Origin of the sequence: Bradyrhizobium sp. LTSP857 (genome assembly GCF_000938285.1) — a bacterium.
GTDB lineage: Bacteria > Pseudomonadota > Alphaproteobacteria > Rhizobiales > Xanthobacteraceae > Bradyrhizobium.
Genome location: NZ_JYMS01000046.1, coordinates 336,742 through 393,319 on the forward strand (window position 1 = coordinate 336,742; position 56,578 = coordinate 393,319).

56 protein-coding genes and 1 pseudogene (1 of these 57 cut by a window edge) are annotated in these 56,578 nt (G+C 63.5%); 27 read left to right on the forward strand and 30 right to left on the reverse strand.

All coding sequences use genetic code 11. From position 1 onward, the window contains the following. Positions 1-162: the 5' portion of a BrnA antitoxin family protein gene (locus tag UP06_RS31010; protein WP_045007479.1), read on the reverse strand. 81 nt of this gene lie to the left of the window's left edge; the window shows 162 of its 243 coding nt (coding positions 1-162); the start codon lies at positions 160-162; the stop codon falls past the left edge of the window. Positions 163-165: 3 nt separating this feature from the next. After that, a complete protein-coding gene (gene cysK, locus UP06_RS31015; RefSeq protein ID WP_045007480.1) occupies positions 166-1,143 on the reverse strand; it encodes a cysteine synthase A in 978 nt (325 codons plus the stop codon). Positions 1,144-1,367: 224 nt separating this feature from the next. Between cysK and UP06_RS31020 the strand changes: the two genes are divergently transcribed. Next, on the forward strand, positions 1,368-1,586 hold the full coding sequence (locus UP06_RS31020) for a hypothetical protein (protein WP_045007481.1): 219 nt from the start codon (positions 1,368-1,370) through the stop codon (positions 1,584-1,586). Here the strand turns inward: UP06_RS31020 and tgt are convergent, their stop codons facing one another. Continuing rightward, positions 1,587-2,720, reverse strand: coding sequence for a tRNA guanosine(34) transglycosylase Tgt (tgt, locus tag UP06_RS31025; protein ID WP_045007482.1), 1,134 nt, complete (start codon positions 2,718-2,720; stop codon positions 1,587-1,589). It lies immediately after the preceding gene. A 293-nt stretch (positions 2,721-3,013) separates the two neighbouring features. On the opposite strand from tgt, the gene UP06_RS31030 reads away from it, so the two are divergent. From UP06_RS31030 to UP06_RS31045, 4 genes are all read left to right on the forward strand, one after another. Further along, entirely contained in the window at positions 3,014-4,105 is a 1,092-nt protein-coding gene (locus UP06_RS31030; RefSeq protein WP_245305597.1) for a patatin-like phospholipase family protein, read from the forward strand. A 135-nt stretch (positions 4,106-4,240) separates the two neighbouring features. Further along, positions 4,241-4,999 (forward strand): TetR/AcrR family transcriptional regulator, encoded by a 759-nt coding sequence (locus UP06_RS31035; RefSeq protein ID WP_045007483.1) that lies wholly within the window; start codon positions 4,241-4,243, stop codon positions 4,997-4,999. Positions 5,000-5,258: 259 nt separating this feature from the next. Beyond that, complete coding sequence (locus UP06_RS31040; RefSeq protein WP_045007484.1) at positions 5,259-5,864, forward strand: PepSY domain-containing protein; 606 nt, start codon at positions 5,259-5,261, stop codon at positions 5,862-5,864. Positions 5,865-6,096: 232 nt separating this feature from the next. Further along, the gene (locus tag UP06_RS31045; protein ID WP_045007485.1) at positions 6,097-7,122 is read left to right on the forward strand and encodes an aspartate-semialdehyde dehydrogenase; all 1,026 of its coding nucleotides are present in this window, start codon (positions 6,097-6,099) and stop codon (positions 7,120-7,122) included. A gap of 97 nt (positions 7,123-7,219) precedes the next feature. Here UP06_RS31045 and queA read toward each other — a convergent pair whose 3' ends face one another. The 5 genes from queA to coaD all read right to left on the reverse strand — a co-directional run bounded on the left by queA (position 7,220) and on the right by coaD (position 10,369). Further along, positions 7,220-8,293 (reverse strand): tRNA preQ1(34) S-adenosylmethionine ribosyltransferase-isomerase QueA, encoded by a 1,074-nt coding sequence (gene queA / locus UP06_RS31050; protein WP_045007636.1) that lies wholly within the window; start codon positions 8,291-8,293, stop codon positions 7,220-7,222. Between the two features lie 84 nt (positions 8,294-8,377). After that, positions 8,378-8,842, reverse strand: coding sequence for a peptidylprolyl isomerase (locus UP06_RS31055; protein ID WP_045007486.1), 465 nt, complete (start codon positions 8,840-8,842; stop codon positions 8,378-8,380). Further along, a complete protein-coding gene (locus UP06_RS31060) occupies positions 8,839-9,249 on the reverse strand; it encodes a UCP034077 family protein (protein ID WP_045007487.1) in 411 nt (136 codons plus the stop codon). The genes UP06_RS31055 and UP06_RS31060 overlap by 4 nt, the downstream gene beginning before the upstream one ends. A 9-nt stretch (positions 9,250-9,258) precedes the next feature. After that, positions 9,259-9,834 (reverse strand): peptidylprolyl isomerase, encoded by a 576-nt coding sequence (locus UP06_RS31065; protein ID WP_045007488.1) that lies wholly within the window; start codon positions 9,832-9,834, stop codon positions 9,259-9,261. 37 nt (positions 9,835-9,871) lie between these two features. Continuing rightward, on the reverse strand, positions 9,872-10,369 hold the full coding sequence (coaD, locus tag UP06_RS31070; protein WP_045007489.1) for a pantetheine-phosphate adenylyltransferase: 498 nt from the start codon (positions 10,367-10,369) through the stop codon (positions 9,872-9,874). A gap of 265 nt (positions 10,370-10,634) precedes the next feature. On the opposite strand from coaD, the gene UP06_RS31075 reads away from it, so the two are divergent. The 3 genes from UP06_RS31075 to UP06_RS39335 all read left to right on the forward strand — a co-directional run bounded on the left by UP06_RS31075 (position 10,635) and on the right by UP06_RS39335 (position 14,667). Beyond that, positions 10,635-10,892 carry a hypothetical protein gene (locus tag UP06_RS31075; protein ID WP_045007490.1) on the forward strand — a complete coding sequence of 86 codons (258 nt, stop codon included), beginning with the start codon at positions 10,635-10,637 and terminating at the stop codon, positions 10,890-10,892. Positions 10,893-11,105: 213 nt separating this feature from the next. Continuing rightward, positions 11,106-12,959, forward strand: a complete 1,854-nt coding sequence (locus UP06_RS31080) for a potassium transporter Kup (protein ID WP_045007637.1) — start codon at positions 11,106-11,108, stop codon at positions 12,957-12,959. 67 nt (positions 12,960-13,026) lie between these two features. Further along, entirely contained in the window at positions 13,027-14,667 is a 1,641-nt protein-coding gene (locus UP06_RS39335; protein WP_050032276.1) for a serine hydrolase, read from the forward strand. A 59-nt stretch (positions 14,668-14,726) separates the two neighbouring features. On the opposite strand, the gene UP06_RS31090 is transcribed toward UP06_RS39335, so the two are convergent. The 4 genes and pseudogenes from UP06_RS31090 to UP06_RS31105 form a co-directional block, all read right to left on the reverse strand. Next, on the reverse strand, positions 14,727-15,467 hold the full coding sequence (locus tag UP06_RS31090; RefSeq protein WP_245305593.1) for a substrate-binding domain-containing protein: 741 nt from the start codon (positions 15,465-15,467) through the stop codon (positions 14,727-14,729). An 80-nt stretch (positions 15,468-15,547) separates the two neighbouring features. Then, positions 15,548-18,289, reverse strand: coding sequence for a DNA gyrase subunit A (gene gyrA / locus UP06_RS31095; protein WP_045007492.1), 2,742 nt, complete (start codon positions 18,287-18,289; stop codon positions 15,548-15,550). A 168-nt stretch (positions 18,290-18,457) separates the two neighbouring features. Continuing rightward, positions 18,458-18,700: pseudogene (locus tag UP06_RS31100) on the reverse strand (DUF2306 domain-containing protein); the annotation flags it as partial. A gap of 87 nt (positions 18,701-18,787) precedes the next feature. Next, on the reverse strand, positions 18,788-19,285 hold the full coding sequence (locus UP06_RS31105; protein WP_045007493.1) for a single-stranded DNA-binding protein: 498 nt from the start codon (positions 19,283-19,285) through the stop codon (positions 18,788-18,790). A gap of 543 nt (positions 19,286-19,828) precedes the next feature. Between UP06_RS31105 and UP06_RS31110 the strand changes: the two genes are divergently transcribed. The 3 genes from UP06_RS31110 (at position 19,829) to UP06_RS41165 (ending at position 24,724) form a co-directional block, all read left to right on the forward strand. After that, entirely contained in the window at positions 19,829-20,500 is a 672-nt protein-coding gene (locus UP06_RS31110; RefSeq protein ID WP_045007494.1) for an outer membrane protein, read from the forward strand. A gap of 278 nt (positions 20,501-20,778) precedes the next feature. Then, positions 20,779-23,751 carry an excinuclease ABC subunit UvrA gene (uvrA, locus tag UP06_RS31115; RefSeq protein ID WP_045007495.1) on the forward strand — a complete coding sequence of 991 codons (2,973 nt, stop codon included), beginning with the start codon at positions 20,779-20,781 and terminating at the stop codon, positions 23,749-23,751. A 22-nt stretch (positions 23,752-23,773) separates the two neighbouring features. Further along, on the forward strand, positions 23,774-24,724 hold the full coding sequence (locus tag UP06_RS41165; protein ID WP_156163339.1) for a DUF6602 domain-containing protein: 951 nt from the start codon (positions 23,774-23,776) through the stop codon (positions 24,722-24,724). A gap of 96 nt (positions 24,725-24,820) precedes the next feature. Here UP06_RS41165 and UP06_RS42480 read toward each other — a convergent pair whose 3' ends face one another. After that, complete coding sequence (locus UP06_RS42480) at positions 24,821-25,195, reverse strand: DUF433 domain-containing protein (protein ID WP_082081726.1); 375 nt, start codon at positions 25,193-25,195, stop codon at positions 24,821-24,823. A gap of 83 nt (positions 25,196-25,278) precedes the next feature. On the opposite strand from UP06_RS42480, the gene UP06_RS31130 reads away from it, so the two are divergent. Both UP06_RS31130 and UP06_RS31135 read left to right on the forward strand, forming a co-directional pair. Beyond that, positions 25,279-25,914, forward strand: coding sequence for an HAD-IA family hydrolase (locus tag UP06_RS31130; RefSeq protein ID WP_045007497.1), 636 nt, complete (start codon positions 25,279-25,281; stop codon positions 25,912-25,914). Positions 25,915-25,949: 35 nt separating this feature from the next. Then, positions 25,950-26,870, forward strand: coding sequence for a nucleoside hydrolase (locus UP06_RS31135; protein ID WP_045007498.1), 921 nt, complete (start codon positions 25,950-25,952; stop codon positions 26,868-26,870). Positions 26,871-27,647: 777 nt separating this feature from the next. On the opposite strand, the gene UP06_RS31140 is transcribed toward UP06_RS31135, so the two are convergent. After that, entirely contained in the window at positions 27,648-28,445 is a 798-nt protein-coding gene (locus UP06_RS31140; protein WP_045007499.1) for an AAA family ATPase, read from the reverse strand. A 5-nt stretch (positions 28,446-28,450) separates the two neighbouring features. Beyond that, the gene (locus tag UP06_RS31145) at positions 28,451-29,227 is read right to left on the reverse strand and encodes an AAA family ATPase (RefSeq protein WP_045007500.1); all 777 of its coding nucleotides are present in this window, start codon (positions 29,225-29,227) and stop codon (positions 28,451-28,453) included. A 278-nt stretch (positions 29,228-29,505) separates the two neighbouring features. Between UP06_RS31145 and UP06_RS31150 the strand changes: the two genes are divergently transcribed. Then, a complete protein-coding gene (locus UP06_RS31150; RefSeq protein ID WP_045007501.1) occupies positions 29,506-31,584 on the forward strand; it encodes a DUF1217 domain-containing protein in 2,079 nt (692 codons plus the stop codon). A gap of 16 nt (positions 31,585-31,600) precedes the next feature. Here the strand turns inward: UP06_RS31150 and UP06_RS31155 are convergent, their stop codons facing one another. Both UP06_RS31155 and UP06_RS31160 read right to left on the reverse strand, forming a co-directional pair. Beyond that, a complete protein-coding gene (locus UP06_RS31155) occupies positions 31,601-32,461 on the reverse strand; it encodes a PCC domain-containing protein (RefSeq protein WP_045007502.1) in 861 nt (286 codons plus the stop codon). Between the two features lie 9 nt (positions 32,462-32,470). After that, entirely contained in the window at positions 32,471-34,078 is a 1,608-nt protein-coding gene (locus tag UP06_RS31160) for an acyl-CoA synthetase (protein WP_045007503.1), read from the reverse strand. A 179-nt stretch (positions 34,079-34,257) separates the two neighbouring features. On the opposite strand from UP06_RS31160, the gene UP06_RS31165 reads away from it, so the two are divergent. Continuing rightward, positions 34,258-34,584: a hypothetical protein gene (locus UP06_RS31165; RefSeq protein ID WP_045007504.1), complete on the forward strand. Its 327-nt coding sequence runs from the start codon at positions 34,258-34,260 to the stop codon at positions 34,582-34,584. A gap of 17 nt (positions 34,585-34,601) precedes the next feature. Next, complete coding sequence (locus tag UP06_RS31170) at positions 34,602-34,877, forward strand: GNAT family N-acetyltransferase (RefSeq protein WP_045007641.1); 276 nt, start codon at positions 34,602-34,604, stop codon at positions 34,875-34,877. Positions 34,878-34,910: 33 nt separating this feature from the next. On the opposite strand, the gene UP06_RS31175 is transcribed toward UP06_RS31170, so the two are convergent. Then, entirely contained in the window at positions 34,911-35,846 is a 936-nt protein-coding gene (locus tag UP06_RS31175) for a tetratricopeptide repeat protein (protein WP_045007505.1), read from the reverse strand. A gap of 104 nt (positions 35,847-35,950) precedes the next feature. On the opposite strand from UP06_RS31175, the gene UP06_RS31180 reads away from it, so the two are divergent. Then, on the forward strand, positions 35,951-36,226 hold the full coding sequence (locus UP06_RS31180; protein ID WP_045007506.1) for a GNAT family N-acetyltransferase: 276 nt from the start codon (positions 35,951-35,953) through the stop codon (positions 36,224-36,226). Between the two features lie 50 nt (positions 36,227-36,276). Here the strand turns inward: UP06_RS31180 and UP06_RS31185 are convergent, their stop codons facing one another. Next, positions 36,277-36,684 (reverse strand): DUF3597 domain-containing protein, encoded by a 408-nt coding sequence (locus UP06_RS31185; protein ID WP_045007507.1) that lies wholly within the window; start codon positions 36,682-36,684, stop codon positions 36,277-36,279. Positions 36,685-37,019: 335 nt separating this feature from the next. On the opposite strand from UP06_RS31185, the gene UP06_RS31190 reads away from it, so the two are divergent. Together UP06_RS31190 and UP06_RS31195 are read left to right on the forward strand one after the other, a co-directional pair. After that, positions 37,020-37,928 carry a DUF2189 domain-containing protein gene (locus tag UP06_RS31190; protein WP_045007642.1) on the forward strand — a complete coding sequence of 303 codons (909 nt, stop codon included), beginning with the start codon at positions 37,020-37,022 and terminating at the stop codon, positions 37,926-37,928. Positions 37,929-38,058: 130 nt separating this feature from the next. Continuing rightward, positions 38,059-38,883: a lytic murein transglycosylase gene (locus UP06_RS31195; protein ID WP_045007508.1), complete on the forward strand. Its 825-nt coding sequence runs from the start codon at positions 38,059-38,061 to the stop codon at positions 38,881-38,883. Positions 38,884-38,972: 89 nt separating this feature from the next. On the opposite strand, the gene UP06_RS31200 is transcribed toward UP06_RS31195, so the two are convergent. Continuing rightward, positions 38,973-39,299: a hypothetical protein gene (locus UP06_RS31200; RefSeq protein ID WP_045007509.1), complete on the reverse strand. Its 327-nt coding sequence runs from the start codon at positions 39,297-39,299 to the stop codon at positions 38,973-38,975. A 653-nt stretch (positions 39,300-39,952) separates the two neighbouring features. On the opposite strand from UP06_RS31200, the gene UP06_RS40330 reads away from it, so the two are divergent. The 5 genes from UP06_RS40330 (at position 39,953) to UP06_RS31220 (ending at position 44,685) form a co-directional block, all read left to right on the forward strand. Then, the gene (locus UP06_RS40330; RefSeq protein WP_007590701.1) at positions 39,953-40,105 is read left to right on the forward strand and encodes a DUF1127 domain-containing protein; all 153 of its coding nucleotides are present in this window, start codon (positions 39,953-39,955) and stop codon (positions 40,103-40,105) included. A 126-nt stretch (positions 40,106-40,231) separates the two neighbouring features. After that, positions 40,232-41,659 carry a methylenetetrahydrofolate--tRNA-(uracil(54)-C(5))-methyltransferase (FADH(2)-oxidizing) TrmFO gene (gene trmFO, locus UP06_RS31205; RefSeq protein WP_045007510.1) on the forward strand — a complete coding sequence of 476 codons (1,428 nt, stop codon included), beginning with the start codon at positions 40,232-40,234 and terminating at the stop codon, positions 41,657-41,659. A 7-nt stretch (positions 41,660-41,666) separates the two neighbouring features. After that, entirely contained in the window at positions 41,667-42,761 is a 1,095-nt protein-coding gene (locus UP06_RS31210) for a serine/threonine protein kinase (protein WP_045007643.1), read from the forward strand. Positions 42,762-42,855: 94 nt separating this feature from the next. After that, positions 42,856-43,410 (forward strand): CAP domain-containing protein, encoded by a 555-nt coding sequence (locus UP06_RS31215; RefSeq protein ID WP_045007511.1) that lies wholly within the window; start codon positions 42,856-42,858, stop codon positions 43,408-43,410. Positions 43,411-43,506: 96 nt separating this feature from the next. Further along, a complete protein-coding gene (locus UP06_RS31220; RefSeq protein WP_045007512.1) occupies positions 43,507-44,685 on the forward strand; it encodes an aminotransferase class V-fold PLP-dependent enzyme in 1,179 nt (392 codons plus the stop codon). 6 nt (positions 44,686-44,691) lie between these two features. Here the strand turns inward: UP06_RS31220 and UP06_RS31225 are convergent, their stop codons facing one another. The 6 genes from UP06_RS31225 to yajC are packed head-to-tail and all read right to left on the reverse strand — an operon-like array spanning position 44,692 to position 50,330. Next, a complete protein-coding gene (locus UP06_RS31225; RefSeq protein WP_045007513.1) occupies positions 44,692-45,936 on the reverse strand; it encodes a threonine ammonia-lyase in 1,245 nt (414 codons plus the stop codon). 45 nt (positions 45,937-45,981) lie between these two features. After that, a complete protein-coding gene (locus UP06_RS31230) occupies positions 45,982-46,845 on the reverse strand; it encodes a phytoene/squalene synthase family protein (RefSeq protein ID WP_045007514.1) in 864 nt (287 codons plus the stop codon). After that, complete coding sequence (locus UP06_RS31235) at positions 46,842-47,225, reverse strand: Mth938-like domain-containing protein (protein WP_045007515.1); 384 nt, start codon at positions 47,223-47,225, stop codon at positions 46,842-46,844. Before UP06_RS31235 ends, UP06_RS31230 begins: the two co-directional genes overlap by 4 nt. 60 nt (positions 47,226-47,285) lie before the next feature. Then, positions 47,286-48,305, reverse strand: coding sequence for a protein translocase subunit SecF (gene secF / locus UP06_RS31240; RefSeq protein ID WP_050032280.1), 1,020 nt, complete (start codon positions 48,303-48,305; stop codon positions 47,286-47,288). A gap of 10 nt (positions 48,306-48,315) precedes the next feature. After that, a complete protein-coding gene (secD, locus tag UP06_RS31245; protein WP_045007517.1) occupies positions 48,316-49,914 on the reverse strand; it encodes a protein translocase subunit SecD in 1,599 nt (532 codons plus the stop codon). Between the two features lie 47 nt (positions 49,915-49,961). Further along, positions 49,962-50,330, reverse strand: a complete 369-nt coding sequence (gene yajC / locus UP06_RS31250) for a preprotein translocase subunit YajC (protein ID WP_045007518.1) — start codon at positions 50,328-50,330, stop codon at positions 49,962-49,964. A gap of 180 nt (positions 50,331-50,510) precedes the next feature. Between yajC and UP06_RS31255 the strand changes: the two genes are divergently transcribed. Next, entirely contained in the window at positions 50,511-51,494 is a 984-nt protein-coding gene (locus tag UP06_RS31255) for an ATP-binding protein (RefSeq protein ID WP_045007519.1), read from the forward strand. 168 nt (positions 51,495-51,662) lie between these two features. Here the strand turns inward: UP06_RS31255 and UP06_RS31260 are convergent, their stop codons facing one another. Next, a complete protein-coding gene (locus tag UP06_RS31260; RefSeq protein WP_045007520.1) occupies positions 51,663-53,060 on the reverse strand; it encodes a LysM peptidoglycan-binding domain-containing M23 family metallopeptidase in 1,398 nt (465 codons plus the stop codon). Between the two features lie 109 nt (positions 53,061-53,169). Continuing rightward, positions 53,170-53,820 (reverse strand): protein-L-isoaspartate(D-aspartate) O-methyltransferase, encoded by a 651-nt coding sequence (locus UP06_RS31265; protein WP_156163345.1) that lies wholly within the window; start codon positions 53,818-53,820, stop codon positions 53,170-53,172. A gap of 227 nt (positions 53,821-54,047) precedes the next feature. Between UP06_RS31265 and UP06_RS31270 the strand changes: the two genes are divergently transcribed. Continuing rightward, complete coding sequence (locus UP06_RS31270; RefSeq protein ID WP_045007645.1) at positions 54,048-54,419, forward strand: response regulator; 372 nt, start codon at positions 54,048-54,050, stop codon at positions 54,417-54,419. A gap of 20 nt (positions 54,420-54,439) precedes the next feature. On the opposite strand, the gene surE is transcribed toward UP06_RS31270, so the two are convergent. Next, positions 54,440-55,207, reverse strand: a complete 768-nt coding sequence (surE, locus tag UP06_RS31275) for a 5'/3'-nucleotidase SurE (protein WP_045007521.1) — start codon at positions 55,205-55,207, stop codon at positions 54,440-54,442. Between the two features lie 183 nt (positions 55,208-55,390). Between surE and UP06_RS31280 the strand changes: the two genes are divergently transcribed. Next, complete coding sequence (locus UP06_RS31280; protein WP_045007522.1) at positions 55,391-56,143, forward strand: hypothetical protein; 753 nt, start codon at positions 55,391-55,393, stop codon at positions 56,141-56,143. On the opposite strand, the gene UP06_RS31285 is transcribed toward UP06_RS31280, so the two are convergent. Then, positions 56,144-56,509, reverse strand: coding sequence for a hypothetical protein (locus tag UP06_RS31285; RefSeq protein WP_045007523.1), 366 nt, complete (start codon positions 56,507-56,509; stop codon positions 56,144-56,146). Positions 56,510-56,578 lie beyond the last annotated feature (69 nt).

Consider the following 56,578-nt stretch of genomic DNA (forward strand, 5'->3'; position numbering starts at 1 on the left):
GTCCTGGTCGATCCGCAAGCTGACCTGCTCCTTGATCCCCGGCGCCACGTTCTGCTTCGGCGGAGCCTCAGCGGCCTTGGTCGTCACTTTCTTGAATGCGGCCTCGGCTTCGCTCCGCGCATCGCCCAATGTGCGCGGCCGCCTCGGTGGTTGGTCCGCCATCTGCTAGATTCCTTCAAACAGTGCGGTCGAAAGATAGCGCTCGGAGAAGGACGGCACCACAGCGAGGATGGTTTTTCCTGCCGCTTCCGGGCGCTTGCCGATCTGGAGGGCGGCTGCGATCGCGGCGCCCGAGGAGATGCCGCCCGGGATGCCCTCATAGCGCGCCAACGCCCGCGAGGTCTCGATCGCCGTCGTCGAGTTGATCTTCACGATCTCGTCGATCACGGAGCGGTCGAGGATGTCAGGGACGAAACCGGCGCCGATGCCCTGGATCTTGTGCGGCGTGTGCTGACCGCCCGAAAGCACCGGGCTCTCCTCCGGCTCGACCGCCACCACCCGCAACGATGGTTTGCGCGGCTTGAGCACCTGGCCGACGCCGGTGATCGTGCCGCCGGTGCCGACGCCCGCCACAAAGAAGTCGATGTTGCCGCCGGTGTCGTTCCAGATCTCCTCCGCCGTGGTCCGGCGGTGCACCTCGGGATTGGCGAGGTTCTTGAACTGTTGCGGCATCACCGAGTTCGGCGTCGTCTTCAGCAGTTCTTCGGCCGCGGCAATCGCGCCCTTCATGCCTTGCGCTGCCGGCGTCAGCACCAGCTCGGCGCCAAGGAAAGCCAGCATCTTGCGCCGCTCGATCGACATCGACTCCGGCATCACCAGCTTCAACCGGTAGCCGCGCGAGGCGGCGACGAAGGCGAGCGCGATGCCGGTATTGCCGGAGGTCGGCTCGATCAGCACCGTGTCCGGCTTGATGATGCCGGCCTTCTCCATGGCGATGATCATGGCCGCACCGATGCGATCCTTCACGCTCGCGGCCGGATTGAAATATTCAAGTTTTGCCAAAATCGTCGCATTCACGCCGTGCATGCTCGGCAGCCGGCGCAAACGCACGATCGGCGTGTCGCCAAAAGCCTCGACGATCGAGTCATAGATCCGGCCGCGGCCGGCTTGGTGCGCTGCACCCTTCTCGGACGATGCGTCCATGATGAACTCCCTGTGGCGACAATTAGTGCTTCTGTCGCAGCCTTTGCGAAGTTAGAGACAGCCTGTGACGACACGCAAGCGACAATGCGGCACATGTTAAATACGCTGCATCGCAAAATCGCGTGAGGTTTAATTAGCAGAAAACCAACGCACTTGTGTTGCGACCTCGTCAACTGATTCTGCTTATGTTAGACTTAGGTCTCGAAAGCAGAGAGGTCACCACGATGTCAGCAGTCGCTGAAGTGTTGTCGACCGTAGTGCCGAAGCGCGATCCGCGTTGCAGCGAGTTGCCCACCTGTCCCGTCTGCGCCGATTCCATGGTCGCCGCCGAAGCTTCCGCCTATGTCTCGGACCACGTGATCAGCTATCTCTGGACCTGCGACACCTGTGGCTATGGCTTCGTGACCAAGCACGCCGTCAAGCAGCGTTTCATCTGCAACTGATTAGCGCGGGGCGATGTCGCCCCTCGCCCAGTCCTCGCGCGTACGCCGGTAAAACTCTTCGAATGTCCCGTGTGCGATCGCGTCCCTGATGCCCTGCATCAGGAACTGGTAGTAAGCGATATTTATCTCGGATAGCAGCATCGCCCCCAGCGTCTCGCCCGCCTTGACGAGATGGTGCAGGTAGGCGCGCGCATAAGCGTGCGTCGACGGCCATGAGCTCTCGTCGTCGAGGGGACGCGGATCATCGGCGTGGCGCGCGTTGCGCAGGTTCACCTGCCCGAAGCGGGTGAAGGCGACGCCATGCCGGCCATTGCGGGTCGGCATCACGCAGTCGAACATGTCGATGCCACGCTTCACCGCCTCGAGAATGTCATCGGGCGTGCCGACGCCCATCAGATAGCGCGGCCGGTCCGACGGCAGCGCCGGCGCGGTCTCGTCGATCATCGCCAGCATCACGGCCTGCGGCTCGCCGACGGCAAGGCCGCCGATCGCATAGCCGTGGAAGCCGATCTCGACCAAGCCCTGAGCGCTGGCATGACGGAGCTGCGGCACGTCGCCGCCCTGCACGATGCCGAACAGCATGTAGCCGTCCGGCGCGCTTTCGAACGCGCGCTTGCTTCGTTCGGCCCAGCGCAGCGACAGGCGCATCGCGCGCTCGATGTCGTCGCGTTCGGCCGGCAGCCGCACGCATTCGTCCATCTGCATGGCGATGTCGGATCCGAGTAAGCGCTGCACCTCGATCGAGCGCTCGGGCGACAGTTCGACCTTGGCACCGTCGATATGCGAGCGGAAGGTGACGGCGTTCTCGGTGACCTTGCGCAAATCCGACAGCGACATCACCTGGAAGCCGCCGGAATCCGTGAGCATCGGCCCATTCCAGCCGGTGAACCTCTGCAAGCCCCCGAGCGCAGCGATGCGCTCCGCGCCGGGGCGCAGCATCAAATGGTAGGTGTTGCCGAGCACGATGTCAGCGCCGGCGTCGCGCACCTCGCGCCAGTGCATGCCCTTCATGGCGCCGGCGGTGCCAACCGGCATGAAGGCCGGCGTCCGCACTACCCCATGCGGCGTGGTCAGGCGGCCGGTGCGCGCGGCGCCGTCGGTGGCGAGCAGTTCGAAATGATTGGATAGATTCATGGCGGTGCTTATTGCGTGTCGGGACATGTCGATCAACCCGCCCGGACCATGATGCCCCAGACTGGGACACCGCTGACGTGGACGTGATACTCGCTCCCGCTTGTTAAATAAAACGATACAGTGTAGTTTTATCCAGGGGTTGGACGAGATGCCGCGGTGAAGTTGCCGGCGGCATTACAAGCGTGATCGCCAGCCGCCGACCGATGCCCTTCCCCTCATGTTCGACTGACGCGTCCGGCCTCTCAGACGGCTGGCTAAGGCAGACAGGCGCTCGCCTGATCGGGTTATTCGTCCTGGTGTGCAGCCTGGCGCTCGCCGGCTGCACCTCCCTGCCGCGCACCCCCTACACGGCCGCCGACGCCGCCACCTCGCGCGTTCTCGATATCGACGGCCTGCGGCGCTACACCGACGAGCCCGTCACGAAATTCAGCTTCGCAAAGGACAATAGCGCGGCGACCGGGAGCTATTTGGCGCTTTCCGGCGGCGGCGCGGATGGCGCCTATGGCGTCGGCGTGCTGAACGGCTGGAGCGCGGCCGGCACCCGGCCCGCCTTCTCGGTCGTCTCGGGCGTGAGCACCGGCGGCCTGATCGCGCCCTTTGCGTTTCTTGGGTCCCAATATGACGACACGCTGAGGGAGCTCTACACCAGCGGCCTCGCGGAAAGCCTGCTGAGCGATCCCAGCATCATGCGTGTGCTGTTCAGCTCCGGCCTGTTCGGCAACACGCGATTGCGCGAGCTGGTGGCGCGCTATGTCGGACCGGAGATCATGGCACAGGTCGCCCGCGAAAACGCCAAGGGCCGACGGCTGCTGGTGGTCACGACCGATCTCGACACCCAGCGGACCGCCATTTGGGACATGGGCAAGATCGCCGCGGTCGGCACGCCCGAGGCGCTCAAGCTGTTTCGCGACGTGATGGCGGCCTCCGCCAGCATTCCCCTGGTGTTTCCGCCGATCATGATCGAAGCCGAAGGCCAAGGCCGCAAGTTTCAGGAGATGCATGTCGACGGCGGCGTGACGGCCCCGGTGCTGACGCTGCCGGAGGCCCTGCTCTTCCAGGGTCGCCTGCCCGGCAACGCGAAGATGGACATCTACATCCTCGTCAACAAGAAGATCGAACGAAACTTCGAACTTGTCGCCAACGGCACGATCGATGTCGCCTCACGCAGCCTGTCCTCGATCACCCAGTCGCAGACGCGCTCGATCATCTTCTCGACCTACGATTTCGCAAAGCGCAACCGGCTGGGCTTTCATCTCTCCTATATCGAACGCGATTATCCAGCGCCGGCTTCGGAAGGGTTCGACACGGCCTATATGCGGGCGCTGTACCAATACGGATATGAGAAAGCCGCAAGCGGCCAGGCCTGGACCTCGAGGATGCCTTAAAGCCGCGCCTGCGGAACGACGTCGCACTGAGACCGTTGACGATACGACCAATTCGGCCAGATTCGCGATGACGCCCCGGCTGCTGCGCGTTATAGAGCAATGACCATTGTCAGGAACGCGCAGGAATCATTGGGCATGGGATTGGCTGCGACCAAGGCAAGAACGGCAACGCCGCGACGCGAGGTATCGAAATCGCGCGGCGGCCGGCCGACGAAAAGCGCCGCGATCGAGCGCGATCAGCGGCTGATCGAGGTCGCCACCCGCCTGTTCCTGGACCGCGGTTTTGACGCAACCTCGCTCGATGCGGTCGCGGAAGCGGCCCGGGTGAGCAAGCCCACCGTCTATGCCCGCTACGGCGACAAGCGCGGGCTGTTCACGGCCGTGCTGAGGCGCGAGATCTCGCGCTGGCTTGCCCCATTGTCCGCCGCGGCCGAAACGCAACTCGGCAGTTCGTCCGATATCTCCGTCGAGCAGCGGCTGGTCGAGATCGGGCAGGAGATGCTGAGCTTCACCTGCGGGCCTGATGCCATGGCCTTCAGCCGCATGATGACGTCACAGGCCATCAACTTTCCCGACATCGCCAAGCTCGGCATGGAAGATGGCTGGCTGAAGGCCGTCGCCACGACCGCGCGATTCTTCGATCACCTGGTGGCGCAAGGCGCGCTCGACCTCGAGAACACCAACATTGCGGCCGAGGTGTTTCTCGACGTCGTCGTCGGCCACACCCACCGCATGGCGACGTTCGGAACGCCGATGGAAATCAAAGCCGCCGAAAAGCGGATGCGCGTGGCGATCAAGCTGTTCCTGGCCGGCGCGCTGGGGCCTGCCGACCGTGTCCAGGAGACTTCAAAAGCCCCTCCCAAACGCGCGCAGCGCCGCCGCCCATCCCGCTGACATTTCCGTGAGCTTCGCGATCTGTCCCCTGAGCGCGACAGCCTTGTCGTTGACCGAAATAAAACGATACGGTATGGTTTTGTTATAGGCGGTTCGGAACCGTTTTTCACCAGCCCCAAATGGGTTCGGACCGCCTTTGAGACCATGATCGCCGTGACGGGTACAGCCCGTTGCGACAATCAGCGGCCGGCCACTGCCCATGGTCGGCCGCGACTTCTTTACGATTATCCGGCACACTCGCCGGCCGAGGGTTCTGAGCATGAGCACAGCACGACGACACACCTGGCAGTTGCTGGCGATGGCCCTGTCGGGGCTGCTCGTCGCAGCGCCGGCGCAGGCGCTCATCTCCACAGGCAGCACACCCACCGCCCTTCACGGCGAGACAGATGGTGACGGTCAGGCCGACCGCCAAGCCGTCAGCCGCGAGATCGAGCGTTTCCGCAGCTCGTCGATCTCGATCAGCCAGGCCATGGCGATTGCCGAAGCCCGTCATGCCGGCGCCACGACCGCCGATGTCAGCTTCGACGGCGGCTCGGGCGTGCCGGTCTACCGGGTCAAGACCCTGCACAATGATCGGGTCTGGCGGCACACCATCAACGCTGCGACCGGCGAGCTGGTCGGCGGGGAAGCCGCCTTCCCTTTGGCCGAACTTGACGTGGAGGATCGCAGCAATCTTGCGGCCCTCGGCGCTATCCGGCATCGCCTTGCCGATGCAGTCCGGGTCGCCGAGCACGCGGCATCCGGCAAGGCTATCAGCGGCGGACTCGTGCGCGAAGGCGGACGGCTCAATTTCGCGATCGTCGTCATCAGCGGCGACGACCTCAAGGAGGTCATTCTCGAACCGCCGGGCGCCCGGACCAAATAGCGACGGCCACGATCCCGTCGAAAGCCATTGACGGGCGCAAAACTCTCCCGCATAAGTCGCCGCCATGTTCACGACCACCAAACGCACGACTAAAACCACGAAGCCCGCTGGGGCCTCGGGAGGCGCGCGCGCGTAGTCGTAACGTAACGCATCAGCTTATCCGAAGCCCCGTCCTGAAAAGGTCCGGGGCTTTTTTATTGCCCGCAAGACTGCTCAAACAGAGGACAGACCCGTGAGCTACGAACCCGTTGTTGCCATCGCCGGCGTGACCGGCGCGGTCGGCGCCGAATTCATTGCCACCATGAACCGGCGCGCCTTCCCCGTCGGCAAGCTCAAGGCGCTGGCAAGCGCCCGCTCGGCCGGCAAGACTATCGACTTCCGCGGCCAAAAGGTCGTCATCGAAGAGCTCACGGAGAAGTCGTTCGAGGGCGTCGATATCGCGCTGTTCTCGGCGGGTGCCGGCGTCTCGCGCAAGTTCTCCCCCGCCGCGGTAAAGGCCGGCGCGGTCGTGATCGACAATTCCTCCGCGTTCCGGATGGATCCGAACGTGCCCCTGGTGATCCCCGAAATCAACGCCAATCGCATCAGGGAGCACAAGGGCATCATCGCCGTTCCGAATTGTTCGGCGATCACGGCGCTGGTGCCGCTATGGCCGATCCATCGGCACAACCGCATCAAGCGCGTGATCCTGTCGACCTATCAGGCCGCAAGCGGCGCGGGCGCCGCGGCGATGGAGGAGCTGGTGGAATCGACCCGCGCCTATCTCGACGGCCAGCCCTTCACGCCAAAGGTCATACCGCTTCCTTATGCCTTCAACGTCTTTAGCCACAACACGGACATCGATCCCGAGACCGGCTACAACGGCGAAGAAACCAAGGTCAGCAAGGAAACCCGCAAGATTTTTGAGGATGAGACAATCGCCATTGGCGTGACCTGCGTTCGCGTGCCTGTACTGCGCGCCCATTGCGAGGCCATCACCTTCGAATGCGAGAAGCCGATCAGCGAGGACCAGGTCCGCGCCATCATGGCGCAAGCCCCCGGCGTGAAGCTCGTCGACGACCGCGTGAAGAATTACTTCCCGATGCCGATCGACGCCTCGGGCCAGGACGACGTCCTGGTCGGCCGCATCCGCAAGGATCTCAGCGATCCCACAGGGCATTCGATCTCGATGTTCGTGGCGGCGGATCAGTTGCTCAAGGGCGCCGCGCTGAACGCGGTGCAGATCGCGGAGCTGTTGCCGCAGCGGGTCATGGCGTAACGAGGAAGATGCGTAGGGTGGGTTAGCGAAGCGTAACCCACCTCTTTCACTTCCGTGGAAACAGACGTGGTGGGTTACGCCTTACGGCTAACCCACCCTACGGATCTGCCCGAAACAGCAGGCACGCATCCCCATACGAATAAAACCGATAGCCCTCCGCGATCGCGTGCGCATAGGCCTGCTGCATGGTCTCCAGTCCCGCAAACGCCGACACCAGCATGAACAGCGTCGACTTCGGCAGGTGGAAATTGGTCATCAGGATATCGACGGCGCGGAAGCGATAGCCCGGCGTGATGAAGATCGAGGTCTCGGCCGCGAACGGCCGGATGGTGCCGTCCTCGCTGGCTGCGCTTTCCAGCAGCCGCAACGACGTGGTGCCGACGGCGATGAGCCGGCCGCCGTTCTTCCGGGCGGTGTTCAGCCTCTCCGCCGTCTCGGCCGGGATCATGCCCCACTCGGCATGCATCTTGTGGCCGTCGGTGTCGTCCACCTTCACCGGCAGGAACGTCCCTGCCCCGACATGCAGCGTCAGGCGATTGACGCCGACACCGCGCTCGCGCAACGCCCGCTCCAGCGCCGGCGTGAAATGCAGGCCCGCGGTGGGAGCCGCGACCGCGCCTTCATTCGCCGCGAACATGGTCTGGTAGTCGGCGAGATCCTGCTCGTCAGGCGTGCGCTTGGAAGCGATGTAGGGCGGCAGCGGCGGGCTGCCGAGATCGGCGATGGCCCGGTCGAGCGCCGGGCCGTGGAACGAGAATGACAGCGTCACCTCGCCTTCACTGCCTTTGGCCTCGACCTCGGCATCGAGATGGCCGAGCAGGCAGACCTTGCCCTCATTGCCGAAGCGGATGCGGTCGCCGGCCACGAGCTTCTTCGCCGGCTTCACCAGCGCCTGCCAGCGCGAGCCGTCGAGGCGCTTGATCAGCGTCGCCTCGATCTTCGGCTCGGTCTCGCGGCCGATGCGGCGGCCCTTGAGCTGCGCTGCAATCACCTTGGTGTCGTTGACGACGAGCTGATCGCCCGCCTTCAGCCATTGCGGCAGGTCGGAGATGATTTGGTCGCGCAATGCACCGTTCTCTACGACCAGCATCTTCGCGGAGTCGCGCGGGTGCGCGGGGCGCAACGCGATGCGCTCGGCAGGCAGATCGAAGTCGAAGAGATCGGTGCGCACGTTTGGTACCTTGTCCTGCCCCGCCATCCGGCCCGGTCTTTGACCGGCCGGACAACAGGCTCCGGCGGGGCATGACGGCAGCGGTTACTCTGCGTCAGCAGCCATCCGCGCCTTGACGATCTTGTCGGGGTTCTGCACCGGCTCGCCGCGCTTGATCTTGTCGACGTTCTCCATGCCCTCGGTCACCTTGCCCCACACCGTGTACTGGTTGTCGAGGAAGCGGGCGTCGTCGAACACGATGAAGAACTGGCTGTCGGCGGAATCAGGGCTCGCCGCACGGGCCATCGAGGTGACACCGCGCACATGCGGCTCCTTGTTGAACTCGGCCTTCAGCTTCTGGCCGGAGCCGCCCGTGCCGGTGCCGTGTGGGCAGCCGGTCTGCGCCATGAAGCCGTCGATGACGCGGTGGAATACGATGCCGTCGTAGAAGCCTTCGCGCACCAGCTCCTTGATGCGGGCGACGTGGCCCGGCGCGAGATCGGGCCGCATCTCGATGGTGACGGGGCCCTGCGTGGTCTCGAGGATCAATGTGTTCTCAGTGGCGCTCATGCTCGTCTCTCTTGCGTTGGGGGTGAAGTCTTCCGGTTACGAAACTGGATTGCGAATGGACGCCCCGCAGCGGCGCCGGCCATCGCATCGGTAAATGGCATCGGCGTGCAGCGTTGCAATGCTTCCATCACCGCGATCCGGTATTGCAGCCGGTCATCGTCGGAGGCCTCCGCGGATTCATAGGTAATCCTCGGATGGCCCAGAATGTTTCCGGCCCGGTTAAAGCTCACGACGACGGTGATGTCGATGGGGCGAGCCCTGGCCGCCGGCGGCGGTTTCCAGCAGGTACGCAGATGCTGGAAGATGTCCTGGATGGTGTTGACCTGCGCGTCCTCTGCGGCCGCACTGGTGACGCCGATCAGCAGCGCCGCGGCGGCGAGCAGGAGCCTGTCGCCACGGCGCGCCATCGCGTTTCCCTATTTGATGTCGGAGGCGACCTGCACCTTCACCATCTTGTCCGGATCGGTGACGGTGCCGCTGCCTGAGCCGGGGGGGGCCTTCTTCAGCTTGTCGACGACGTCCATGCCCTGCACGACCTCGCCGACCACGGTGTACTGGTTGTCGAGGCTGCCGCCGTCGGCGAACATGATGAAGAACTGCGAGTTGGCGGTATCGACACTGTCGCCGCGCCGGGCCATGCCGACGATGCCGCGGGCGAAATGAACCTTGGAGAATTCCTGCTTCAGGTTCGGATATTTCGAGCCGCCGGTCCCGTTGAAATTCTGGCCGTCGCCGGTCTGCGCCATGAAGCCGTCCATCACGCGGTGGAACGGCACGTTGTTGTAGAAGCCCTCGCGCGCGAGCTGCTTGAGGCGCTCGGCGTGCTGGGGCGCAAGGTCGGTCCTGAGCTTGATGACGATGCGGCCCTTAGTGGTGTCGATGACGAGCGCATTGGCCTTGTCGAGTCCTGCCGGCAGGGTCTGTGCGCCCGCCGGGACCGCGCCAATGAGCGCGACAAAAATCGTGGCAAGAATTGCGAGGCGACGGATCATGAGAACTCCGGATCAGGTGAGATGAGGAAGCGCGCCGCTATGCGGCGAATTTGGCCTTGAGCAGGGATGCAACAAGCGGCGGCACGAACGTCGAAACATCGCCGCCCATGCCCGCGATCTGGCGCACCAATGAGGCGGTGATCGGGCGGACCATCGGGGACGCCGGCAGGAAGACCGTGTGCACCTCCGGCGCCATGGCCCCGTTCATGCCGGCAAGCTGCATTTCGTAGTCGAGATCCGTGCCGTCGCGCAAACCGCGAATCATGATGGTCGCCCCGGCTTTGCGCGCCGCGGTCACCGAGAGGTCGTCAAAGGTGGTGGCCTCGAGGGTGCAGCCGGCCGCCGCTGCTACCGGCCCACAGACGTCGTGGAGCATCTTCAGCCGCTCCTCGGTCGAGAACAGCGGCTTCTTGCCGGGGTGGACGCCGATCGCGACAACGAGCCTGTCGCATAGCGGAACGGCATGCCGGACCACGTCCAGATGGCCGTTGGTGATGGGGTCGAAGGAACCTGGATAGAAGGCAATGCGCGGCATGGCTTCCTCCTACCCCGCCCGGCCCTGCCCGGCAAGCCGGGCAGGTTCCCTGCCGGTTTTTCCGGCAATCCAGGTCTTTTCGCCCAATCACGTCGGAAACCGCCGAATTGTTTCGTCCTCGGGGCAGCGACGAAACAAAGGGAGCACGGACGAAACCATTTCCCGTATTCGCGAAGACGTCCGGAAACTGGCCATGGTTACTAATCCACCCAACAAATGACGGGCCGCACACTGGGCGTAGCGGCCGCATCACAGGGGACTGTCAATGATCAAGGCTCTTTCGGCGATCGCTATCGCTGCGTGTGTTGCTGCGACCCTCACCCTCCTGCCCGGTTTCGCGCCGACCGTCGAAGCCAGCGTGCCGCAGCCCCTCGCCAAGAGCGATCGGCTCGACATCAAGACCATCGGCAGGGACTGCTCGCAGCAGGCCTGGCCGAATTTCGAGGCCTCCTGCTTGCGCCGCGCCGGCACCAAGACCGACGTTCGCGTGGCGCGCCTCGTGACCGCGGACCGCACCCCGTAGGCGGTCTGTCAGCTTGGCGTCATAAAGACCGATATAAACCCCAAGATAAAGCCGAAGATAAACCCCATGGATATTTGCGGCGTCTCGTCGCAGACTATGTGACGCTCGCGCCCTTCGGAATGGCCCGTGGGGCGCGATCCCATTGGGGGGTCGCCTTTGTCCAGTACGCCCGCAGTCGCTTCCGGCCATCATCCCGATCCGCTGCCGATTGCCATGACCATGGGCGCCCTCGGGGTGGTCTATGGCGATATCGGCACCAGCCCCCTCTACGCCCTCAAGGAAGCCGCCAAGGCGGCCGCCCATGGCGCAACAGTGACTCCGGAAGCTATCCTGGGCGTTGCCTCGCTGATCCTCTGGGCCCTGCTCCTCATCATCTCGCTCAAATATGCGCTTCTGATCCTGCGCGCGGACAACCGCGGCGAAGGCGGCATCGTCGCGCTATTGGCGCTGCTGCATGCCCGCCACGCGCAACCCGGCACCTGGCGCGCACATCTCCTGGTGGTTGGCCTCGTCGGCGCCGCGCTGCTCTATGGCGACGGCGCGATCACGCCGGCGATCTCGGTGCTCTCAGCCATCGAAGGTCTCAAGGTCGACGCGCCCTCGCTTGCGCCGGCGGTGGTGCCGATCACCGTCGTCATCCTGATCGGGTTGTTCATGATTCAGAAGCAGGGCACCGGCTTCATCGGCCGTATCTTCGGACCGGTGATGATGGCCTGGTTCGTCGTGCTGGCCGCACTCGGCATCCACGGCATCATCAAGGCGCCGGGGGTGTTGGCGGCGCTCAGCCCGCTCTATGCTTTCGACTTCCTGATCCACCAGGACTTTCATGTCTCCTTCGCGATCCTCGGCGCGGCCTTCCTCGCCGTGACCGGCGGCGAGGCCATGTATGCCGACATGGGGCATTTCGGCCGCCTTCCGATCCGGCTGGCGTGGTTCGCCATCTGCCTGCCCGCGCTGGTGCTGAACTATTTCGGCCAGGCTGCGCTCCTAATTACCGATCCCACGATGATCGAGAATCCGTTCTTCCAGCTCTGCCCCGACGCCCTGCATTATCCGCTGGTCGCCTTCTCGGCAGTCGCAACCGTGATCGCCTCGCAGGCGATCATCTCCGGCGTGTTCTCGCTGACGCAGCAGTCGATCCAGCTCGGCTTCCTGCCGCGCATGCAGATCCGCCACACCACCAGCGATGCGATCGGCCAGATCTACGTGCCGCTGGTGAACTGGCTGCTCGCCGCCGCGACGCTCGGCGCGGTCCTGAGCTTCGGCACCTCGGATGCGCTCGCCGGCGCCTACGGTATCGCGGTGTCGCTCCTGATGGCGATCACCACGCTGCTCGCGGCCCTGGTTGCGATCCAGTGGGGCTACTCGCCGTGGCTCGTGGTGGCCGTGAACGGCTTCTTCTTCGTAATCGACGTGATCTTCTTCGCGGCCAACTCGACCAAGCTGTTCGAGGGCGGCTGGTTTCCCTTGCTGCTCGCGGCCCTCGTCGCCTTCCTGATGCTGACCTGGCGTGCCGGCGTCAAGCTGGTCGAGGCCGCGCGCGGAAAGCTGCGCCAGCCCGAGGAAGACCTGATCGAGACCGCGGTCAACAAGTGCAGCGCAAGGTTGCCCGGGACGGCCGTGTTCCTGGCCTCCGCGCCGAACGGCGTTCCGCTCGCGCTGACCCAATTCGTCAAGCACAACCACGTGCTGCACGAACGCATCATCCTCGTCACCGTGCTGATCGAGGAGCTGCCTCACATCGCCGATGAGGACCGCACCGAGGTGATCGACATCATCCCCGGCATCACCCGCGTCGTCCTGCATTACGGCTTCATGCAGAATCCGACGATCTATGACGGGCTGACGCTCGCCTGCCGCCAGGGCAAGCTGCCCGGCATCGACCTCTCCGACATCACCTACTATGTCGGCCGCGAGACCATCATCCCGCGGGAGGATGTTCCGGGCATGTGGGTCTGGCGCGAAAGTCTGTTCGCCTTCCTCCAGCGCAACGCCGAACGCTCGGCCGCGTTCTTCGGCGTGCCGACCAAGCAGGTGGTGGAGTTCGGCACGGAGCTGGAGATTTAGCACGTCAATTCGCTTGAGACCCTGCCGAACCGGCGCGATCATGCCGGAAGCCGGATTGCGAGAGACGATGAGAGCGCTGCTTCTTCTTGTTTCGACCATCGTGCTCTACGCAACGCCCGGCTTCGCCATCAGCAATGACGATGTGCGCGCGGCACTCGAACTGCGTTTCAGGGGAGATCGCACCGGCGCCTGTATCGCAGCCGGAGTGATCGACGCTGGCGCCATTGCGACAGGCTATTACTGCGCGAATGCGAGCTCCCAGCGCCCGTACGATGACCACACGGCCTTCGAGATCGGCTCAGTCACCAAGACGATGACTGCGGCACTGCTCGCCGAACTCATCGCACGCGGTGAAGTCGCCCTCAGCGATCCCATCGCAAAGCTGTTGCCTCCGGGGACGCGCGTGCCCTCTTTCAACGGCCACGACATGACCATCGGGCAAATCGTGACTCATACGTCCGGCCTGCCGGGGCTCCCGGCTAACTATCGCCCGTCCGACATCAACAATCCCTACGCCAACGTCACCGAACACGAATTGCTCGACGCATTGGCCGAGACCACGCTGACACGCGAGCCCGGCTCGAAGTGGGAATATTCGAATTTTGCGATGATGGTGTTGTCCTACGCGCTCGCCAAGCGCCCCGGCAAGGACTACGAGACACTGCTCCGCGAACATTTGCTTGTCCCGCTCGGCATGAACGAAACCTACGTGGACCATCGCCCGCCGCAGGTTCACATGGCCCAGGGTCACTTCCCCAACACTGACCCTGCCGGCCCCTGGGATTTTCCGCCTGATATGGCCGGCGTCGGGGGCGTGCGCGCAACGTTGCCGGACATGTTGCGGTACCTCGAGGGCCAGCTGGGTACGCGCGCGAGCGCGATCACGCCTGCCTTGGCGCAGACCCAGGAACAGGTCGCCAGCGTCGGTGGACACACGATGGGCATGAACTGGAATCTATTCACCCGGAACGGACACACCATCATCGTGCACGAAGGTGGCACCGGCGGCTTCTCAGCCTACGCGGGGTTCGATCGCGCGGCCAAACGCGGCGTCGTCCTGCTTTGCGATACCGCGTTGACGTCCATCGGCGGCCTTGGACAGCTCGGAACGCACCTGCTCGATCCGTCGGCACCGGCCGGCGCGCCGCGTGTGGTCGCCGCGGCGGACACCAAACTGATTGACGCCCTGGTCGGAAAGTATCGCCTGCAAGGCGGCCTTGGCATGGAGTTGCGCCGAAAGGAGAGCAATTTGACCATCCAGGCGGATGACCAGCCTGAATTTGAGATGGGCTACGACAGCGCGGGCGACTTCTATCCGCTCAAATTCGACGCCCTGTTGCGACCCAAGCACAAGGCGGACGGCAGCTACACCTTCACCTGGTTTCAGCTTGGCGGCGTTGCCGAGGCCGAACAAATCGGTACCCGGCCGGTTGCGGCCAAATGGACCCCTTCCGAAGAGCAACTCAAGGACTACATCGGCAACTACCCGCTGACGTCCAGTTTCGCGCTCCGCATATTTTCGACCGACGCCAAGCTATTTGTGCAGGGGACCAATCAACGACCGCTCGAACTCGCGTCCGTGGAACGGGATGTCTTCGTCGCCGAATCCGTTGCCGCTGAGCTCGATTTCGAGCGCGACGCCAATGACAAGGTGGTCTCGCTGACGTTGAAGCAGCGAGGACAAGTCCTGAAAGGCGAACGCCGCTAGACGGTTTCGATAGTCCCGTAACATGTGCGGCCGTCGGGCGGCTCGGAGCAGCGGCGCCTTCAGTGCGGCGGCAAAGGCTTCATTCCGGCTTTCGTGATCACGGCTGCAACATCTGCGGAGGACAGGAAGTGCAGCAGGGCCAGCGCGGCGTCGGGCTGTTGCGAATTCTTGGGCAGGGCACCGACATAAAGAGTCGGCGGCTGAACCTCAGACGGTACCGTGCCCACGAAATCGATCCCCGGCACGTGGATCAGCTCCGGGACTTGCTGGAAACCGAGCTCCGCCTCTCCGCGCGCGACGACCGCAGCGACGGGCTCGCCTGAGGGAGGACCGCGCACCTTGCGCGTCTTGCCGGCGATTTCGTCGGCGACACCGAGTTTCTTGAAGCCGATCGTCGACAGATAGGTGCCGCTGGAACTGTCCGAATAGGCGATGGACTTGGCCGCGAGCAGTGTCTTGCGCAGCGAATCCATCGTGCTGATGTCGGGCTTCGGTTGCCCGGCCCGAACCACCATGCCGATAAACGATTCCGCGAGCGGCACCCGGCTGCCCGGGCGCGTCAGATCCTTCTGGTCCAGGAGATCGACGCCGACCCCGTCCATGATGACCACGTCGGCCGCCTCGCCACGGGACAGACGGGTCGGGATCGACTCCGGTGAATCGCCGACCGAAGGCCCGCGCGTGGTGATGAGCTTGTGCCCGGTCGATTTCTCGAATGCAGGACCGAGTTCCTCATACACGGCAAAGAACCCGGCTGAGATCATCACCTTGACATCAGCGGCCGCCGCACCCGTCGCCAAAGTGGCGGTAACCAGGACAGCAATCAGGCAAGCAATGTATCGCGGCATGGCACGTCCCCTAACACCAACCCGGGCCACGCTTACTGCGCGCCATTCCCGTTGTCGCCATTGCTGCTCTCGGCCTCCTCCGTGATGTGCTCGACCGAGACCACATGCTCGTCCTCGGCGGTGTCGAACACGATCACGCCCTGCGTCGAGCGGCCGGCGATGCGGATGCCTTCGACCGGACAGCGAATGAGCTGGCCCTTGTCGGTGACCAGCATGATCTGGTCGGCGTCTTCCACCGGGAAGGAGGCGACCAGATTGCCGTTGCGGTTGTTGACGCTCATGGCGACGATGCCTTTGCCGCCGCGGCCGGTGGTGCGGTACTCGTAGGACGAGGTCCGCTTGCCGTAGCCGTTGACGGACACCGTCAGCACGACCTGCTCGGCCGCCGACATCTCGACATAGCGCTCCGACGGAATCTGGAAGCTGCCGGAGGTCTCCTCGGCCTCGGCGTCCGCTGCCGGCTCCTCGGCCGCGGCTTCGCCGGCCACCGCACGGCGCATCTTCAGGTACGCCGAGCGCTCGTCCGAGGACGTCTCGACGTGGCGCAGGATCGCCAGCGAAATCACCTTATCGCCGTCGCCAAGCGCGATGCCGCGCACCCCCATCGAGGTGCGCCCGGTGAACACGCGCACGTCGGTGACGGGGAAGCGGATGCACTGGCCAGCGGCGCCGGTGAGCAGCACGTCGTCGCGCTCGGTGCAGATCTGCACGTCGACGATCGCTTCATTGTCGTCGAGCTTCATCGCGATGATGCCGGAGCGGCGGACGTCGACGAAGTCGGACAGCTTGTTGCGCCTGACGTTGCCGCCGGTGGTGGCGAACATCACGTCGAGGTTGCCCCAGGTGGATTCATCCTCGGGCAGCGGCATGATGGTGGTGATGCGCTCGCCCTGCTCCAGCGGCAGGATGTTGATCAGCGCCTTGCCGCGCGCATTCGGCGCCGCCATCGGCAAGCGCCAGACCTTTTCCTTGTAGACTTGGCCGCGTGACGAGAAGAACAGCACCGGCGTATGCGTCGACGCCACGAACAGGCGCGCAACAAAATCCTCGTCGCGGGTCTGCATGCCGGAGCGGCCCTTGCCGCCGCGGCGCTGAGCGCGATAAGCCGACAGCGGCACGCGCTTGACGTAGCCGGCGTGCGAAACAGTGACGACCATTTCCTCGCGCTGGATCAGGTCTTCGTCCTCGACCTCGCCTTCCTGCTCCATGATCACGGTCTTGCGCGGCGTGGCGAACTCGGCCTTCACCTCGGCGAGCTCGGTCTTGACGATGTCCAGCACGCGAGCGCGCGAGCGCAGGATGTCGAGATAATCGGCAATTTCGCCGGCGAGCGTGTCGAGCTCTTCGCGGATCTCGTCTCGGCCGAGCGCGGTGAGGCGCTGCAGACGCAGGTCGAGGATGGCCCGGGCCTGTTCCATCGACAGCCGGATCGTGCCGTTCTCGCTGATGCGGTGGCGAGGGTCGTCGATCAACGTGAGCATGTCCTCGACGTCCCGGGCCGGCCAGTCGCGCGACATCAGGGTGTCGCGCGCAGTGGTCGGGTCGGGCGAGGTCCGGATGACGCGGATCATCTCGTCGATATTGGCGACAGCGATCGCCAGACCGACCAGGATATGCGCGCGGTCGCGCGCCTTGCTCAACAGGAACTTGGTCCGCCGCGTGACGACACGCTCGCGGAAGTCGACGAAGATCGCGAGCAGATCTTTCAGATTCATGATCCGCGGCCGACCACTGTCGAGCGCCACCATGTTGACGCCGAAGCTCGTCTGCAGCGGCGTGAACCTGTAGAGTTGGTTGAGCACCACATCGGGCACGGCGTCGCGCTTCAGCTCGATGACGACGCGGAAGCCGTCGCGGTCGGATTCATCGCGCAGATCGGCGATGCCCTCGATCTTCTTTTCCTTGACCAGTTCGGCGATGCGCTCGACCATCGTCGCTTTGTTCACCTGGTACGGAATCTCGGTGACGATGAGCGCCTCGCGCTCCTTGCGAATGGTATCGATCGTGACCTTGCCGCGCATCACGACCGAGCCGCGGCCCAGATGGTAGCCGGCGCGGATGCCCGCGCGCCCGAGAATGATGCCGCCGGTTGGAAAATCCGGTCCGGGGACGATGTTGATCAGTTCGTCGATGGTGAGCGCAGGATTGTCGATCAGCGCCACGCAGGCATCGATGACCTCGCCAAGATTGTGCGGCGGAATGTTGGTGGCCATGCCGACCGCGATGCCGCCCGCGCCGTTGACCAGAAGGTTCGGGAACTTGGCCGGAAGAACCGAGGGCTCGGTCTCGTTGTTGTCGTAGTTCGGCTGGAAGTCGACGGTGTCCTTGTCGATATCGGCCAGCAGGGCCAGCGCCGACTTGGTCAGTCGCGCTTCGGTGTAACGATAGGCGGCCGGCGGATCGCCATCGACCGATCCGAAATTGCCCTGACCGTCGATCAGCGGCACGCGCATCGAGAAGTCCTGCGCCATGCGGACCATCGCGTCGTAAATCGACTGGTCGCCGTGCGGATGGTACTTACCGATGACGTCACCGACCACGCGGGCGGATTTGACGTACTTCTTGTCGGGCGTATGCCCCTGCTCGTGCATCGAGTACAGGATGCGACGGTGCACCGGCTTCAATCCGTCGCGGGCATCAGGCAACGCACGCGCCACGATCACGCTCATGGCGTAATCGAGGTAGGACTTCTTCATCTCCTCGAAGATGGAGACGGGGCGAATGTCCGAGGGTTGCGCCGGCTGGTCGCCGGGCTTGTTGTCGTCGTCAGCCAAGGGGGAATCCGGTGAAGTTTTATCTGGGAATCATATAGCGCATCGCCCCCCTGATAACCACCCTTGCACGCTTTCGGGAAGCGCTTTTTCCGACTGTTTTTCCAGAGACTTACGGGCTTTGCGCCGTCGCCATGGACAGGCCCCGGATGAGCCGCCCGGAACCGCCCCTTACGCCCCGAAAATCACGCGGTGCATGATGCGTCCGGGCACCAGCGTGAACAGGCCCGCCACCACCAGCGCGCCCGTGAACAGCAGGATCATGATGCGCCGGTGATCGATGACACGATGGGTGTGGGCCCGCCACACCGCCAGCGGCAGCATCACCAGCGTGAAGATCGACAACAGATGGATCGGGCTGAACGGCCCGACCAAACGGATCTGGTGAATCCAGAACGACGAAGCCGCCGCGACCGCTCTTGGTCCGGATGCTCGAAAGCCGGGCCGGCCGTTTCCTGCCCCGATCCGAGCCGACTCTTCCCAAGCCTTAGATCTCAAGCCTCAGAACGGAATGTCGTCGTCCATGTCGCTGTTGCGGCCACCGCCGCCGGCGGCAACGGGACGGCGCGGCGCGCTGCTGACAGGACCGGAGGAGCCGAAATCGCCGCCCGGCTCATCGCCAAAGCTGCCGCCTCCTCCGCCGCCGCTACGGCCATCGAGCATCGTCAGCGTCGAGTTGAAGCCCTGAAGCACGACCTCGGTCGAGTACTTCTCGACGCCCGCCTGATCGGTCCATTTGCGGGTCTGGAGCGCGCCCTCGATGTAAACCTTCGCGCCCTTCTTCAGGTACTGCTCGGCGACCTTGCAGAGCCCTTCATTGAAGATCACGACGCGGTGCCACTCGGTCTTTTCCTTGCGCTCGCCGCTATTCTTGTCGCGCCAGGTCTCCGAGGTGGCGATGCTCAGATTCGCGATCGGCCGCCCGTCCTGGGTGCGACGGATTTCCGGATCCTTGCCGAGATTTCCAACCAGAATGACCTTGTTGACGCTTCCCGCCATCGCCGCTCTCCGCTCCAAATCCACTGAATTTTAGAAGGCCGGGCCCGCTCGCCGCGCCATCTGTGCCTGTTGAGCTGACCCTATACGCTCACGGGCGCCGGTCGGCCCGCCGCGCCCTTGGTTATCCCCATATATAGCATCGACCTGATATTTGTTCCAGATTTGTTCTAGTCAAAATCGACCGTGAATATAGGGCGCGTATCGGTAGCTGTGCCGCTCCCGTCGCGACCTACACCAAGGCGTCAGCCAGGATGTCGACTGGGCCTGTCAACTATCGCGTGGGGCGGTCCGATCATCGCGACGTACTGATCCACCTGATATCATTCGGGAATCGAAGGCCGGCCTCGCGCCGGCCTTTTGCCGTTTAGTTCCCTGCGGGAACTATAGGTCAGTGACCATTACATTTTGCGTCTGTTGTGACTTTTGAGAGACACAACTTGCAGCTTCAATGGTGTAGGTACGACATCAGTTGGACCAACGCGTCCGATGCCCTTCCGATCGCGGAAGGCAGCAACAGAAACTGGGACTGGGATTAGGTTGAAAATGAAGAAGGTTTTGTTGGCTTCGGCCTGTTTGTTCGCACTCGCCGCTCCGGCTTCGGCCGCCGATCTCGCGGCACGCCCCTACACCAAGGCTCCGGCCCCGATGGCTGCGGTCTACAACTGGACCGGCTTCTACCTCGGTATCGTCGGTGGCGGTGCCTGGGAAGATTCCTCGACCGATCCGAAGGTGAAGGGCGGCTTCGTCGGCGGCACCGCCGGCTACAATTGGCAGACCGGCAACGTCGTGTTCGGCCTCGAAGCCGACGGTTCCTGGGCTGACGTCAATGCTTCGGTGACGACGCTTGGCGTTACCCTGAGCAACAAGATCGATGCGCTGGGCACCGTGCGCGGCCGCATCGGCTACGCCGTCAACAACGTTCTGTTCTATGGTACCGGTGGCTACGCCTGGATCGACGACAAGCTCAGCCTCAGCGCGCTCGGCATGACCGTCTCCGACACCAAGTTTCGCTCTGGCTGGACCGTCGGTGCGGGCGTCGAAGCGTTCTTTGCCCCTCAGTGGTCGGTCAAGGGCGAGTACCTCTATCGCAGCTTCAGCGGCGCGACGTATTTCTCCGGCATCGGTCTCCCCTTCAACACGGGCACGGACAGCTTCCACACCGTGCAGGTCGGCGTGAACTATCACTTCAGCGGCCCGATCGTCGCGAAGTACTGATCTTCGCTACCGACGTTACATCGTCACGAAAGGCCGGCCTCGCGCCGGCCTTTTTGTTTTTGCGGCACGTTCCAATGCCGCCCACACCCGGTTCCTGCTGCCATTTCCCGCCAACGCCCCAACAATCCGTTGACGATTCGCGAAGGGCACTGGAAATCCGTTCTCGTTCTTCCTACGTTCGCTGACATACCCATCGGCGCCGATCCCGGTTCCGGGCGAAGCGCGCCTTTTACGTTGGCGCGATCGCGCGCCTTTGGGATTCCTTGAGGACCACCAGGATGGATGAAGTGATCAAGGCGAAGCGCCAACAGAACGTGGGCTCAAACCTGCGCGCAATTACGATCCGTGGCGCGCGCGAGCACAACCTCAAGAATATCGACGTCGAGATTCCCCGCGACAAGCTCGTGGTGTTCACCGGCCTGTCCGGCTCCGGCAAATCCTCGCTCGCCTTCGATACGATCTATGCCGAAGGCCAGCGCCGCTATGTCGAGTCGCTGTCGGCCTATGCGCGCCAGTTCCTGGAAATGATGCAGAAGCCGGACGTCGACCAGATCGACGGCCTGTCGCCGGCGATCTCGATCGAGCAGAAGACGACCTCGAAGAACCCGCGCTCCACCGTCGGCACGGTGACCGAGATCTACGACTACATGCGCCTCTTGTGGGCGCGCGTCGGCGTGCCCTATTCGCCTGCCACCGGCCTGCCGATCGAGAGCCAGACCGTGTCGCAGATGGTCGACCGTGTGCTGGCGTTGCCCGAAGGCTCGCGCCTTTACCTCCTCGCCCCCGTCGTGCGCGGCCGCAAGGGCGAGTACCGGAAAGAGCTCGCCGAATGGCTCAAGAAGGGCTTTCAACGCGTCAAGATCGACGGCACCTTCCATGAGCTCGCGGAAGCTCCAACGCTGGACAAGAAATTCCCGCACGACATCGACGTCGTCGTCGACCGCATCGTGGTGCGCCCGGATATCGGCCAGCGCCTCGCCGAAAGCTTTGAGACTGCGCTGAAGCTCGCCGAGGGCCTCGCGGTCGTCGAATTCGCCGACGCGCCGGCGGCTGCGCCCGTCGAAGAAAAGAAGAAGACCGCAAAGATCCACGACAAGAGCGGGCCGGAACGCATCCTGTTCTCGGAAAAGTTCGCCTGCCCCGTCTCCGGATTCACGATCCCGGAGATCGAGCCCAGACTCTTTTCCTTTAACAATCCCTACGGCGCCTGCCCCGCCTGCGGCGGTCTCGGTGTCGAGCAGCATGTCGATGAAGACCTCGTCATCCCCGACAAGGAGCTCCCGATTGGCAAGGGCGCGATCGCGCCCTGGGCCAAATCGTCGTCGCCCTACTACGTGCAGACGCTGACCGCGCTCGGCAAGCACTACAAGTTCACGCTGACCACCAAATGGAAGGATCTGCCCAAGAAGACGCAGAACGCGATCCTCCTTGGCTCCGGCGAGGACGAGATCAAGTTCTCCTATGAGGACGGCGTCCGCTCCTACGACACCAAGAAGCCGTTCGAGGGCGTCATCACCAACATCAACCGCCGCTATCGCGAAACGGAAAGCGAGTGGGCGCGCGAGGAGCTGGCGAAATACTTCCACGACGTGCCCTGCGGCGCCTGCAACGGTTTCCGGCTCAAGCCGGAGTCGCTCTGCGTCAAGATCGGCGGCAAGCACATCGGCGATATCTCGGAGCTCTCGGTCAAGGGCGCCGGCGCGTGGTTCGAGACCGTGCCGGAGGCGCTGAACACGCAGCAGAACGAGATCGCCGGCCGCATCCTCAAGGAGATCCGTGAGCGCCTCACCTTCCTGCTGGACGTCGGCCTCAACTATCTCACCCTCTCCCGCTCCTCCGGCACGCTGTCCGGCGGCGAGAGCCAGCGCATCCGCCTGGCCTCGCAGATCGGTTCGGGGCTGACCGGCGTGCTGTACGTGCTGGACGAGCCCTCGATCGGCCTGCACCAGCGCGACAATGCGCGCCTGCTCGACACGCTGAAGCGGCTTCGCGACCTCGGCAATACCGTGATCGTGGTCGAGCATGACGAGGATGCGATCCTGCTCGCCGACCACGTCCTCGACATCGGCCCCGGCGCCGGCATGCATGGCGGCCACATCATCGCCGAAGGCACGCCCGCCGAGATCATGCGCAACCCGAAATCGCTCACCGGCAAATATCTCACCGGCGAGCTCGAGGTCGAGGTGCCGGAGCGGCGTCCGCCGAACCATCGTCGCACCATCAAGGTGGTCAACGCGCGCGGCAATAACCTCAAGAACGTCACGGCCGAGATTCCGCTCGGCCTGTTCACCTGCGTCACCGGTGTTTCCGGCGGCGGCAAGTCGACGCTGCTGATCGACACCGTCTACAAGGCCATCGCCCGCAAGCTGAACAATGCCAGCGAAGGCGCCGCGCCCCACGACCGCATCGAGGGCCTCGAGCACATCGACAAGATCATCGACATCGACCAGTCGCCGATCGGCCGCACCCCGCGTTCGAACCCCGCGACCTATACCGGCGCGTTCACGCCGATCCGCGAATGGTTCGCCGGCCTGCCGGAATCCAAGGCGCGCGGCTACGAGCCCGGCCGCTTCTCCTTCAACGTCAAGGGCGGCCGCTGCGAGGCCTGCCAGGGCGACGGCGTCATCAAGATCGAGATGCACTTTTTGCCCGACGTCTACGTCACCTGCGACGTCTGCAAGGGCAAACGCTACAACCGCGAGACGCTCGAAGTTCTGTTCAAGGGCAAGAGCATCGCCGACGTGCTCGACATGACCGTCGAGGAAGCCGCCGATTTCTTCAAGGCGGTGCCGCGCGTCCGTGAAACCTTCCAGACGCTGCACCGCGTCGGTCTTGACTACATCCATGTCGGCCAGCAGGCCACCACGCTCTCCGGCGGCGAAGCCCAGCGCGTCAAGCTGGCAAAAGAGCTGTCGAAGCGCGCCACCGGCCGCACGCTCTACATCCTCGACGAGCCGACCACCGGCCTGCACTTCCACGACGTCAAGAAACTGCTGGAAGTGCTGCACGAGCTGGTGGCGCAGGGCAACACAGTCGTCGTCATCGAGCACAATCTCGAAGTCATCAAGACTGCCGACTGGGTGATCGACCTCGGCCCCGAAGGCGGCGACGGCGGCGGCGAAATCGTCGCCTGGGGCCCGCCGGAGGACATCGCGAAAGCGCCGCGGAGCTATACGGGGAAGTTTTTGGCGCCGGTGCTGGCGAAGGCGCGGAAGCCTAAGCGGAGGCGGACGAGCGAGGCGGCGGAGTAGGCTGCTATCCTAAGGTCAAAATGTGAAAAAGCACGACTTCTTCAATCTTATGAGCGCGGTGAAGGAGTCGCTTAATAGCGCTTATCTTCGCATTCGTGCGCGAAGCAAAGAGGATCCCGGAACGGCTGGCGATCAGGCCGAAGAAGACTGGGCTGAAATTCTAAGAGATTGGTTGCCCGCAACCTATCGTATTGTCACAAAGGGACGCATACTTTTCGCCGACGGCTCCAGTAGCCCTCAAGTTGATGTCCTAGTCCTCACTCCCAGCTATCCGAGAGGCCTGGGAAACGAAAAATACGTTTTCGCAGGCGGCGTTGTTGCCGCGTTCGAATGCAAGCTGACCTTGCGCTCCTCAGACATCAAGCGAGCCTTTCTCACCGCTTCGGCCATTAAGAGAAAAGCCCCGGTCCGGCTCGGGACTCTCTACGACGAATTAAATCGGCCTCCAATCTTTGGGCTCTTATCGCATTCGCACGACTTGAGCCAAGGAGACCGAGATTGGGATCGTCTCTATAAAGCAATTCAGAAGTGTGCGGAAGAATGTCCGGAACATCCGCGCGAGTTGCTGGATGTGGTGTGCGTAGCAGATACAGCGACAATCTCCGTAGGTAAGCACGTTTTGGTTGGCAAAGGTCTTAGCAAGGAAGAAAAAGAAGAACTTACGGAGATTGGTCAGGAAAGTGCAGTTGCTGCGTTGTACGTAGTCCAAGATGAAATGAAGTGGAATTCAGAGCGAGATCATTCTGGAGCTATCCTCGCAGGCCTAATCTATGAGCTTACACATCGGATGGCATTCGTTGATCCAACAATTCGCCCGTGGGCCGATCACTTGTCAGGTTTGGGATTTTACGGTGGAATAGGTATTCCCCTCTACTGTTCCGAAGACGTTCTTTCGGACAGTGTCCGAAGGCACCTCAAAGACGAAGGGGCAAGTGCGGAGGCATGGAGCAAGTGGAGCCCGAGTCTGCCATAGTGTCCTTAGCGCGCTCGTCACCTAGCCAAGCCCTATGAGCATCCGTTACGTTGGCTGACGGCGTCCCTATCCAACAAATACACAGCCTTCGACCACTTAATAGTTCCCTGCAAACGCCTGAGCGGCACGAATGTCGTCAACAGTAAGCCGCGGATACTCCGCGACGATCGCTTCGTCGGATACCCCGGCAGCCAGCATGCGTAAAAGTAATTCAATTGGCGTACGCGTGCCCCTAATGACTGGCTTGCCAGCCATAATTTCCGGATTGATCTCGATGCGCTCGCGGCACGCGAGCACAGCATCAATGTCGGCCTCCTCCAAATACGGATAGTCTTGGAGAACGCTCTCCCGGGACTGTCCAGCAGACAACAGCCCCAAGACCTCGGCAACCGTAATGCGCAAATTACGAATGCAGGGGCGCCCGTGCATACGCTGCGGGTCGACGGTAATCCTTGCTAGGAGCTCTGGCATCTGTCACCTCTGCAAATGTCAATATAACACGCGATGGCATCTATCACCGCATTGCCGGCGCCAGTCTGCTCGACCTTTTCCCCATGCCCTACTCCCTCGCCATCTTCGATCTCGACGGCACGCTTGTCGACAGCTTTCCCTGGTTCCTGCGCACCATCAATGACGTCGCCGACCGCTTCGGCTTTCGCCGCGTCGCCGATGAGGATGTCGAGGGGCTGCGGCATGCCTCGACGCGCGAGATCCTCAGCCGACTCGAGGTGCCGCTGTGGAAGCTGCCGGTGATCGCGCGGCATGCGCGGCGGCTGAAGGCGGAGGCGGCGGCCGAGATCTCGCTGTTTGCCGGCGTCGAGGCGATGCTGCGGACGCTTGCGGACAGCGGCGTTCAGCTGGCGCTCGTGAGCTCCGACAGCGAGGCCAATGCACGGCGGAAGCTCGATGGCACCGCCGCGCTGTTCTCGCATTTTGACTGCGCCGCCTCGGTGTTCGGCAAGCCCACGAAATTTCGCCGCGTGATCCGGCGCGCCGGCATCGCCCCGGCGGATGTCATCTCGATCGGCGACGAGGTCCGCGACATTGAGGCGGCGCGGACCGTCGGCATCGCCTGCGGTGCGGTCAATTGGGGCTATGCCGCGCCGGCCGCGTTGCAGGCGCTTGCGCCCGATCACATGTTCGCGCAGATGGAGGAGATCGCGGACGTGGTCTGCCGGACCAAAGCTTGATCCGCAATCGCCACGCCCGGCCCAGGGAGACGGCAATGACACTGACGGACGCAGCCCGCCTCAAACTCCTCGAGCCGCCGGTCGGCAAGGTGCGCGTCGTGCTCGACACCGACACCTATAACGAGATCGACGATCAATTCGCGCTCGTGCAGATGCTGCTGTCGAAGGACCGCTTCGACGTCGAGGCGATCTACGCCGCGCCGTTCTTCAACGCACGCGCGAAGAGTCCCGGCCACGGCATGGAGCTGAGCTACCAGGAAATCCTTCGCCTGCTGGAGCGCCTGAACATCGCAGCCGAAGGCCTGGTCCATCGCGGCGTCACTGACTATGTCGGTCCGGCCAAGACGGCGCAGGCGGCGCCCGCCGTCGACGACCTCGTGGCCCGGGCGCGCGCGGGCTCGCCTGACAATCCGCTCTACGTCATTGCCATCGGCGCCATCAGCAACGTCGCCTCAGCGCTGCTCAAAGCCCCTGACATCATCGACCGCATCGTGGTGGTCTGGCTTGGCGGCCATGCGCTGGAATGGCCGCACACGATCGAGTTCAATCTGAAGCAGGACGTCGGCGGCGCGCAGGTGCTGTTCGACAGCGGCGTGCCGCTCGTTCTGGTACCGTGCATGGGCGTCACCTCGCGCCTGCACAGCACGGTGCCGGAGATCGAGCGCTACGTCGAACCGCACGGTAGCATCGGCACGTTTCTCGCTATGCGCTTCAAGGAATATTCGTCCGATCATCTGGGCTGGGCCAAGGAGATCTGGGACATGGCGCCGGTCGGATGGCTGCTGAATCCCGCGTGGGCACCGAGCGTGATCGTCCCTGCCCCGGTTCTCACCGATCAGATGACCTGGAGCGTCGACCAAAGGCGGCATCCGATCCGTTACGTGACCTATGTGGACCGCAACCCGATTCTGAAGGACTTTTTTCTGAAGCTGAAGGCGTTTGCCGGATCGAAATAGAAAGCGCGCTTACGCAACCCACAACCTGTTGCGCTGCCCGGCGCCCAAAACACCCACGCAAAGGTCAACGACATCAGGCAAAGATAATTCTCTTTATCAGAACTTCGGATTATCGTATAGGAGGCCATCTCAACCCGGCCGAGGGGCGTTGTCGCGATCGTCACGAACGCGGGATGGGACGTGGTGGACGCGGGCGGCGTCGGCGCGAAGGTGGTTTGCAGGGCGGCTCACGCCGTGAGCAACTACCGAGGCGCAAACGACCGGTGCAGCCCGCGTACGGCAAAATCGTGTGGTCCTGGCGCCCGGAGCCTGTGCGCCAAGTCTTGTGGTGATGTGCGGGCCCGACCGGGCACGCAAATCAGCCATCCGCAAGGTGACGGGGGCAATAGTGCATCGCTCCCCGGGGAGATCACGACATAAGCCGTAAAGCCACTGCGCAGGGAAGGCCGGATGTTTGGCTTCACCTGTATGCCGCTGTGCATCTGTTTCCAGCGCATTTGCGCACAGCGGACCGCGGGTGCCAGCCGGCACCCGGCCTTCCCTGCGCCCTCGGCACTTTCGGGGGCGCCGATTGAGCAAAGCTCGGGCAGGATATGCCGCGAGGGTGTGAACGTGTGTCCGCGATTTCAAACGTCAATGAAAGAAGAAGCATGCGGCTACGAGCCGTCATTGCGAGCACAGCGAAGCAATCCAGACTGCCGCCGCGGAAAGACTCTGGATTGCTTCGTCGCAAGAGCTCCTCGCAATGACGACGGAGAGAGCGATTGTGCCCCTCGCCTATTCCCCCAGCGTCGCTTCCACGAACCCGCGCGGATCGTCACAGAATTCGCGCATCACCCGGTAATGATCCGTCCGCTCCACCGTCGTCGGCTCCAGGCCGTATTTCCCGAGCCGAAGCAGCTGCGCATTTGGATAGGCCATCAGCAGAGGCGCATGGGTCGCCATGATGACCTGGCAATTGCCGGAGAGATCCATCCGATGCAGGAGCTTGAGGAAATCCATCTGTCGCGCCGGCGACAGCGCCGATTCCGGCTCGTCGAAGATGTAGATGCCCTGCTTCTGGCAGCGCTCCTCGAAGAAAACCAGAAAGCCCTCGCCATGGGAGAAGGAGAGATAGTCCGGCGCCTCCTGAACGCTCGCACCAAACACGCCCTCCATGGCTTGCGCAGCGCTCACGGCCGACCGGTCCAGATAGCGCGCGATCGAAAAGAATGTTTCCGCCCGGAAGAACCAGCCATCGGTCACCTTTGGTACCCAGGCAGCCTTCAAGGCGGCAGACAGCTCTACGCCGGTGACTTCCATGCCGCCGCCGTCGATCTCCTGAAAGCCCTTGCGGCCGCCCGTACTGGCAAAGCCGGCGAGCCCAGCGATTCCCTCGAGGATGGTCGACTTGCCGGTCCCGTTCTCGCCGACGATGATGGTCACGGCGGTATCGAAGCTCTGATCGAACTCGTCCCTGAACACCGGAAGACAGAACGGATACGCCTCCCAATCCTCGACCTGCGCGCGATCGAGCCAGATGCGCCGAAGGTAAGGTGCAGGCAGCGTGGTTTCGCGACGGCGTTTCCGACCCATGCCCTCTACCTTCCCTGCTGGTCCAACGCCGCGTCGATAAATCCGTCCGGATCGTCGCAAAACTCGCGCATCACCTTGAAATGATCCGTCTCCCGCAACCTCACCGGCTCAAGTCCCGCTCTGGTCAGCCGCAGCAAGCTCGCATTCGGATAAGCCATCAGCAGCGGCGAATGGGTTGCCATGATGACTTGGCAGATGCGCGACTCTTCCATGCGTCGCAGCAGCTTCAGGAATTCGATCTGGCGCGCCGGCGACAGCGCCGATTCCGGTTCGTCGAAGATGAAGATGCCCTGGCGCTGGCAGCGCTCTTCGAAGAAGCGCAGGAAGCCTTCGCCATGGGAATGCGACAGGAAATCGGGGCCGACCTGGCCGGCATCGCGTGCGGCCTTGTCGAGATATCGCGCCACCGAGAAAAAACTCTCGGCGCGGAAAAACCAACCATTGGTAATCTTCGGCAGCCAGCTTGCGCGCAGAGCTTTGGAAAGTTGGCCGCCCATCCTCTCCCGCGCTTCGGAGTGGTCGACGGGCATGTATCCCTTCCCGCCACCGGCATCGTCGTAGCCAGCGAGCGCTGCAATACCCTCGAGGATGGTCGACTTGCCCGTCCCATTCTCTCCGACGATGATCGTGACGGCGGCCTCAAAGTTAAGCTCGAAATCATCCGGAAAGATCGGCAAGCAAAACGGATAGACCTCGCGATCGTGGACCTGCAACGGGTCGAGCCAGATCCGTTTCAGGTAAGGCGCCGGCAGGTTGATCGTTCGACCGCTTCTTCGGCTCATGCCCGGCTTCCAACTCCTTACGACCTATCTGCTGATGGGAACATATCAGGAACACAATCTTCGCGAAAGCTGCATCTGAGAAACATATGGAAACAAATAGCAATAAAACCCGCTATGCGTCACTTGGACTCAAACTAAAATCTAAGATTGTGGATCAGAATCGTCTTAGAAAAACATAGCGCTGAGACAGCTCGCTGGCATGAGGCCAGCCCCCACCTCGCGACCCCGGCAATGATTGACGGAAGTCCAAGACCGTTAGAAGCCGCGAGGAATGCGCGATGGTGACAACGTATTTCAACTACAACTACATCACGCGCAATCTCAAGCAGTCGCTGACGCGGGTTGGACAGCAACCGGACGTCGCGCGGGAGGCCGCCTATTACAAAGCCAACATCGGCAAGGTGAAGACCGTCGACGATTTCATGAAGGATTATCGCCTTTATAGTTATGCGATGAAGGCATATGGCCTGGACGACATGACGTACGCCAAGGCTTTCATGAAAAAGGTGCTGCAGAGCGATCTCTCCGACTCCAACAGCTTTGTGAACAAATTGGTCGACAAGCGTTACCAGGAGTTTGCCGCGGCATTTTCCTTCAATGGCAGTGCAACGCCGGTTGCGCAATCGGAGAACCAGACCGATGAGATGATCGGTCTTTACACGTCGACCAAGACAAACCAGGTCAATGCACTTGCCGACGACTCGAACTACTACAGCGCCGAAATCGGCAACGTCAGCAGCGCAGACAAACTCCTGAACAACGACCGTCTTCGCAACTATGTCTATTCGGCATACGGGATCGACCAAAGCAAGTGGTCGCGTGACACGATAAGCCAGATCTTGCGCAGCGATCCGTCCGATCCAAGCAGCTACGTCAACACCACCTTCACGTCCCAGCTCAGCGGCCTCAATACAGCGCTCACCCAGGCGCAATCGGATATCAGCACCGCCAATTCGAACATTACCAATTATACGGCCCAACTCTCACAGCCGGGCGCCAACGTGCCCCAATTGCAGGTCCAGATCCTGGTCGAGAAATATCATCTCGATACGGCAACGAAGAGCGTTTCCAGCCTCAACGACCAGATCGCGACGATCGGCAATTTTGTAGACTTGGCCGGCGCGTTCGAGTTCCTGCCCGACGGGTCGCTTCCGGCAGGTACGCCTGCGCAGACTGCCGCAAATATAACGCTCACGAAGAAGCAGTTCGACGACAGCAAGGCCGAGGTCTACGCTGCGGCAAGCCCGATCTACGGAGCCGTGGCGGTCAAGCAATTCAGGGCGGACCTCCTCAAGATCAATTCGGTCCAGGCGTTCGTGTCGACGCCGGGTGTGTATGATTTTGCGCTGGGCGCCGTCGGCCTCGATCCCGGACAGGTCTCGCAAGACACCGTCAAGAAAGTCCTCGAAAGCGATCTCAACGATCCCAAGAGCTACGTGTACACCCTCAAGGACAATCGATACGTTCAGCTCGCGCGCGCCTTCAACTTCGATGCAAAAGGCAATCTGACGACCCCCCTGGTCGCGCAGGACTCGGCCGAAGTCCTCCAGATTGCGAAAGACTACATCATTCAAGCAGTGAAGAGCGCGAGCACGGCAACCCCGCAGCAGCAGGCGGCAGTTCGGGCACAAGCCACCAAGGATGCGACGGCCTATCAGGAGGCGATCGCAGGCATCGACAGTGTTTCCGATCTTCTTGCAAACAGGCCAATGGTCGATTTGATTCTCCTGGCCAAGGGTCTGGACCCCAGGAAGGTCAGCGACGATTTTCTCAAGAAGGTCTTCGCCTCCGACCTGAACAATCCAAAGAGCTTCGCGAACACGCAGAGCGATCCTCGCTTTGCCGAAATCGTGGCGTCGTTCAACTTCGACAGCAAGGGCAACGTCGCGCGCCTCCCGATGATGGGTCCGCAGAAGCGAGATCAATTCCGGGAAACACAAGCGAACTATATCGAGCAAAGCCTGGAGCAGCAGCAAGGGGATACGAATCCCGGTGTGCGCCTGGCGCTATATTTCCAGCGAAAGGCGGGAGAAATCACCTCCGCATACGACATCCTTGCCGACAAGGCGCTTTCGGAGGTGTTCAGGACCACCTTCGATCTGCCTGACTCGATGGCTGCGATGCCGATCGATCAGCAAGCCAAGTTCGTGGACAAGATCCTCAAGGTCAAAGATCTGTCCGACCCCGCGAAGGTTGAAAAGCTCCTGAGCCGGTTCACCGCCATGTATGACCTCAAGAACGGCCAGAGCACCGATCAGTCTCCCGTGCTCGACCTCTTTCAAGGATCTGGCTCGACCATATCAGGGATAAGTGAATCGACGTTCCTGGCCATTGCCAAACTGCGCGCGCATTCCTGATGATCGCTCGCCGTAGCTACGCCAACACCTCGAGCACCAGCTCCATGGTCATCAGCACAGGATTGTCGCCACGGATCAGACGGCCCTCCGCAATACCCCCGGTGTAGTCGATCAGCGCGACATCGAGCACAGCTTCGAGCGCGCCGGATGCGTCTGGCGCGATCGCGCCGGCCGTTATCGCGAGCTCCGTTGCGAACGGCTTGGTCACACCACCATGGGTGAAGCGCGCGCCGACGGTCGAGCCGACGCCGCCGTGGATTTTCGCGCGCGCAATGCCTTGCGCGCGACAAAACTCTTCGAGGCAGCCGGCGAAATCCTGGTTAGGCCGCAGCCGCAGAGCGAAGGCCCGGCTCGTTGTGTGCGCGCCGCTGAGCGCGGAAACCACCGGTCCGAACAACTTGAAATTGGTCTCGGTATCAGGCTCGGCGATGAACGCCGTACCATCGATCCCAAACGCTTCAACCGCGAACGGCTCGGCGACGATGGTCTCATCTGGCAGCATATGCCCGCCGCTGGCGCGGCCATCGGCCTCGGTCCAGAGCCCGTGGCAATGAAAGAAAGGCGCGCCGTCGCGCGTGCCCAGCGTCATGCTGCCGAGCTTCGTGCGCGTCACGCCCCTTGGCCGAAAGGTCTCGCTGTAGAACGCGGCATTCTCGCCGGTCTTCGACAGCGCCGGCATCACATAGCCGAACGGCCCCAGCGCACCGCTGCCAAAATTCAACACGCTGCCGGCAAATCCCTCTGCCGCAAAACCGCGGCGCGCGGCCTCCAGCAACGGCACACCTGCCTGAAGCGTGAACGAGAAGGCGCGTCCCCTCGCCTCCACCCATTGGATGCGCTCGACGATGGGAGCGCCCGGCTGCTTGATACTCCGCATCGTATGCGCTCAGCCCGCCTTGGTCTTGTCGAGATCGAGCAGCCCGCGCGCCTCGAGTTCGTCGCGGACCATGCGCTTTGGAATCTTGCCATAGCCCGACTTCGGCAGCGCCTCCCAGAAGAAGAACCGCTTCGGCATCTTGTAGCGCGGCACCTTTGGCAACAGGAATGCCGCCATCTCCGCCTCGCTCGCAGGCTTGGCGCCTTCGCGCGCCACGCAGACGGCGACGCCGACCTCGCCCCAGGTCGCATCCGGCACGCCGAGGACGGCAACCTCGCCGACGCAAGGATGCGTCAAGATCTTCTCCTCGATCTCGCGCGGATAGATATTGGAGCCGCCGGAGATGTACATGTCGGAGGCGCGGCCGGTGATGTAGACAAATCCCTCCTCGTCCATGTGGCCGAGATCGCCGGTGCGGAACCAGCCGTTGCGAAATGCCTTCGCATTGGCTTCGGGGTTGTCGTAATAGCCGGCGAGCACGGCAGGGCCGATCACGCAGATCTCGCCGCTCTGGCTGGCACTGAGCTCGCGGCCCTCGTCGTCCTGGATCGAGACCTGCATGCCGGTTCGCTCGAAGCCGCAGGTGCCGATCCTGGCATGCGGCCCGTCCTCGGGATCGTGCAGCGCTGCCGGCAGCACCGTGATGTTGCCGGTGACCTCGCCGAGGCCAAAATACTGCACGATGACCTTGCCGAGCTTCTTCAGCGCGGCCTTCTGGTCCTCGCGATACATCGGCGCGCCGGCATAGATCACGTGACGCAGCGAAGAGTGATCGTATTTGTCGGCGGCGGGATGCTCGACCATCATCTTCAGGATCGTCGGCACCGTGAAGAGATTGCTGACCCGATACGCCTCGATCAGGCGGAACGCCTCGTCGATGTCGAACTTCTCGCTCGGCAGCAGCACGGTGCACACGCCGCGCGCGGTCTGCACCAGCTGATGCACGCCGGCGCCATGCGACAGCGGCGCCACGACCAGCGATGCGTCGTCTTCGGTGACGCCGGGCGTCAGATCGGCAAGATGATTGGTGACAACAAAGCCCATTTGTCCGTGGGTCAGCACCGCGGCCTTGGAGCGGCCGGTGGTGCCGGACGTAAAGAAGAACCAGCAGGGATCGTCATGCTCGACCGCGACGTTCTCGACCACGTGACCGGCCTGCGACGCGATGGCACCTGCAACCGAGGTCTCGCCGAAAGATGCCTTGCCGTCGATGCTCCAGGTGAACTCCAGCGTACCGCCGCTGACGGCCTTCGCGTGCTCGGGAAAATCGACGTGGCACAGAAACGCCTTCGCGCCGGAGGCCTGCGCGAGATAGGTGACCTCGTCCGGCATCAGGCGAAAATTGGTGGGCACCCAGACCGCGCCCAGCCGAAACGCGGCGAACATCGAAAAGAACATCTCGTCGCCATTCTTGGAATGGACCAGGATGCGATCGCCCTTCACGATGCCCCGCGCGGCAAGTGCAGCCGAAAGCGCGGAAACCTGCGCGTCGATCTCGCGCCAGGTCCAGGATTTGTCGCCCCAGACGAAGCCGGGACGCGATCCATGCCGCCGCGCATTCTGGGTCAGCATGTAAGCGAGATTCATGACGCGGCGGGACATGCGCAGGGGCTGCATCGGGCTTCCTCTTCGACGGCGGACGGCACGCAAGCCCCCCGCTCATTGCAGCCCATTTATCGCCATCGCCAGCACCCCCGCAAGGCCGCCGGCCGCGTAGCTGCCAGCACGATCGTTCAGGGAATTTTAAACATGATCGGCGCAACCTCGCTCAGTTCTCGCGTACAGAGTGCCGCATCATGGTCAAAGCGTCCGCATTACTCCTCTTGTCGCTGGCGCTCGCCGGATGTGCGATGTCCCCGCAAGCCCAGCTCACCCCGGATCCCGCCTTCAAGCCCGCGCGCTATGCCTGGGATGGCGCCGGCGAGGACCCCAATCGGCCCCGTTCCGCCTCCGAGCCATCTCGCGCAGCGCGAACCGCTGCGAGAGGCAAACAGGACAACGCGCAGGACGGCATCGATACCGATCAGGATGCGAAGGTCAGCCGTTCGCTGGTCATTTGCCAGGGTTGCCTGCGCTCAAAACCTCAGCCAGAAGATTCGCGGCTCGCCAAAGCGGCCGATTGAAGCGCATCGAAAACATCATGAGCGACATCATCAACAACGGGGGCCAGCACCGCTACGAACTCGAGCTCGAGGGCCATCTCGCCGCGACCTATTACGAGCTCGAGGGCGACGTGATCACCTTCGTCCACACCGAGGTGCCGCCCGAACTCGGCGGCAAGGGTGTTGGCTCAAAGCTGATCAAGGGCGCGCTCGATCAGGTCCGCGCTGCCGGGCTGAGGGTGGTCGCGCAGTGCCCGTTCGTGAAAGCGTATATCGAGAAGCACCCGGAGTATCAGGATCTGCTGAAGGTCTAACCCCGTCATTGCGAGCGAAGCAATGACGGAGAACTACAGCGCTCCCAGCCGCTTCAACGACTCCTGCGCCGTCTGCAAGCCCGGCTTCAACTCCAAGGCCTTCCTGAAATCGGCAATCGCACCCTGCTTGTCGCCGAGCCGCATTCTGGCCTGGCCGCGATTGTTCCAGGAAAACACGTCGGCGGGGTCGTACTGTAGCGCCTTGTCGTAGTCGGCGAGGCCGCCCTTGTTGTCACCCTGGTAGAGGCGGATCATGCCGCGATTGCGCCAGCCCCGCGCGTCGGTCGGCGCGACGCGGATCGCCTCGCCATAGTCGGCGGCGGCGCGGTCGAGCTGCTCGCTGTCGCGATAGACGTTGCCGCGGTCGATAAAGGCGAGCAGATCGGGCGCAAGCTTGATCCGCACGGTGTAATCGGCGAGCGCATGCGCCATGTCGTGCTTGCGATAATACACCAGGGCGCGATTGGCGTAGGCCGTGGCATAGTTGGGATCGCGCTTGATCGCAGCGTCGAAATCCGCGAAGGCGCCGTCGAGGTCACCCTTGTTGAAGCGGGACTCGCCGCGGTTGCTGTAGGCCAGCGCCAGCGACGGATCGAGCTTGATGGCCTGGTCGTAATCGGCGATGGCGCGGTCATAGTCGCGCTTGAAACTGTAGACGCGGCCGCGGTTGTTGAAGGCGCAGGCATAGGTCGGATCGAGCCGAACCGCTTCGTCCAGGTCGGCCAGCGCGGCATCGAGCTCGCGGTTCTCGGTGAGGCCGTGCCCGCGGCTGCAATAGGCGCCGGCGAGTCTCTGACCTGTCTCGCTCCTGGTGTCGATGACCGTCGAGCAGGCCTTGACCCGTTCATCCGGCGTGCTCGTCAGCCCAATGCAGACGTCCCAGGCCGGACCGCCCTCAGCCGAAGCCGGGACCGACGCCGTCGAGAGGAGCGCGGCGAGCAACGCCATGAGGCTGAGCGGGACACGCATTTTCCGGATATCTCCCCTGCGGCAATTTCCCTTGGTCGCGCCTTGGCAAGGGCGGGTTCAGGCGCCTAGATCAGGGGACAGGCAGCGCTTCGGAAGGATCTCTCATGGCGGCATCGGTACGCGACAACAGCGACAGGAGCCGCTTCGAACTCGATGTCGGCAATGAGCTCGCCTTCGCCAATTACCGGCTGACGCCGTCGGCCGTGATCATCACCCACACCGAGACGCCGCACGCGCTGCGCGGCCGCGGCGTCGCCTCCGAGCTGATCAAGGGCGCGCTGGACTTGATCCGGCGCGACGGCAAGAAAGTGATCGCGGGCTGCGGCTTCGTGGTCGACTATCTCGACAAGCATCCGGAGGATGCGGATCTCGTCGCCTGAAGCAAATGGGCCCGCGCGATGGCGGGCCCTCGCAGCGACCGAGTGCTCGATCAGTGCTTGATTTCCGGCGGCAGCTTACCGCCATTGGCGGCGAGCTTCGACATCACCTGCTTGTGCAGCCAGACATTCATGCTCGCCGAGTCGTTCATGTCGCCGCTGAAACCGAGCTCCTTGGCGAGGTCCTTGCGCGCGGCCAGGCTTGAATCGATGTCGAGCGCCTTCATGAGATCGACGATCGAGGTGCGCCATTCCAGCCTCTCCTTCTGGGCCGCCACCAGCTTGTCGACGATGGCCGCAACGTCCACGGTCGCTGCGGGCGCCGCAGAGGGTGCCGCGCCGGGCGCGGACGACGGCGCAGCCCCGGCAGGCGTGGTCCCTGCGGGTGCGCTGCCGGCGGGCGCGGCGGAAGCCGGGTGGCTGCCGAAGATCGCGCCCATAATTTTCCCGAAAATGCTCATGTCTACTCCCCGAAAAGGATCCGTTAGAAGGGCCTTGAGTGGCACTTATAGACGAAGTTTGTGCGATGCGCCCGCGCTGTTCTCGCGAACCACAAGCAGCATCAGCTTATCTGCGGCGAAATGACGGCCGAATGACATCATCGAGGTTGCACTGCGGCATCGAATCTCACCCAAGCGTGAGGGACAGGACTCGGGATTGGGAGTACGCTTTGTGTTCAGCTCGCGATGCCATCCGGAATTCGCGTCTGGTCGGAATCGCGATCATCCAAGAAAAGCGGCCGCTCGCGCCGTTTGCCGGCGCCGGATTCGGCTGCATGGCGAGGGAGCAAGCGACTATGGCCACACTTTACCAGGGCAATGTGCCCACAATGGCCCCGCCCGCTGATGCGGCGGGACCAACCATCCGAACCATCCAGCTGTCCGACCTGTACGACGCGCTCAAGCGCGGCTGGGAAGATTTCAAGGCGGTTCCGAGCCACGCCATCATCCTCTGCGTGATCTATCCGGTGCTCGGCCTCGTGATCGCGCGCGTCGCAATGGGCTATTCGGTGATACCGCTGCTGTTTCCGCTGGCCGCGGGGTTTGCCCTGATCGGCCCGTTCGCAGCGCTCGGCCTCTATGAGCTATCGAGCCGGCGTGAACGCTATGAAGAGGCCAATGCCTGGGATGCCGTGGAGGTGCTGCGCTCGCCCTCCTTCGGTGCAATGCTCGGCCTGGGCACGCTGTTGCTCGCTCTGTTCGTGACCTGGGTTGCGACGGCGCAGGCGATCTATGTTGCGGCGTTCGGCTATGAGGGCGTGACCGGAATCTCGGATTTCGTGACGCGCGTGCTGACGACATCGCAGGGCTGGTGGCTGATCGCGATCGGCTGCGGCACGGGCTTCCTGTTTGCACTCGCCGCGCTCTGTATCAGCGCCGTGTCGTTCCCCTTGATGCTCGACCGCCATGCCGGTGCGTTCGAGGCAATGGTCACCTCGCTCCGCGTCGTGGCCAAAAACCCGGTGCCGATGGCGGCCTGGGGCCTGATCGTCGCGGTGCTGCTGGCGCTCGGCACGATTCCCGCTTTCCTCGGCCTCGCCGTCGTCATCCCGCTGCTCGGCCACGCCACCTGGCATCTCTATCGCAAGGTGATCGTCTCCGATCCCGGCGCACGGCCGGTGCCGCCTCCGCCACAGCGTCCGCGCAAGCCGGCCGCCGATTTCCCCGCCAATCTCTTCCCGTGGCGGAACAGGACGGACGCCTGACGATATCGCAACATCCGATCCTGCCCAGATCCGGGCAGGATCGGACAGCGTCATACGCCTTGCTTTGGCCGCGGTTACAACCGACATTGCCGCCGCCGGTCATGCCACTTCACGGAATCAATTTAGACGAATGACCCCGACGATTTCTCGTCTCGCTCTCGCAGCCTTCGCCCTCACCGCCTTAATCCTCGCCGCCGAGCCTGCGCTCGCCGCGGTCGCCTGCGGTTCAGGCAATTTCGACGCCTGGCTTGCGGATTTCAAAACCGACGCCGCAGCCAAAGGCATCTCGCAACAGGCCATTGCCTCCGGGCTCGCCGGTGTGACGCTCGACCAGGGCGTGCTCAACCGCGACCACTCGCAAAAGGTCTTCACCCAGACCTTCGAGGAGTTTTCAGGCCGCATGGTGCCGCCGAGGATGACGCGCGGCTCAAACATGATGAAGCAGTACGGCTCGGTGCTGTCGCGCATCGAGCAGACCTATGGCGTGCCAGGCGAAGTGCTGGTCGCGATCTGGGGTCTCGAGACCGATTTCGGCGTCTACACAGGCAAGTTTGCGACGATCCGCTCGCTGGCGACGCTGGCCTATGACTGCCGGCGCGCCGAGCAGTTTCGCGGCGAACTGATGGATGCACTGCGCATCGTCCAGCGCGGCGATCTCGCGCCCGCCGATATGAAGGGCGCCTGGGCCGGCGAACTCGGCCAGACCCAGTTCATGCCCTCGTCCTGGATGAAATACGCCGTCGATTTCGACGGCAACGGCAAGCGCGACCTCTTGCACAACGCGCCCGATGTGCTCGCTTCCACCGCCAATTATCTCGCCGGCTATGGCTGGCAGCGCGGCAAGGATTGGCAGCCGGGCAGTCCGAACTTCGCGGTGCTCCAGCAGTGGAACAAGAGCGAGGTCTATTCCAAGACGGTCGCTTATTTCGCCACCCAGCTCGCGCACGCGCCTTAAGACAAGCCTGTTTAAGACAAGCCTGAAACAAAACGCGTAGGGCCGATCGCCCGGCGACCGGCCCTCTCTTGGTGCGCTTACTTACCCGTTTACTTGCCTGCGGTGGCTTGCATCGCCTTGTTCAGGTGCATGCCGCACGCACCCATTTTGCCGTTGAGCAGCGCGTCCTGCGCAGCCGTGATTTCCTTCTCGGCCACGAACTTGCTGTCACCGTCGGCCATGTTCTCGATCGCGGTCTCCGTCTTCTCCAGATTGGACCCGCTGCAACCGCCCATGGCGTGCTTGGCGGCCTGGGCCGGCGCGACGGCGAAAGCGACGGCGGCAATTGCAATAACCCCGAGTAACTTCGTCATGATGTTACTTTCCTTCTCTTCTTCTTGGGACAGACCCAGCGACATTGCCGGAATCTGCAACATGACTTTGCTGCCGACGCGGCAACTTGCCGCAATAAATTCCCCGCGAGAATTGCGTGATGTTGCGCGCGGCGCAGAGCCGCATGCGAAATTTCTGATTTTCATTACAAGTTTGTAATCAGACCTCTGCACGTTCGGCGTGTGTGCAGCGCATCATTGGAACGGGCGCACACTTGGCCGATTGAGCAAGAATCTCGGGCCTCGCTACGAGCCCATCAATGAGTTCCTGAAGCCTCGCCCGAACGAATCCCAGCCGTCTCCTCGAGACAGATAGCGGGATTACCTCCCTCCAATACTATGAATAAACAATCATTTCTTCTGATACTGATTCATGCGAATCACGCATGCCGGACTTGGGCATACAAGCTGCCGCGACGCCTTGAAGATCACGGAAATGTAACCCATTTCCTCAGTATCGGAGCCGCGCAAAGATCTGTAAATCCGTGATTTAACGGGCATTTAGAGTGCCACGCGACCGGTTTCGCCTAGCTGTTGGGCGGGACTGCCGAGAGGTTAATCGTCTCTTACCGATGCCATGCATCCTTCGCTTAGCTGCATCGCAACATCGGAACTTCCGCACTGCACCACTCTCTTCTATATTCATTTCAACGATGACGCTCAGGTCAAGGGCTGAATCGAACTACAGGAGACTACCAATGCTGCTCTCGCTCATCCGCATGATCCAGGCTTTCCGGGACTATCAGCGCAATGTTGCCGAGCTGTCCCAGCTCAGCGATCGCGAACTGGCCGACATCGGCCTCGATCGCTCGGACATCCCGCGCGTTGCCGCCGGTCAATACCAAGGCTGATATCGTTCAGCCCTTAACCGGACGAACCGATAACGCCCGCCTCGTGCGGGCGCTGTCGTTTTCAGCGGCAGAAAACTCGATCTCAGCGATTCCACTGACCGCCGAAAAGCGCTACCTGTCCGCCCCATGACAGGATCCCAATTCAATACCGTGCACGTCATCGGCGCAGGCCTTGCCGGCTCCGAGGCCGCCTGGCAGGTCGCCCAATCAGGCGTGCCCGTGGTGCTGCACGAGATGCGGCCGGACCGCATGACCGAGGCACACCGCACCGACGGACTCGCCGAGCTCGTCTGCTCCAATTCGTTCCGTTCAGACGATGCCGCCAACAACGCCGTCGGCCTGCTCCATGCGGAGATGCGCCGGCTCGGCTCACTGATCATGCGCGCGGCCGACGCCAACCAGGTGCCTGCCGGCGGCGCACTCGCCGTCGACCGCGACGGCTTTTCGGCCGCCGTCACCAAGGCGCTCAACGACCATCCGCTGATCGAGATCGCCCGCGGCGAAGTCGCAGGCCTGCCACCGGCGGACTGGAGCAACGTCATCGTTGCGACTGGCCCCCTCACCTCCGCCCCGCTGGCCGACGCCATCCGCGTGCTGACCGACGAGAACGCGCTCGCCTTCTTCGACGCGATCGCGCCGATCGTGCACCGCGAATCCATCGACATGTCGGCGGCCTGGTTCCAGTCCCGCTACGACAAGGTCGGCCCCGGCGGCACCGGTGCCGACTACATCAACTGCCCGATGACGAAAGAGCAGTATGACGGCTTCGTCGCCGCGTTGATCGCCGGCGAGAAGACCGAATTCAAGGAGTGGGAGACCACCACGCCCTATTTCGACGGCTGCCTGCCGATCGAGGTGATGGCGGAGCGCGGTCCCGAGACCTTGCGCCACGGCCCGATGAAGCCGGTCGGCCTCACCAATCCGCACGATCCCGCGACGAAAGCCTACGCGATCGTGCAGCTGCGCCAGGACAACAAGCTCGGCACGCTCTACAACATCGTCGGCTTCCAGACGAAGCTGAAGTACGGCGAGCAGCAGCGCATCTTCCGCACCATTCCGGGGCTGGAGAAGGCCGAATTCGCCCGGCTCGGCGGCCTGCATCGCAACACCTTCCTGAACTCGCCAAAGCTGCTCGACGGCCAGCTGCGCCTGCGCGCGCAGCCGCGGCTGCGTTTTGCCGGCCAGATGACGGGCTGCGAGGGCTATGTGGAGTCCGCCAGCGTCGGCCTGATCGCCGGCCTCTATGCGGCAGCCGATTCGCGCGGCGAGACGCTTGCGAGCCCACCCGGCACGACCGCGCTGGGATCCCTGCTCGGCCACATCACCGGCGGCCATATCGAGACCATCGAGCCGGGCACGCGCTCGTTCCAGCCGATGAACATCAATTTTGGCCTGTTCCCGCCGCTCGCGAGCGCACCGACGAAGAAGCCGGACGGCACGCGTCTGCGCGGCAACGAGAAAACGGTGGCCAAGAAGCAGGCGATGAGCGCTCTGGCGCTCGCCGATCTCGATCGCTGGATCGCCGATCATTTGCGCATTGCCGCCGCGGCGTGAGTTTGAGATGAACCTTCCCAAAGACGACGCCGCGGTGCTCTCGGCACGCTGGATCGAGGGCGTGCTGCTCAAGCGCGACGTGTTCTCGACCGTCGAGCGCGGCCGCTTCCGTGGCGACAATGGCGAAGTCGACGCCGTGCTGCGCCGGCTCGACGAGGTGCCGTGGTGGTCGTTCCTCCTGGCACGCCATCTGTTCGCGCGCGAGAAGCATGCGTTGGTGCTCGCCAAGGGCCTCGACGTCGGTCCCGAGCTCTTGTGGGCCGGCCGCCGCGCCCTGATGCGCGGCTTCGTTGACGGCGTCGCACTGCATCTGGCGAAGCCGCATGGCGATCTCGCCTATTTCCGCTCGGCCAAGGTGGCGCTGCGCCGGCTGCGCCGCGCCGGCATCTGCCACAACGATCTCGCCAAGGAGCAGAACTGGCTGGTCGGCCGCGACGGCCGCGCCTATGTGACCGACTTCCAGCTCGCCGCCTGCTTCAAACGCCGCGGACGGCTCTATCGCGTCCTCGCCTATGAGGATCTCCGGCACCTCCTCAAGCACAAGCGTTCCTATGCGCCTGAGGCGCTGACGCCGCGCGAGCGAAAAATTCTCGCGAAAAAGTCGTTCGCCGCGAGCCTGTGGCTCGCCACCGGCAAGAAGGTCTATCGGGCGATCACGCGCGGCCTGTTCAACTTCACCGACCGCGAGGGCGGCGGCCGCCGGCTCGTCAACGATGCGCCGGTGCTGGCCGAGCTGATCCGCAAGAACCCAGCCGTGCGCGACACCGCCATCGTCGCCTTTGCCGACCGCCGCTCGGGCGTCGGGCTCTATGCCTTTGTCGAGGCCGATCACGCGGCACTCGAGGGCCAGATTCGCAACGAGCTTAGCGCCGCGAAAGGCCCCAAGCCGCCGGAACACATCCAGGTCGTGCACGCGCTGCCGCGCGACGCCAGCGGCAAGCCGCGCACCGAGATCCTGCAACTGGTCGCCATGAACCAGCTCGATCTGATCGAGCCGATGATGAAGAACGATCAGGACCGCGCCTTCCTGAAGGACATTTTGGAGCAGCGCAAAAACCTGCGTGACCGCTTCAATTTTGAGGCGGACCTGCCGGCGGGCTGACAAGCTGCCCGCGCCTTGAAGCGTCCACATTGGCGATAGAGAAGCAGTCGGATAACGCAGGTTTGGCGGAGTTATGGAGACTCGGGGGACGAAGATGCATCGCGTGGCTGGCGGCCTGATCGCCGGCCTTCTGTTGCTGGCCACCGCACCCGCAATGGCCGAATCTCCGGCAGAGCAGATCTCCAGCTTCCGCCTCAAGCATGGTGAGGTCCGCGTCGTGCGCGATGCCACCCTCGACCGCATTGCGATGGACCAGGCACGGGCGATGGCGGCGAAGGATGATCTCAGCCACGAGACGCTCGGCCCGTTCAACAGGCGCATCGCACCGGCCGGCGCGGGCCGTGCCGCCGAGAACATTGCTTACGGCTACGACAATTTCGAGAAGACGCTCGGCCAGTGGATCGACTCCTCCGGCCACCGCAAGAACCTGCTTCTGCATGACGCCTCCCGCGTCGGAATCGCGAGCGCCAAGAATGCCAGCGGCAAGCGCACCTATTGGGCCATGGAGATCGCCGGCGATTACGAGCAGAAGCGTGGCAAGGGCAAGAAGGACACGGAGCCGCTGGTCGCCGTAAAACGCGAGGCCTCTCCCGCGAGCAAGCCCAAATCCAGCAACTGCCACATCAAGCTGCTCGGCCTCTGCATCTGAACGACGCCAGGCATTGTTCCTTGCTGTCCGCCATCTTGCCCGCATTGTTCGGCGCGTCTAATTCATGCAGAAAGATGGCGAGAAGCGGAGGCCCAGTTGATCGACATCGCGCGAATACGTGCCGACACGCCTGCCACCAGCCGGCTCACATACCTCCATAACGCGGGGGCCGCTCTCATGCCCGCGCCGATTATCGAGGCGATGAAGCAGCATATCGATCTGGAAGGCGAGATTGGCGGCTATGCTGCCGCCGACCGGGAATCCGATCGGCTTGATGCCGTCTACGGCTCGGTAGCGCGCCTGCTGAATGCCGCGCCGGACGAAATCGCCCTCGTGGAGAACGCGACGGTTGCCTGGCAGATGGCATTCTATGCGCTGCCGTTCCGCACCGGCGATCGCATCCTGACCGCCGAGGCGGAATATGCCGCCAATTATGTCGCGTTTCTTCAGGTCGCCAAGCGGACGGGCGCGATCATCGAGGTCGTGCCGAGCGATGCCAGCGGCGAGCTCGACATCCACGCGCTCGAGCGCATGATCGATGAGCGCGTGAAACTGATCGCTATTACCTGGGTTCCGACCAATGGCGGGCTCGTCAACCCTGCCGCAGCGATCGGCAAGATCGCGCGAGCGCGAGGTATCCCCTACCTCCTCGACGCCTGCCAGGCGGTCGGCCAGATGCAAGTCGACGTCGAAGCGGTAGGCTGCGACATGTTATCGGCGACCGGCCGCAAGTTTTTGCGCGGCCCGCGGGGGACCGGCTTTCTCTACGTCCGCCGGGCGCTGCTGCAACAGCTCGAGCCCCCGATGATCGACCACTTCGCGGCGCCCTGGGTCTCGCGGGATGAGTACCGGCTCCGCGACGATGCGCGTCGTTTCGAGACCTGGGAGAACAACTACGCAGCCCGGCTGGGACTCGGCGCGGCCATCGATTACGCCCTGGATATCGGAATAGGCCCGATCGAACAGCGCTGCCGCATGCTTGCGGACCGCCTTCGCAGCGGCCTCACCTCCATTCGCGGCATCAAAATTCGTGACCTCGGACGCACGCCGGGTGCCATCGTCAGCTTCACGATGGAGGGGTATGAGGCCGAGGCCATCGTCACCAGCGCCGGCGCGGCCGGCATCACGATCGGCGCATCGGATCCATCGAGCACCCGCATCGACTCCGAGGTGCGCTCCCTGCCGGTGCTCGTGCGCGCATCCCCGCATTACTACAACACGGAGGCCGAGATCGATCGGCTGATCGGCCACCTCGCAGGTTTGGCGCCGCGATAGCGACGCTCAGGTGCAGCGTGCGCTCAGCCCGGATGCGCCGAGCTTGGCCATGACCTCGTCGAGATGCGCGCTATCGCGGGTTTCGATGACGAGTTGCAGCAGTGTCGCCTTAGCCGGCAGATCGGAGAACGTCCGCTGGTGCGAGACCTCGATGATGTTGGCGCCGGCCTCGGCCAGCAGCGCCGCGACCGCGGCCAATTGCCCGGGCCGGTCGGGGATATCGAGCGACAATTGGGTCAGCCGGCCCTCGCGCGCAAGCTCACGCGTGAGCACCGAGGCGATCAGCCTTGTGTCGATATTGCCTCCGCTCAGGACCAGCCCGACTTTCTGGCCGGCGAAGCGCGACGGATCTGACATGACCGCCGCGAGGCCCGCGGCGCCGGCGCCCTCGACGACCGTCTTCTCGATCGAGATCAGGGTTGCGACCGCGCGCTCGAGCTCGGCTTCGTTGACGAGCGCAATGTCGTCGACGAGGTGGCGGACGATCTCGGTGGTAATCTTACCGGGCGATTTCACCGCAATGCCTTCGGCCAGCGTATCGCCACGCGCGGGCAGAGTGCCGCCGTGGATGGCGTTGTACATCGAGGGATAGAGCCAGGCCTCGACGCCCAGAATCCGCAATGATGGCTTCAAGGACTTCGCGGCTATGGCAATGCCGCTGATCAGGCCACCGCCGCCGATCGGGACGACCAGCGTATCGAGCTCCGGCACCGCCGTGAGCATCTCAAGCCCGACCGTGCCCTGCCCCGCAATGACCAGCGGATCGTCGTAAGGGTGGACGAAGATCATGTCGCGGGCCTCGCCGTGGCTTCGCGCGAACGCGGCAGCCTCCTCCAGCGTCGCGCCGGTAACGACCACCTCAGCACCGTGATGCCTGGTATTCTCGACCTTCACCATCGGTGTGCCCACGGGCATCACGATGGTGGCGGGAATGCCGAGCCGCTTGGCGTGATAGGCCACGCCCTGCGCATGGTTTCCCGCCGACATCGCGACCACGCCGCGCGCACGTTCTTCCGGCGTCAGCGCCGTGAGCCGGTTCAGCGCGCCGCGCTCCTTGAACGAGGAGGTGAATTGGAGGTTCTCGAATTTGAGCCAGATCTCGCAGCCGCAGATGTTGCTCAGCGTCCGGCTGTAGCTACAGGGCGTTTCGACCACGGCGCCCCGGATCGTAGCGGCAGCGGCATGAATGTCGCTCGGTGCGACCGGAAAGCTGCTAGGATCGGAGGATACGGTTTGGGACAACTCGGCCATAGGACAGCATAGAGCATTTGGCCGGCCCGGGCGATAAGCCGAGCGCTATTTGGTAAATTCCCGCGATCGTGAAGCCCGCCACAGCGTCCACAGCGTGCGCAACCGCGACGCCGGCTGCGGCGCGAACGGATTGCGCCTCGGCCGCGACAGGCGCTTGAGATCGGCCCGTGCCTGGCTTAGCGGCAGAAACGCGGGCCGGACCGACGGCGGCACCTCCGCGAGCACCGATATGGCCGTTGCCAAATGTTGCTGCGCCTCGCTCACGAGCTGATCCAAGACAGCCCCGAGATTGGAGCTCTCCTTACCGGCAAAGACATCTTCCATCCCGCAGTCGTGGCTATCCAGAATCTGCTGCGGCAGGAACAGTTGCCGGTGCGCTGCATCGCGCGGCAAATTAGTAATCACCTGCGCGATGCCCTGCGCCAGCCCGGCGTGCCGCGCGAGATGCTCGACGGCTTCCGAAGGCGGCGCCATGATCCGGGCTGCGAGCGTGAACAACGCCGAACAGGTCGCGGACAGATAGCCTTCGAGCGCCGTCATCGTCGGCATCGGATCGTTGTAGAGATCGAACTGGTGCTCGTCGGCGAGCAGCGACAATGGCTCGACCGGCACCTCGAAATCGCGGATCGCCCGCAGTAGCTCTGCCGCGACCGGATTGCCCTCGACGCTGCCATGGGCGTGGCCTGACAGCATGTCGGTCCACCATTGCAGGCGGATTTCGCCGGGCAAGGGCTGGCTCACCTGATCGCGGACGCGGACGATCTCGACATTGAAGGCGTAGAGCGCCAGCAGCGCGCGACGCTCGACGGCGGGCACGAACAGCGTTGCGGCATAACGCGGGAAGTCATGGCTGCGGACGAGGTCGGCGCAGAAGGCCTCATTATCGGCAACCGGCGTAGTGCTGTTCATGGCACGGCGATCAGCGCGGCCGCGACGCGACGCCGTTCGCCGATCATGATGTTGTAGGTGCGCACGGCGGGACCGGTCTGCATCGTGTCCAGCACCACTCTCACCGCCCTCAAGGCCTGTCGCAGCTCCGGCGGCGGCAGCCAGACCCCGGTTCCAGTGCCGACCAGAAGCGTGTCGATGCTGTTGGCAGCGGTGAAAACCCGCTCAAGCGAATAGCGGTCGATCCTGGCGGGATCGGTCACGTCCCAGGCCCAGATCGCGTCGGGCAGGCAGAGCAGCGAGCCCCGATGCGACATGCCCGCAAAGGCAAAGCCGCCCTTGCCATAGGCCTCAATTGGCGCCGAGCGCGGGAAATGCGGTGCGTTGGGATCGCCGGCCATGCGCTTCGTCCGAATGAGCTTACTGCCGTCGCAAACGCTTGCGAGGGCATGCGGTTCGGATCATGCCTTGTTTTTCTTCGCCGGCGTAGTCACTTCGACCGCATCCTCGCGATGCTCGCCGACGCCGAGATAGATCAGGATCGGCGCCGCGATGAAGATCGAGGTGTAGGTGCCGACCAGCACCACGCCGAACATCATGACGGCCGTGAAGCTGTGAATGGCATGCCCGCCGAACAGCAGCAGCGCCAGCAGCGCCAGTGTCACAGTGAAGTGGGTGATGATCGAGCGCGACAGCGTCGAGTTGATGGACTCGTTGAGCAGCTGCGGCATCGGCATCTTCTTGTAGCGCCGCAGCATTTCACGGATGCGGTCATAGATGACGACGGTGTCGTTGAGCGAATAGCCGAGAATGGTCAGAAGCGCGGCGATGCTGGTCAAGTCGAAATCGACCTGGCTGATCGACATGAAGCCGATCGTCAGCACGATATCGTGCACGTTGGCGATCATGGCGCCGAGCGCGAACTGCCATTCGAACCGGAACCAGAGGTAAATCAGGATCGAGACGATCGCGAGCATCAGGCCGAGCATGCCGAAGGCCAGCAACTCGCCGGAGACGCGCGGACCGACCACCTCGACGCGGCGATATTCGAAGGAATCACCGAGCGCGCCGCGGACTTTCTGCACGGCTTCCTGCTGGGCGGCATCACCGCCGGGCTGCTCCGCGACGCGGATCAGGACGTCCGCGGGACCGCCGATTTGCTGGATCTGGACTTCGCCCAGGCGCAGACCATCCAGTGTCGTGCGCATCGCTGCGATGTCGGCGGTGCCGGACTTGGCCCGCACCTCCAGCAGCGTGCCGCCGCGGAAGTCGATGCCGAAATTCAGGCCGTGGGTGAAGAATAGCGTGATGGCGACGATCGACAGCGCCGCCGAAATCGGGAAGCTGATGCGGCGGAAGCGCGTGAAATCGAAATGCGTATCGTCCGGGACGATGCGCAGCGACGGCAGCCAGCCGAACACCGAAACCACGGTGAGGACAGCAATCAGGATGCCGAGCCCGATGAGAACAATGTGAGTCACGGTCAGGCTCCTAGATCGGCACGCTCTGCGGCCGCTTCCACCGCACCCACCCAGCCACGATCAGCCGGGTCAGCGTAAAGGCGGTGAATACCGTGGTGATGATGCCGATGCCGAGCGTCACGGCGAAGCCGCGCACTGGGCCGGTGCCGATATAGAACAGCACAGCAGCGGCAATGAAGGTCGTGATGTTGGAATCGAGGATGGTCGCAAGCGCCCGCTTGAACCCGGCATCGATGGCCGAGATCGCGTTGCGGCCGCCGCGCAGCTCCTCGCGGATGCGCTCATAGATCAGCACGTTGGAATCGACCGCAATGCCGACGGTGAGCACGATGCCGGCGATGCCGGGCAGTGTCAGCGTGGCATTGAGCAGCGACAGCAGGCCGAAGATCATCGCGACGTTGATCGCCACCGCGATGTTGGCGAACACGCCGAACAACCGATAGGTCAGCAGCATGAACACGATGACCATGATCGAGCCGACATAGGCCGCAAGCTCGCCCTTCTCGATCGAGTCCTGGCCGAGGCCCGGACCGACTGTACGCTCTTCGACCACCGTGAGCGGCGCCGGCAGCGCGCCGGCGCGCATCAGGATCGCGAGATCGTTGGCGGACTGGACCGTGAAGCTGCCCGAGATCTGCCCCTGCCCGCCCGTGATGGGCTCGCGAATGACAGGTGCCGAGATCACCTCATTGTCGAGCACGATCGCAAACGGCAGACCCACGTTTTCCTGCGTAGCCTGCGCGAACTTGCGGGCGCCGGTCGAATTGAAGCGGAAGGAGACGATCGGCTCGTTGGTACGCTGGTCAAACCCGGTCTGCGCATCGTTGAGCTCGGCGCCCGAGACCAGCACCTGCTTCTTGACGACGTAAGGCACCTTCGGCGAGCTCTGGCTCATCAACAGCTCGGATTCCGGCGGCACTCCACCCCGCTGCGCCTGGTCCGGCGGCACGGAGGTGTCGACCATCCGGAATTCCATCTTCGCGGTCTTGCCGAGCAGTTCCTTCAGATGGGTCGGATCCTGAAGGCCCGGGACCTGCACCAGGATGCGGTCGTTGCCCTGGCGCTGGATCACGGGCTCGACGGTGCCAAGTTCGTTGACGCGGCGTTCGACGATCTGGATCGATTGCTCGATGGTCTTGCGCATGCGCTCGACCATCGCGGGCTGCGACAGCGCCAGGCGGATCAATCCGCCGCCGGCATCGGTCACCTCAAGGTCGCGCTGGCTGCTCGACCCGAGCAGGCCACCGATCGGCTGCGCCAGGTCACGCAGCTTGGCGAAAGCCGTCTGGAGGTCGGTGTCCTTGACCCGGACTTCGACCGTGTCGCCGCGCGTCACAAGGCCGGTATAGCCGATCTTGGCATCGCGCAGCGCGCGACGGACATCGTCGCGGACCTGGTCGAGCTTCTCTTTCTTCACGTAGGCGGAATCGACCTCGAGCAGCAGATAGGAGCCGCCCTGGAGGTCGAGGCCAAGCACCAGCCGACGCTGCGCCCAGGCCGGCCAGGTCTTGACCTGCGCCTCGGGGAAGAAGTTCGGGACCGCGCAGAGGCACACGATCAGCGCCGTCAGGATAATCCCGAGCGCCCTCCACCGCGTGAAATACAACATCGACTGGACCTGTCAGATCAGGAGATTTGAGAGACTCGCGCGGACGCTCACTTCGCCGCGGTGTCGTCCTTGGCGCTTTCCTTCGCGCTTTCTTTGGCCGGCTCGCCCTTGGCGCGCACGCCAGAGACCATCGAACGCATCTGGCGCACACGTACGCCGTCGGCGATCTCGAACTCGATCTGGTCGTCATCGACCACCTTGGTGACCTTGCCGACGAGGCCGCCCGAGGTGACGACGGTGTCGCCGCGGCGGATGTTCTTCACGAGTTCGGCATGGTCCTTCACCTTCTTCTGCTGCGGACGCAGAATCAGGAAGTACATGATCACGAAGATCAGGGCGAACGGCAGCAGCGACATCAACATGCTGTTGGTGTCGCCGGCGCCCGCAGCCTGGGCATACGCAGGAGTAATGAACATTCGGACGATCCTCGTGGAAACGGGGGAAAACCGGTCAGGCCCCTGGGGCGACCGGTTCGGTCAAATTCGCGCGGACTATAGCGGCCACCGCCCCAATTGCAACGCTGCCAGACCGTCGATTTAGCCACCTTGCGGCACGGCTTCAGGCCCGATAAGGCTGCATTCTCAGGAACTTCGGACATGCCCAGAAAACCAAGCAAAAGCCCGGCCGGCAAAGGCCCCCGTACCCCTGCCGGAAAGCCCGCCCGCGTCGCGGCAAAACGCCTCAAGGTAGCCATCAAGGCAGCCCCCATCGACCTCTCCCAGGAGCGCATCGTCCGCGCGCTGGAGACCATTGCGGCCCACCTCGCCGCCCAGGGGAAGCCGGCCGCAACGCCCGAATCGTTCGCGCAGGCGGATGCCTATGTCTGGCACCCAGACGGCCGCCTCGCCGCGGTGCCTCGGGTCAGCCGCGTCGAGCTGTTCCTTTTGAAGGGGGTCGACCGGATGCGCGACATCCTGATGGAGAACACCGAACGCTTCGCCAATGGACTGCCCGCCAACAACGCCCTGCTCTGGGGCGCGCGCGGCATGGGCAAGTCGTCACTGGTGAAGGCGGCGCACGCCAGCATCAACGCGGACCGCAAGGCCTCCGAGAAACTGAAGCTGATCGAAATCCATCGCGAGGACATCGAAAGCCTGCCCGCACTGATGGAGCAATTGCGCGCCTCGTCCTTCCGCTTCATCGTGTTCTGCGACGATCTCTCCTTCGACGGCAACGACGCCTCGTACAAATCGCTCAAGGCCGTGCTCGAAGGCGGCATCGAGGGGCGGCCCGAAAACGTCATCCTCTACGCCACCTCCAACCGCCGCCATTTGCTCGCGCGCGAGATGATCGAGAACGAGCGCTCGACCGCGATCAATCCCGGCGAAGCGGTCGAGGAGAAGGTCTCGCTGTCGGATCGCTTCGGCCTCTGGCTCGGCTTCCACCGCTGTAGCCAGGACGAATACCTCGCCATGGTGCGCGGCTATTGCAGCCATTTCGGCGTCAAGGTCGACGATGAAGCGCTCGAACGCGAAGCGCTGGAATGGTCGACCACGCGCGGCTCGCGCTCAGGCCGCGTCGCCTGGCAGTTCGTGCAGGAGCTTGCCGGACGGCTCGGCGTGAAGCTGACGGCGAAGTAGTGCTGAGAACGTCGCCACCTTCACAGGTGTCATCGCCCGCGAAAGCGGGCGATCCAGTATTCCAGAGACGGCTGTGATCAATCGAGAGGCCGCGGCGTACTGGGTCGCCCGGTCAAGCCGGGCGACGACGGCGCGTTTGTGGTGACGCCTGCTCTGCGGGCCCGCGCCTCACGCCCCGTTCAGGAATTGAAGCGGGTCAACCGGGCTCGATCCCTTACGGATCTCGAAGTGGAGCTGCGGCGACGCCACCTCCCCGGATTGACCCGACTTGGCAATGACCTGACCGCGCTTGATGGTATCGCCGCGCTTCACCATCAGCTCACTCGCATGGGCATATGCGGTGACGTAGCCGTTGGAGTGCCGAACCAGGACCAGATTGCCATAACCCTTCAGCTCGTTGCCGGAATAGGCAACGACACCGTCTTCAGCCGCCTTGACCGGCGTACCTTCGGGCACCGCGACATTGATGCCGTCATTGGACTTGCCGTTGGTCTTGGCGCCGTAGCTCGTGATCACCTTGCCACGCACCGGCCAGCGGAAGGTCGGCAGCGAGCTGGTGGTCTCCGCAGCCTTCGCCGGTGTCTCGACAGGCTTCTCTTCGATATTGGTGGTGGCCTGGGCCAGACGCGCGCTCTGCGCCGGCGCGGCAATAGAAGCCATCTTGGTTGCGGGCGCAGGCGCGGCTGCAACGGGTTGCAGCGCGGCCGCAACGGGCACGGCCGCGACAGCCGCCGGAGCAACCGGTGCTGCGAGCGCGGCGGTCCTGGCACCGGGCACGGTCAGCTTGGTGCCGAGCTTGAGTTTTGTCGACGGGTTTAGACCATTGGCGCGGGCGAGCTCGGCCGCCGAGATATGGTTCTTGCGCGCGATGCTGGCGAGCGTGTCGCCGTGATTGACGAAGTGGCTGCTCGGCGGCGCGGCCATTGCCGCAACCGGCTTCGCCACGGGCGCCATCGCGGGAGCAGCCGCGACCGGAGCCATCAGCGGCGCGGGCGCAGCAGCCGTCGCTCCGGGATGCGGGATGACCAGTTGCTGGCCGGGCGAGAGCGCGCGCGGGCCCTTGTAGCCGTTGGCGGCCATGATCGCCTGCGGCGTGACGTGATAGCGTTTGGCGAGCACGTCGAGCGTGTCGCTGGTGCCGACGATGATCTTGGTCCCGCCGGGCGGCTGGGCGGCCGCGACCGAGCGCGGCGGCACGGTGCCGGTGGTTTCAAGACGCGGCTGGGCCGGCGGCGTATAGGACCCGAGGCCACGTCCGCCTCCGGAGACGCCCCCACCCGCTGCAACCGGATAGGATTGCGGGGCTGCAACCGCTGGCGGCGGCAAGGGCTGAGACTGGTAGTAGCCGGACTGCGTCTGCGGCCGCGCATATTGCGGCAGCTCGCGCGGCGGCGGTGCCTGCTGTACCGAACCGGTCTGCTCGGACGCAAAGGGATTGGAGAAATTCGACTGGGACAGCCGCGACTGCATGTCGGCGCTACACCCAGCAAAGCTGAAGGAGATCAGCGCCAGCACCGCAACCTGCGGCACGCGGCGCGAGTAAAGCAACTCGGCGACTACAGACATGGTTACTCACTCGTACGCAACAGAACTGGTCTTTTAAGTAAACACGCGCCGAGTAAATAACGGCTTAACCCTCCCAATAAGATGTTGGCAGCACAGCCAATCCGGAGTTCTACAGCTCCCGCGCCACGCCCGGCAGCGCCGGCACGAAGCGGACCTCGACGAGTTCCTTGCGCTCGATGCCGGCCTCGCCCCGGCGGAGGCGGGTCAGCGTCTGCACGCCCTGATGCGGGCCGACTGGCGCGATCAGGATGCCACCGACCTCGAGCCGTTCGATCAGGTTCTCCGGAATCTGCTCCATCGCCGCGGTGACGATGATACGGTCGAACGGCCCGATGTTGGGGGGCAAATTGAGGCCGTCTCCCAGCATCACCTCGACATTGTGGAAGCTGAGCTTCTCAAGCCTGGCGCGCGCGGCATCCGCGAGCCTGCGGTAGCGCTCGACCGTCAGCACCTGGCCCGCCAGCCGCGACAGCACGGCGGCCTGATAGCCGGAGCCGGCGCCGATCTCTAGCACGCGGTGGCTCTTCTGGAGCTGGAGCTGCTCGGTCATGTAGGCGACGACGAAGGGTTGGCTGATGGTCTGCCCGCAAGCAATCGGCAGCGCGCTGTCGCGATAGGCGCCGTCGCGATCTCCGGCCTCGACGAACAGCTCGCGCGGCACCTCCTCCATGGTCCGCAGCACGGCCTGATCGCTAATGCCCCGGCGCCTCAGCGTGAGCTGAAACATCATCTTTTCCGGCGGATGCTGATGGGAGGTCATTGCTGTCTACGTTCGTCTCGGAGGGCTGGATCGATGGTTTGCGTCGCAACGGCCCAGGCGAGAATCTTGTTCCGGCTCAGGAACCTATGATAGCCTTCCGGCGCAGCACTTGACCACAATCGGCTCGCGACAGATTAAGCTATTTGCGGATTTGCGTTGGCCTAAACGCGCATTGCGTCGCTTGGTGTTATCTGCGAACGTTTTCCGGAATGGGCAAGGACTCGGTTATGACTGCGACAGGGCTTTCGGGCCGCTCTGTGTTCCTCGTCGAGGACGAGGTCATGATCCGGATGATGGTCGCAGATATGCTGGAAGAGCTCGGCTACAAGGTCGCGGCTGAAGCGGGCGATATCACCGAGGCGCTGCGGCTTGCACAATCGACCGAATTCGACCTCGCGATCCTCGACGTCAACGTCAACGGCAAGGTCATCTCGCCGGTTGCCGACCTGATCAAGGCGAAGGGCTGCCCCTTCATCTTCGCGACCGGCTACGGCTCGTCGGGCCTGCCCGAGCAATATCGCGACCGGCCGGCGCTTCAGAAGCCGTTCCAGCTCGATGCCCTCGGCAAGACCATCGAGGCCGCGCTGCGCGGCGGCTAGCCCTGTTTCCAAGCCGTTACTTATTTCAGCGTCACGCTTAGCGCTTCCGAAAACGCTTCGTTGGTGCGGTCGAGCCTGAGCGGCGTGACCGAGACGTAGCGCTCGCGCAGCGCTGCGAGATCGGTGCCTTCGGCAGGCGTGTCCAGCATCGCCGCGCGTTCGAAGCCGATCCAGAAGTAAGGGTTGCCGCGACCGTCCCTGCGCTCGTCGATCTTGAGGAAGCCGAGATTGCGCTTGCCCTGCCGCGTCACACGGATGCCCAGCACATCTTCCGGCGCACAGGCCGGGAAGTTGACGTTGATGACCGTGTCCTTCGGGATGCCGGCAGCAATCACCTTGCGCAGGATGTCGGGCCCGAATTTAAGCGCGGTATCCCAGAGTGGCCGCTCGCGCGTCTCGACGCTGAATTCCTGCGACAACGCGAAGGATGGGATCCCCAGAATGGTGCCTTCAAGTGCACCGGCAATGGTGCCGGAATAGACCACGTCCTCGGCAACGTTGCGGCCCTTGTTGACGCCGGACAGCACGAGGTCGGGCAGCTTGGCGCCGAGAATATGGCGCGCGCCCATGATGACGCAGTCGGTCGGCGTGCCGCGCACCGCGAAGTGCTGTGGGCCGACTTCGCGCAGGCGCAGGGGATCGTTCAGCGACAGCGAATGCGACACGCCCGACTGGTCGAGCTCAGGCGCCACCACCCAGACATCGTCGGACAGCGCGCGTGCGATCTCCTCCACGACCTTGAGGCCGGGAGCGTGGATGCCGTCGTCATTGGTGCAGAGAATACGCATGCCGGAGGTCGATTCCTGAAATGGGGTCAGGCCGTCTTATCCGGCTACGGCCGATCAGGCAAACCGGCCGAATCCGAGAATTCGGCCGGTACAAATGCACGTCTCCTTTGTGATCTAGCTCATTGCGGTGCTGCAACGCCGCATCCTATTTTTCCTGGGCATTTTCTGGCGACTGGGCACGGAATGACCCGCTTTGCAGCCGCAATCCTCCTCGGTCTCGGCCTCTGCATGGCAGGCGCCGGATGGGCGCAGGATTCGGAGCCTGCGGACCGCTGCTTTCCCTGGCAGGAGTTCCGCAACAGCGTCTGCGTCGCCAAACCGGCCCCAATTGCGCCCGCGCCGATCCTGGCAGCGCCGGAGCCAAGTCCGCTTCCCACCCCGGCCGAGAACAGCGCGACGAGCATCCCGCTCGCATGTCCGCCCAACTCCCATGTCGAGGGCGGCGCCTGCATCATCGATGCGTCCCCCGCCCCACCACGCGCGCTGATCACAATCACATGCAACGGCGGCACGGCGAGCAATGGACAATGCACCTGTCCGGCCGGCTACGAATTGATGCCGGCGGGGACGGACCCCGGCGGGACATGCGTGCGGGCCAATGCGGAGAATTGCATCGGCGGCGCGATGACAGTCGCGGGCCAGTGCCTGTGCAACGGCCAGGTCACGATGTCCGGGCAGGTCTACGATCTCGAATTCGCCAAGGGCCAATGCGTGCCGAAGCGATGCCCGCGCGATGCTCCCTGCGTCACGGCCGCAGCCAAGCCGGAGACCGACGCGTCGCCAAAATTGTCACCGGAGGAGCCGTCGCGCGACTGCGGCCGCGGCATGGTCGCGACGCGCCATGGCTGCATGCCGGCGCGGCATCGCTCGCACGCGACCGATCCGGGCACGTATTTCCGGATCACACCAAACTACCCGAGCCCAATGCACTATTAGCTAGCGGCGGATTCGCCATTGCGGCAGGAAGCGCGCGAGCTTGCCCTCCGCACGCAGCTTCATCGCCGGCACGACCGGGCTCTCGACGGGCGATGTTTCAATCACACCGAGCGCTTCGAGCTGCGCGATGATCGGAGCCGACACGGGCGTCTGCGGATGGCGGCTCCGCGCCATCGTCACGGCCTTGTCAAAATCCTCGACATTGACGCCGGGCTTGGCCCGCCGGCTCTGCACATGGGCATCGTCCCAGAGTCGCGCGACGTCGATGTCCAGCACGCCACGCAGGCGTTGATCGACGGCCTGAACGCCAGCGCCGGTCACCGCCCATTGTCTGCCGACCCAGAAGATGTCGCGGTGCAAGGCCATGAACGGTTCGTTCGCGTTGACGGGCGGCCGGTAGGATAACCGGCCGCCCGATCTTCGCAACCAAACGTT

Coding starts and splice junctions, on each gene's coding strand:
- cysK (WP_045007480.1), bottom strand. CDS start 1,143: ATGGACGCATCGTCCGAGAAGGGTGCAGCGCACCAAGCCGGCCGCGGC.
- UP06_RS31020 (WP_045007481.1), top strand. CDS start 1,368: ATGTCAGCAGTCGCTGAAGTGTTGTCGACCGTAGTGCCGAAGCGCGAT.
- tgt (WP_045007482.1), bottom strand. CDS start 2,720: ATGAATCTATCCAATCATTTCGAACTGCTCGCCACCGACGGCGCCGCG.
- UP06_RS31035 (WP_045007483.1), top strand. CDS start 4,241: ATGGGATTGGCTGCGACCAAGGCAAGAACGGCAACGCCGCGACGCGAG.
- UP06_RS31040 (WP_045007484.1), top strand. CDS start 5,259: ATGAGCACAGCACGACGACACACCTGGCAGTTGCTGGCGATGGCCCTG.
- UP06_RS31055 (WP_045007486.1), bottom strand. CDS start 8,842: ATGAGCGCCACTGAGAACACATTGATCCTCGAGACCACGCAGGGCCCC.
- UP06_RS31060 (WP_045007487.1), bottom strand. CDS start 9,249: ATGGCGCGCCGTGGCGACAGGCTCCTGCTCGCCGCCGCGGCGCTGCTG.
- UP06_RS31065 (WP_045007488.1), bottom strand. CDS start 9,834: ATGATCCGTCGCCTCGCAATTCTTGCCACGATTTTTGTCGCGCTCATT.
- coaD (WP_045007489.1), bottom strand. CDS start 10,369: ATGCCGCGCATTGCCTTCTATCCAGGTTCCTTCGACCCCATCACCAAC.
- UP06_RS31075 (WP_045007490.1), top strand. CDS start 10,635: ATGATCAAGGCTCTTTCGGCGATCGCTATCGCTGCGTGTGTTGCTGCG.
- UP06_RS31080 (WP_045007637.1), top strand. CDS start 11,106: ATGACCATGGGCGCCCTCGGGGTGGTCTATGGCGATATCGGCACCAGC.
- UP06_RS39335 (WP_050032276.1), top strand. CDS start 13,027: ATGAGAGCGCTGCTTCTTCTTGTTTCGACCATCGTGCTCTACGCAACG.
- UP06_RS31105 (WP_045007493.1), bottom strand. CDS start 19,285: ATGGCGGGAAGCGTCAACAAGGTCATTCTGGTTGGAAATCTCGGCAAG.
- UP06_RS31110 (WP_045007494.1), top strand. CDS start 19,829: ATGAAGAAGGTTTTGTTGGCTTCGGCCTGTTTGTTCGCACTCGCCGCT.
- uvrA (WP_045007495.1), top strand. CDS start 20,779: ATGGATGAAGTGATCAAGGCGAAGCGCCAACAGAACGTGGGCTCAAAC.
- UP06_RS42480 (WP_082081726.1), bottom strand. CDS start 25,195: ATGCCAGAGCTCCTAGCAAGGATTACCGTCGACCCGCAGCGTATGCAC.
- UP06_RS31130 (WP_045007497.1), top strand. CDS start 25,279: ATGCCCTACTCCCTCGCCATCTTCGATCTCGACGGCACGCTTGTCGAC.
- UP06_RS31135 (WP_045007498.1), top strand. CDS start 25,950: ATGACACTGACGGACGCAGCCCGCCTCAAACTCCTCGAGCCGCCGGTC.
- UP06_RS31140 (WP_045007499.1), bottom strand. CDS start 28,445: ATGGGTCGGAAACGCCGTCGCGAAACCACGCTGCCTGCACCTTACCTT.
- UP06_RS31145 (WP_045007500.1), bottom strand. CDS start 29,227: ATGAGCCGAAGAAGCGGTCGAACGATCAACCTGCCGGCGCCTTACCTG.
- UP06_RS31150 (WP_045007501.1), top strand. CDS start 29,506: ATGGTGACAACGTATTTCAACTACAACTACATCACGCGCAATCTCAAG.
- UP06_RS31155 (WP_045007502.1), bottom strand. CDS start 32,461: ATGCGGAGTATCAAGCAGCCGGGCGCTCCCATCGTCGAGCGCATCCAA.
- UP06_RS31160 (WP_045007503.1), bottom strand. CDS start 34,078: ATGCAGCCCCTGCGCATGTCCCGCCGCGTCATGAATCTCGCTTACATG.
- UP06_RS31165 (WP_045007504.1), top strand. CDS start 34,258: ATGGTCAAAGCGTCCGCATTACTCCTCTTGTCGCTGGCGCTCGCCGGA.
- UP06_RS31170 (WP_045007641.1), top strand. CDS start 34,602: ATGAGCGACATCATCAACAACGGGGGCCAGCACCGCTACGAACTCGAG.
- UP06_RS31175 (WP_045007505.1), bottom strand. CDS start 35,846: ATGCGTGTCCCGCTCAGCCTCATGGCGTTGCTCGCCGCGCTCCTCTCG.
- UP06_RS31180 (WP_045007506.1), top strand. CDS start 35,951: ATGGCGGCATCGGTACGCGACAACAGCGACAGGAGCCGCTTCGAACTC.
- UP06_RS31185 (WP_045007507.1), bottom strand. CDS start 36,684: ATGAGCATTTTCGGGAAAATTATGGGCGCGATCTTCGGCAGCCACCCG.
- UP06_RS31190 (WP_045007642.1), top strand. CDS start 37,020: ATGGCCACACTTTACCAGGGCAATGTGCCCACAATGGCCCCGCCCGCT.
- UP06_RS31195 (WP_045007508.1), top strand. CDS start 38,059: ATGACCCCGACGATTTCTCGTCTCGCTCTCGCAGCCTTCGCCCTCACC.
- UP06_RS31200 (WP_045007509.1), bottom strand. CDS start 39,299: ATGTTGCAGATTCCGGCAATGTCGCTGGGTCTGTCCCAAGAAGAAGAG.
- UP06_RS40330 (WP_007590701.1), top strand. CDS start 39,953: ATGCTGCTCTCGCTCATCCGCATGATCCAGGCTTTCCGGGACTATCAG.
- trmFO (WP_045007510.1), top strand. CDS start 40,232: ATGACAGGATCCCAATTCAATACCGTGCACGTCATCGGCGCAGGCCTT.
- UP06_RS31210 (WP_045007643.1), top strand. CDS start 41,667: ATGAACCTTCCCAAAGACGACGCCGCGGTGCTCTCGGCACGCTGGATC.
- UP06_RS31215 (WP_045007511.1), top strand. CDS start 42,856: ATGCATCGCGTGGCTGGCGGCCTGATCGCCGGCCTTCTGTTGCTGGCC.
- UP06_RS31225 (WP_045007513.1), bottom strand. CDS start 45,936: ATGGCCGAGTTGTCCCAAACCGTATCCTCCGATCCTAGCAGCTTTCCG.
- UP06_RS31230 (WP_045007514.1), bottom strand. CDS start 46,845: ATGAACAGCACTACGCCGGTTGCCGATAATGAGGCCTTCTGCGCCGAC.
- UP06_RS31235 (WP_045007515.1), bottom strand. CDS start 47,225: ATGGCCGGCGATCCCAACGCACCGCATTTCCCGCGCTCGGCGCCAATT.
- secD (WP_045007517.1), bottom strand. CDS start 49,914: ATGTTGTATTTCACGCGGTGGAGGGCGCTCGGGATTATCCTGACGGCG.
- yajC (WP_045007518.1), bottom strand. CDS start 50,330: ATGTTCATTACTCCTGCGTATGCCCAGGCTGCGGGCGCCGGCGACACC.
- UP06_RS31255 (WP_045007519.1), top strand. CDS start 50,511: ATGCCCAGAAAACCAAGCAAAAGCCCGGCCGGCAAAGGCCCCCGTACC.
- UP06_RS31260 (WP_045007520.1), bottom strand. CDS start 53,060: ATGTCTGTAGTCGCCGAGTTGCTTTACTCGCGCCGCGTGCCGCAGGTT.
- UP06_RS31265 (WP_156163345.1), bottom strand. CDS start 53,820: ATGACCTCCCATCAGCATCCGCCGGAAAAGATGATGTTTCAGCTCACG.
- UP06_RS31270 (WP_045007645.1), top strand. CDS start 54,048: ATGACTGCGACAGGGCTTTCGGGCCGCTCTGTGTTCCTCGTCGAGGAC.
- surE (WP_045007521.1), bottom strand. CDS start 55,207: ATGCGTATTCTCTGCACCAATGACGACGGCATCCACGCTCCCGGCCTC.
- UP06_RS31280 (WP_045007522.1), top strand. CDS start 55,391: ATGACCCGCTTTGCAGCCGCAATCCTCCTCGGTCTCGGCCTCTGCATG.
- UP06_RS31285 (WP_045007523.1), bottom strand. CDS start 56,509: ATGGCCTTGCACCGCGACATCTTCTGGGTCGGCAGACAATGGGCGGTG.